Raw genomic sequence first — 56657 nt, 5'->3', positions numbered from 1 at the left:
AGCCGTGTCCGCGCATGCCCGCCGAGAACCTGTCCCATTCGGCGTCCAGGACCTCCTTCTTCTTCTTGCCCATGGCTCGGCGCAGCATGTCCGCGGCGCCGAGGGAGTATCCGGCGAGCTGCTGGGCGATGGCCATCACCTGCTCCTGGAAGACCACCAGATGGAAGGTGTCGCCCAGGATGGGCTCCAGAGCCTGCTCCAGCTCGGGGTGGATCGGCTCGACCGGCTGCCTGCCGGTCTTGCGCAGCGCGTAGTTGGTGTGGGCGTTCATCTCCATCGGGCCTGGCCGGTACAGCGCGTTCACCGCGGCGATGTCGGTGAACGTGGTGGGCTGCATGAGTCTCAGCAGGACCCGCATGCCGGCGCTGTCCAGTTGGAAGACCCCGAGCGTGTCACCGCGCGCCAGCAGTTCGTACGTTGTCGCGTCGTCGAGCGGGGTCTCCAGGATGTCGAGGTCGACGCCCTTGTTGGCGCGGACGTTCGCGATCGCGTCACCGATGACGGTGAGGTTGCGCAGGCCGAGGAAGTCCATCTTCAGCAGGCCCATGTCCTCGGCCTGCGTGAACGGGAAGCCGGTGATGACCGGTCCGTCGGCCTTGGGCTTGACCAGCGGGACCACGTCGACCAGAGGCTCGCTGGACAGGATCACGCCCGCGGCGTGGATGCCGGTACCCCGGGTGAGGCCCTCGAGGCCGGCCGCGGTATCGATCACCCGCTTGACGTCGGCATCCTGCTGGTAGAGCTGGCGCAGTTCGGCCGCCTCGCCGTGGCGGGCGTGGCGGGAGTCGTGGATCGCGGCCAGCGGGATCTCCTTTCCGCCGTCCGCCGCGGGGAAGCTCTTGGTGATGCGGTCGCCCAGGGCGTACGGCAGGCCCAGCACCCGGCAGGAGTCCTTGATGGCGGCCTTGGCCTTGATGGTGCCGAAGGTGACGATCTGGCAGACATGGTCCTCGCCGTACTTGCGGGTGACGTAGTCGATCACCTCGTCGCGCCGCCGGTCGTCGAAGTCGAGATCGACGTCCGGCATGGAGATGCGTTCGGGGTTGAGGAACCGCTCGAAGATCAGCTTGTGCTCGATCGGGTCGAGCTGGGTGATGCCCGTGCAGTACGCGACGATCGAGCCGGTGGCGGATCCCCGGCCGGGACCCAGGCCGATGCCGTTGTCGCGGGCGTAGCGGCAGATGTCGGCGACCACCAGGAAGTAGCCGGGAAAGCCCATGGCGTCGATGACCGACAGCTCGTAGTCGATGCGGTCGAGCACCTCCTGCTGCGGGTCGCCGCCGTAGCGGCGGCCTGCCCCCTCCAGGGTCTCCTTGCGCAGCCAGCTCGACTCGCTCTCGCCCTCGGGCACGGGGAAGCGCGGCGTCAGGTCCCGATGGGCGAACACCTCGCCGTAGTCGCCGACCCGCTCGGCGATCAGAAGCGTGTTGTCGCACGCGCCTGGCACCTCGCCGTCCCACAGGGCGCGCATCTCCTCGGCCGGTTTGATGAAGTAGCCGGTACCGCTGAAGCGGAAGCGGTCTTCGTCGGCGAGCCGCTTGCCGGTGCCGACGCACAGCAGCGCGTCATGCGCCCCGGCCTGGCTCTCGGTGACGTAGTGGGAGTCGTTGGTGGCCAGGGGCGGCAGGCCGAGCTCCCCGCCCAGCTTGAGCAGTTGCTCGCGGACCCGGCGCTCGATCGCGAGGCCGTGGTCCATCAGCTCCAGGAAGTAGTTGTCCTTGCCGAAGATGTCGCGATAGCGCGCGGCGGCCTCGACGGCCTGGGCGTACTGGCCGAGCCGCAGCCTGGTCTGCACCTCCCCGGACGGGCAGCCGGTCGTGGCGATGATCCCGTCGCCGTGTTCGGCGAGCAGCTCATCATCCATGCGCGGATATTTCTGGACGTGCCCTTCGAGCCAGGCCCTGGACTGCAGGCGGAAGAGGTTGCGCAGGCCCTGGGCGTTCGCCGCCCACATCGTCATGTGCGTGTACAGGCCGCGGCCGGAGACGTCCCCGCCCTCGCCGGTGTCGTCGTCGGACCGGCGCAACGAGAGGTTGTCGCTGTAGAACACCGGCTTGCGATGGTGCCGCGAGGCGGGAGCGACGTAGCTCTCGATGCCGATGATCGGCTTGATGCCCGTCTTGCGCGCCGTCTGGTAGAACTCGTACGCCCCATGCACGTTGCCGTGGTCGCTCATCGCCACGGCCGGCATGCCCAGCCGTGCCACCTCGTCCATCAGCAGGCCGACCTTGGCCGCCCCGTCGAGCATGCTGTACTCGGTGTGCACGTGGAGATGCACGAAGGATCCCACCGGAACCACGCCCCTCGGTTGTAGGCTCAGCCGCGAACCCGAGCATTCGACCCGAGAGCAGGCGCGGTTGTCCAACAATCGACACGCCGACGACCCACAACCAACGGTGGTTCACACGGCCGACCTGGATCTCGCTACGGTCCGCGCCTTCGTCGCCGTCACCGAGGACCGCTACTTCAGCGAGGCCGCCGCCACGCTGGGCATCACGCAGCAGGCCGTCTCCAAGCGGATAGCGAAGCTGGAGTCCGACCTCGGCGTGCGGTTGTTCTCCCGTACGCGCACAGGGGCCGAGCTCACGAAGGACGGCGGGGCGTTCCTCCACCACGCGCGCGCCCTTGTCGGCATCGCCGACCAGGCGCTCGAGATGTTGCAGGCCCGACGCCGGTCACTGCGCGTCGACGTACTGGACACCCGGCTGGCGTCCCTCGACGTGATCCGGGCATTCCACCAGACCGCCGAGGATGTGGAGATCGACATCGTCACCTCCAACGGGCTCAGATCCGCCCGCGGCGCGCTCGCCCACGGATCCATCGACGCCGCCTTCGCCCGGGTCAGCGGGACACTGGAGGACGATCTGGTGTCCATGCCGGCCTACCTGGAGCAGGCGCACCTGCTGGTGGGGCGCGACCACCCCCTGGCGGGCCTGCCACAGGTGAAGACGGCACAGCTGTCCGGGATGACCGTGTGGATGCCCGGCAACGCCGCCGGCAGCGAGTGGGCCGAGTTCTGGGACCTCTTCGGCGCCGCCTTCGACATCCGGATCGACACCTCCGGCCCCGACTTCGGCTGGGAGTACTTCGTGGAGGAGGTCGGCGCAGGCGAACGCATCGGCCTCGCGGGCGAGTGGTGCCGCCTGCCCAGCCATCCGCGTACTGTTCAGATCCCGGTCATCGACCCCGCGCCCATGTACCCGTGTTCGCTGCTTTGGCACCGGCAGAACCATCACCCGGTGCTGGCCCCGCTCACCCGCTTCATCGAGAGTCGCTTCCGGCCTTACGACCCGCGACACCAATGGCTGCCGGCCCCCGACCGCGCCACCTTCACCATGGACCTGGACGGGGGTTTCTCGCCTCCTACCTGATGGACGTGCAGTTGACTCGGGAGGGCCGCACCGTATGCCGTGCGGGCGGCCTGGACACCGCGCGGCTATTCGCGGGGCAGCGTGCGGGCGAAGTGGGCCGCTGCGGCGTCCGCCGCCGTCGTGACCTGCGGTTCCTGGTCATAGAAGGCGAACTGGTCGCCCTCGGTCCAGACGAACTCCTTGGGACCGGCCAGCGCCGCGTGGAAGCGCCGCGCCCCGTCCGGGATGGCGGCGTTCTCGCTGTGGACGAGCAGGACGGGCTGGGTGAGGCGGGAGGCAAGGGAGATCGAGTCGTAGCCGAGCCAGCCCGGCCATGCCATCACCGCGAAGCGGTTGGGCCACTGCGGGAGCCCGCCGCGGTCGGGGTTGAGGTAGAAGTCGATGTCGAACGGCATGGCGGCGCGAGGGTCGGAGCCGCTGACGACAGGCACGTACTCGACCTCGCCCGTCGCCTCGTACTTCGCGCGTGCCCGTGCGGCATCGGCGAGCTTGCCCGCGACGCCCTCCTCCCCGCCGTACACCTCCCGGCAGATCTCGGGGTCGTGCAGCCAGGGCGCGACGAGCGCCAGCGACCGGACGCGGGGGTCGTCGACGGCGTTCCCGCTCATGTACATCGCGGCCGCGCAGACGCCGAGGGCGCCGAGACGGCCGGCGTCCACTGCAGGATGTTCGGCGAGGAAGGTAACCGCGTGGTTGATGTCGCGGACCTTCCGTTCCGGCACCTCGTAGTCGCGAGGCTCGCCCTCGGACTCGCCGTAGCCGGTGAAGTCGAAGGACAGGGCGGCGAACCCGCGGTCGGCGAGCCGTTCGGCGTACCGGTCGGCCATCAGTTCCTTGACGCTCGTCCAGGTGCCCGCCACCACGATGCCCGGCACCGGGCCGGCGCCGCTGGGCAGAAACAGGTTCCCGGTCAGCGCCACGTCGCCGGCGGAGAACTTCACCTTCTGCACGGTGGTCATGAACGTTCGCTCCTTCGATCAGTTCGCATAGGTCAGTTCGGCTTTGGTGATGGACGAGCCGTCGACGGTGAAGGCGTAGTAGGCATCGAAGCCTCCCTGGCCGCCGGGGGCGAAGCGCACCAGGAGGCGCTGGTGACCGGGCCGGTTCTCGGCGACCCTGATGACGGTCAGGCTTCCGCCGATGACCTCGGCCCGGGCCCAGTCGCGGATCGCGGCGCGGCCCTTGAAACGCCGCCCGACGTCAATGAGCTCCGCGTCGGCGGCGAACGCTCCAGCCAGCGCGTCGAGGTTGCGGCCGTTGACCGCGCTGACGTAGGTGTTCACCGGCGCGAGCAGCCCGCCCGTCCCTTCCTGCGGGGTGTCCGCGCAGGCGGCAGGCGTCTTCGCGGGGTCCTCGGCGGACAGCTCCCGCGCGACGGCCTTGATGTTCTCCTGCACGATGGTCGGAAGGTCCGCGACCGGCGGATAGCCGGGGTAGGCGCGGTCCAGCTCGGCGATGATCGACTTCTGCTCGCCGGGGCCGACCGTCCTGCCCTCGGGCGAGTCCGGGGCGACGGTCGGCCGGACCAGACCGCGGAACACCTGGAGATACCGGCGCTGCTCGTCGATCAAGGCGCGGGCCGGGCCTGCGGTACCGTGTCCCGGGTACATCGTCCCGGCCCCGGGGAAGCGCCTGCCGAGCTGATCGAGGATCTGGAGCCAGCCGCAGCTGGTCCCCTCGATCAGCGCGGGCGTGACCTTACCGGTCGCCAGGTCACCGGAGAAGAGATCGCCGGTGTCGGGACGGTAGTAGACGTCCGCGGTGTCGGACTCGCCGTGGGCGAACGTGGCGGTCTCGAAGCGGAGGCCGCCGGCCTGCAACGGTGCGCCGTCCTCGAAGGTCCGGTCGGCGTAGGTGAGCTTGGCGGGGAAGTCCGCGTTCGCCGAACGGGCCAGCGGGTAGAAGCCCCGATCGTCCTCCCGCATCGTCTTGTCGGTCGCCTTGGACGCGTAGATGGGGGCCTGGGGGAACGCTTCGTGGAAGGCGGCCGCCCCGCCCACATGGTCGGGATGGGAGTGGGTGAGCAGGATGGCGGCGACCGGCTCGCCGGTCTTCTTGATCTCCGCCACCGCTCTCCTGGCATCGGTCGGCGTGCGCAGGGTGTCGATGAGGACCAGGCCCTCCGGTGCCTGGATCCAGTAGGTGTTGACCGAACCCGGGTTGGACGAGGCGAAGCGTCCCGGCTCCGCCTCCCGCGCGGGCGGCGCCGCGGGCCTGTCGTCGTTCGAACAGCCCGCCACCGACGCGATCGCGCATGCGGCGGCGGAGCTTGCGGCGAGAAGGCGCCGCAATCTCTGGTTCATCTGGAGCCTTCGTGAAGTCGGGATGCGAGGGGGTTCAGCGGAAGTCGTCCGCGTGGGCCTGTGCCCACTGCTCGAAGGTGCGGGGCTCGCGGCCGGTGACCTCGCGGACGGTCGGGCGGACGATCGACTCGTCGAGCGAGCCGTTCACGTAGAAGTCGAAGAACGCGTCCACGTACTCGACGGGCATGGTGGCGAGCAGGTCGGTGCGCGCCTCCTCGTTCGTCAGGCCCACGAACTCCAGATCGCGGCCGAGGACCTTGGCCAGCACGGCGACCTGGTCGACAGGCGGCATCGCGACCGGACCGGTCGGCCGGAGGATCTCGCCCCGGTACTCGTCCGACAGCAGCGCGCGGGCGGCGACGGCCCCGATGTCGTACGGGTCGACGCTCGCCGTGCGGACGTCCGGGAACGGGACCCGCACCCGATCGCCGGACCGGAGCTGCGGCAGCCAGCGCAGGGCATTGGACGTGAACGCGCTCGGCCGCAGGAACGTCCACGGCAGCCCGGACTCCCGCACGGCGGACTCGGACGCGGCCATGAAACGGGTCACCGCGTTGGTCATGTCGCCGCTCCCGGCCGAGCCGCCGGACAGCAGCACGACCTGTTCCACTCCCGCACGCCGGGCCTCGGCCACCAGGCCCGGCATGTCCTCGTACCCGGGGAGCAGGAACACCGCGCGGGCCCCGCCCAGCGCTCCGGTCATGCTCTCCGGCCGGTTGAGGTCGCCTGTCACCGCCTCGACGCCGTCCGGCAGCGGTACGGTGCCCGGCTTCCGCACCAGCGCCCGGACGGGTTCACCGGCCGCGGCCAGGGCCCGGACCACTTCGGAGCCGACGTTGCCCGTCGCACCCGTAACCAAGATCATTTCATTGTCCTTCACAGGGCGTGTACTAGGGGAGGGGCCTTCACAGGGCGTTCACCAGGGGAGGGGACGGCCGTCGCGGAAGAACCCGCCGGTCGGGCCGTCGTCGGGCAGCGTGGCCGCCCAGACGACACCGTCCGCGCCCTCGGAGACGGGACGGCCGCCCGGGCCTCCCATGTCCGTCGCGACCCAGCCCGGGCAGATCGCGTTCACGAGGACGCCGTCACCGCGAAGCTCCGCCGCCAGCATGCGGGTCAGGGCGTTGAGGGCCACCTTGGTGGTGCCGTACGCCGGGGTGCCGCCGCCCATGTTGGTCAGCGAGGCCGCCTCGCTGGACACGTTGACGATCCGGGGGTGTGCGCTCTCGCGCAGGAGCGGCAGCAGCACCTGGATCAGCCGCCAGGGACCGTACAGGTTCGTCTCGGCGGCCTCGCGGACGACGTTCAGGTCGGCGGACGCGCCGCCCTGCCAGGTGTCGTAGGTGATGGCGGCATTGTTGACCAGAACGTCCAGCCGCCCGTACCGCTCGGCGACGGCGGCCGCCGCCCCCGCGATGTCCTCCTCGGAGGTGACGTCGAGCCGTAGCGGGACGACGTCACCTCCGAGTTCCTTGGCCGCGGTCTCGGCCGCCTCCGGCGATCGGGCGGTGAGGAGGACGGTGTGGCCGAGTGTCGCCAGCTCGTGGCAGACCTCCCGGCCGATCCCCCGGTTGCCGCCGGTCACGAGGGCGATCATCCGTTGCCCGCCGCCAGGGACATCAGGTTCCGGTTGCCGTCGGCCCAGGTGGTGGTCATCACCACAGCGCTGATCTTCCACGCGCCGTCCGACCGGGCCAGGTCGAAGCGGTAGGTGCCGCCCAGCGTCCACAGCGGTGAGCCGAACGGATTGGCGAGGCGGTGCGTGGCCTGGAACGACGCCGTGCAGAGCGCGGTGGCGCCGTCGACGGTCACCAGGTGGTTCGTGATCAGGTGCTGCGTGGCGTCGAACGCGCCGAGCAGGCCCGACCATGCCTCGACGATCTGCGCCGGCGTCAGCACGGCGGGCTCGCCGCCGTTCAGGCTGGTGTAGTCCAGGGTCACCGAGTCCGCGAACACCTCACCCAGGCGGTCCCATTCGCGCTGGTCGGCGTGCCATGCCATGCGGGTGCAGGTCTCGATGATCGCCAGGCGATCCTCCGTGGTGCTCATGCCGCAATCGTGGCGTCGACCTTTCCCGCACGTCCAATATCTGCTGTAATAGCCGACGGTTATGGATGCTCATCTGCGTGACATGAGGTATTTCGTGGCCGTGGCGGAGGAGCTCAGCTTCACCCGCGCGGCCGAGCGCCTGTTCATCTCACAGCCGGCGCTCAGCAAGCAGATACGCCAGCTCGAAGAGCTGATGCGGGTGAGGCTGTTCGACCGCGACCGGCGCACGGTGCGGCTCACCGCGCCGGGCGAGGCGCTGCTGCCGGCCGCCCGCGAACTGCTCCAGCGGTGGGACGAGGCCCAGCGGGCCGTCGGCGACGCCGCCGCCGCCGAAGCCTCACGGCTGACCGTGGGCATGTCGACCAGTGTCGGACGCGGCCTCTTGGGAACGCTGCGGGAACGGTTCACCGAACGCCGTCCGGGCTGCGACCTGCGGCTGCGCCAGGTCAACTGGACCGACCCCACGGCGGGCCTGGCCGAGGGCGAGGTCGACGTGGCGTTCGTCTGGCTGCCGTTCCCCGGTCAGGACGATCTCAACGTCCGGGTCGTGGCCCGAGAGCCGCGCTGGGTTGCGTTCCGGCACGACCACTGGCTGGCCGAACGGGACGAGGTCGACTTCGCCGAGCTCCTGGACGAGAATTTCCTGGCGCTCCCCGAAAGCGCCGGTCCGCTGCGCGACCACTGGCTCGCGACGGACGAGCGGGGCGGGCGGCCGCCGGTGGTCTGCACGACCGTGACGAACGCCGAGGAGACCTTCGCGGCGCTTGAGAGCGGCGACACCATCGTCCTGCTCGCCGCCGGCAACGCCGAGATCTACCGGCGGCCGGGGATCATGACCATCCCGGTCACGGGTCTGTCCCCGAGCGTGCTCGCCCTCGCGTGGCGTCCCGGCGATCATCGCAGCGTCATCCGCGACCTGGTCGAGGCCCTGTCGCCCGAGCCGCAGCGCCCCCGGACGTGATCCCCCGTACGCTCGCCGCCGATCACTCACGCCGGCCTCGCTCGGCGCCGACGATGAGCAGGGCACCCTTCCCCGCATCGTGGCCTCCGGGATGGGCTTCCGCGTGTAACCGTCAGGGCCGCTCACGTGGTGCCTTGTCATTGGGGGAGGATCGAGAGGCCGGACTGGGAGACGATGGCCTGGAGCGCGGCCACATGGTTCCGGTAGGCCTCGCGGCCCTCGTGCGTCAGGCTGAACCACGTTCTCGGGCGCTTGCCCACATGCCCCTTGCGGATCTTCACATACCCGGCCGCCTCCAGCGCGCCGGCGTGCTTGGACAGCACGGAGTCGCTGATGTCCAGGGTGTCGCGGACGAAGGCGAACTCGGCCTCGTTCGCGGCGGCGAGCAGCGAGACGATCTGCAGTCTGGTCGGAGCGTGGATGACCGGATCGAGCTGCCGGGTCATCGGTCGCTCGTCTCCGCCCGGCGAGCGGTCCTCTCGGACATCCACCGGGTCAGGACAGGTGCGGTGAGCGCCACGATCGCGACCATGATGACGCCCATGAACGTTCGGGGGTAGGCGAAGCCCAGGGCGCCGAGGCCGAGTGTCATCGCGACGCTCACGAGGGCGGTGGCGACGATCCAGCCGGCGAGACCTGCCCATGCCCATGGATCCACCACGGAGGGGTGGGGGCGCAGGGATTGGTCCCGCAGATCGGTGACGAACCTGAAGATGGCGACCACGAGACCGATCGAGAGCACTGGTACGCCGATCCACAGCGCCCACGGCGGTGTGACCTCGGTGAAGAGCTGCAGGCCCGCGACGAAGACCCAGACCGCCACCAGATACCACGACGGGAACATCGGCGGCGCGGATCGCAGCGCTCTGCGCTGCGTCTGCTGAATCTGGGCCAGCGACTGCGCGGCGTCTTCGGGGGTGATGTGCATGGCGGCCTCCATTTGCTTTCCAGTTCGGAAACTACTTTCTACTTTCCAAACCGTCAAGTACTTTCCCTGATGTGCCACCACGGCGCGGGGATCGCGGCATGCCGTCCCTTGTGCACGGCCGCTGGGCGGCCGGTGGTCATTCATCGGGTTCAGCCAGGACGCCGGGGAAGCCGGCCATGAGTCGATCTTGAGTGCGTTTTCGCAGGTGGAGCCCGCTGTCAGTGGTCGATCGTGATCGGAGGGCAGACTGTCGCGGCGGGTGGTTTCCAGGCGGGCGTGGCCGCGGATCTCGGCGTCACTTCCGAGTCCCCCGGGTCGAGCGTGGACTGACGATCAGTGCGTCGCGTTGTGCGGAGCTCAGGCGGTCCGGCCTCGGGGTGATGGCGTACTCGCCGCTCCCGAGCCGCTCCACGGCGAGCGGGTCGGCGAGGATCGGACGGCGGCTGATCGCGTCCAGGGCGTCGACCGCCCGCTGGACGGGCCAGTCCAGTGCCGTAGCGAGGTCGTCCACGGTGAGTGGCCGAGCGGCGTACACCAGCGCGGCCAGCACCGTCAGCGCGTCGCGCACGACGGCGTCGGTGAGACCGCTGTCGTTCATCTGCTCGCTGATCCAGGAGAAGAACTGGGCCATCTGGCCCAGCCGGGTGCCGGCGGGCGTGCCGGCGCCGAAGATCTCGATCCCATGCCGCGCGGCCGCCGCGACCTCGGCGTGTGCCCCGGTGTCGGCTTGGAACGCCCGGAGCCAGACGTCGTCGTCGATGACGTACCGCTCGCGGCGGCCGGAATCCTGTGTGCGCCTGACCAGCTCGATCTCCTCGAGGTAGCCGATGGCCTTGGACACCGACGCCGGGCTGACCCGTAGCCGGCGTACGAGCTCGGCGGACGTCAGGCTCCCGGAGTCGGAGGTGAGCAGGCAGACGAACACGCGAGCGGGCATCCGGGGAAGGCCGGTCCCGACCAGCAGCGTCGCGAACTGCTCCACGAAACCGCGCACGAACTCGGCGGGCCGCCCGTCGGCGGGCGGCTCGGCGGCCTGAACCGGTCTGCGGCGGCGGGCGCGCTGCCCGGCGGCCTGCTGGGCGCGGTCGGCGAGGTAGCCGCCTGGCGCGCTGTTGCGTGCCACTTCGCGGCTGATCGTGGACGTGGGCCTGCCCAGCCGCCTGGCGATCTCGGCGTATCCCAGCCCTTCGACCATCCAGATCGCGATCTGCCGGCGGTCGTCGTGGGTCAGCCTGCCTCCGGGCATCTGCTCGCCCTCCTGTCGGTTCGGTCCACGGGTGCGTTCACCAACAGTACATTGCAACGGGCTGTCGATATGGATTGCATTTATCAACAATGCTGTTGCAACGATTGGCATGAAAGCCCAGCATTTCAAGCGCATCCTTGAGGCTTTTCGTTGACGACACTTGAAATGCAACGTAGCCTTTTCTCGCTTGGAAAGAATCGTGGCGAGACGAGGAACCCCTTATGGCAAGAGCGTTGGATGTGACCCGGATACGAGCTCGCGTCGCCGAGCTGCTCGCGGAGTACGGGATCCCGAGCGCCGCGATCGGCGTCCTGCGCGACGGAGAGATCACCGACTTCGCCGTCGGCGTCAAGAGCATCTCCACGCGGGAAGCCGCGACGACTGGCACCGTCTACCAGTGCGGCTCCGTATCCAAGACATGGACCGCCCTCGCCTTCATGCAGCTCGTCAACGAGGGGAAAGTCGCCCTGGACGAGCCGGTGCGGACCTACCTCCCTGATTTCCGGGTCGCCGACCCTGACGTCAGCGCCAAGGTCACGCCCCGCCATCTCCTCAACCACACCAACGGCATCGAGGAGAGCTACGGCGATCCGGGCGAGGACGACGACGTCTACGAGCGCATGGTCGAGAACATCGCCGGCGCACGTCAGGTTCACCCCTTGGGCCACACTCACGGTTACAGCGCGGCCCTGGGCTACGCGATCCTCGCCCGCATCATGGAGGTGATCGACGGCAAGCGGTGGGACGACATCATGAAGGATCGTCTGTTCGACCCCTTGGGACTGACCTCGACGAGCAGCCGGCGTGAGCACGTGGACCAGGATCGGGCCGCGACCGGATACCTGATCCGATCCCTCGAAGAGGGCCCCATCCCATCACCGCTGGGCCACCTGCCGCGTTCCTTCGGCCCCGGAGGCAACGTCAACACGACAGCCCGGGAATTGCTCACGATGGCGTACGTCTTCCTCAACGAAGGAATGGCGCCGAACGGGACCAGAATCGTCTCACCCGGCATCATCCGCGAGATGACGGAGTCGCGGGTCCCCATTCCTGACCCGTACATGTTCGGGCCGGAATGGGCACTCGGCCTCATCGTGTGCGACTGGCACGGCCAGACCGTCTACGCCCACGACGGCAGCGCGGTCAGCCAGAGCGCCCGCCTGCGGATCCTGCCGGAATCGAACATCGCCGTCTCGATGCTGGCGAACGCCGGGCCGCGCGACAGCTTCTACCGGAAGGTGTTCAACGAAATCCTGGCCGACCTCGGCGCGGTCACGATCCCCGACCTGCCGGAGCCCGACCCGGCCCTGGCCCTCGATCTGTCCAGGTACGAAGGCTCCTACGAGCGTCCCGGCACCCGCTACGAAGTGGCTGCCGAGCGCGGGAGGCTCCACCTCACATTCACCCTGAACCCCATGGAGGCGCAACTCCTCAACAAACCAGAGCAGCTCGACTACGAACTGCTCCCGATCAGCGAGACCCACTTCTTGATGCCTTCGGACGATCCGCTCGAAGACCCTCAGACCGTCGCGATCTACGACTTCAAGAATGGTGTCGCACAGTATCTCCACATCAATTGCCGAGTAAATCCAAGAGTCAATGAGGAGGATGCCACGATGCACGTCATGGCGGTTTCCACGATTTCCGACAACGACGGTTTCTGGGATTCCCTGAAGAACGCATACGGCCGGCTTCCCAGGGGGGCCAGATGGACGCTGGCGGTGGCGAGCACCGACGGGACCAAGGCGGTGAACGTCATCATTCATGACTCGATCGACGGCGTCAGGAGCTTCTTCGAGGATCAGGCCGGCGCCTACGCCACGACGGAATACTTCGAGGCCGACGCGGCCAACGCGGTCGGCCTGCCCACGAAGTAGCGCCGTCCGCCCAAGCCGCGCCGGCGGCGACCTCGCCACGGTGCTCCAGCCACGACAGGTCAACGACGGTCCGACGCGCAGCTTCAAGATGGACCCATGGCCGGTTTTCCCCGTGTCTCGGCTGGACCCGATCCATCTGTCGGCGCGGAGAGGGTGAGCGCCGTCTGAAGGGCGGCGGAGATGACCAGGTGGGACTGGTTCCCGGCGCGGATCGCGACCTCGATCGTGCGGCCCTTGCCGGGCAGCGGGATCAGCGCGACGCCGGGGCGCGGCGCCCCCTGCTCGATACGCACCACGTCCGGCGGGCTGTGGCTCGAACGCGGGCCGGGCTTGGGACCGCTGGCCTCCTGGGTCCCATGACCGGCTATGGCTTCTCGATCCGTCCGCCGGCCCGCCAGCGGCTGTAGGTGGTGGTGAACTCGGACTTGTAGATGCCGCTGTTCCCGGTGGGGACGCACCAGGCAAGCAGGAACCGCCTCGGCCGGCCGTCGGAGTCGATGGAGAGGCTGTAGGTCAGGTACGAACGCGGGCTCGTCTCCGTGACGTCTCCGCCCATCCAGGAGTTGAGGAGGTCCCGGAGGAGCCCGCTCGTCTTGTCGATGGCCAGGGTTCCCGCGTAGGTGTGTCCCCGCCGTTTCAACCGCGTGGAGTTGGCCACGACCTCGCGGATGATCGACGGTCCGGCGGTGCCCGCGATCATCAGCGCGGTCCACTCGGGGTCGGCCGGTCGCAGGTTCGACAGCTGCTCGCCGCCCGGGTAGAGGCTGGCGCCGGATAGGACGACGTAGCGGGCCCTCGACTCCTCGCCGGCCACCACGCGCATGTCGAGGTCGTCCACGTGGGCGTTGTTCACCGTACGGCCGGTCGCCCTCGCGGCGGCATTGCTCTGGGTGAAGCCGCCCTCGTACGAGAAGTTCGCCGCCGGGGTGGCATCCAGCGCGAGGTCGAGGGCGGCGGCGAGCTCGGCGGTCGTCCGCGGCGGCTCAGGTCGCGCCGGAGCGGACGGCGACGACGATGAGGTGGAGGCGGATGACGATGCACGGGCGGGCGACGGGGTGGCGGGCGACGGGGTGAAGGATTGGCCCGGAGACCTCGGCGGGCTGGACGACGGGCCGGAGGACATCGCGGTGGCGCCGGAGGCGGAGCGCGCGGATGGCTCGGCCCCCTCCGGCAGGAACCGGAGGGCGGCGGCGGCCCCCACACCCAGGACGACCACGGCCGCGACGTACGCCATCGCGGTGCGGCGACCGCGGCCGCGGCTCGGCCAGGGGGCCTCCTCCACGGGAAGCACCCACGTGCGGTCCAGGCGGGCCGTCAGCTCGTCGACCCCGCCGATCCGCCACGCCTGCGACACGGCTGCGAGGACCTCCTGCGTGGAGGGCCGGGATAACGGATCCTTGGCCAGCGCCCTGTCGACCAGATCACGCAGAGGTTCCGGAACCGCCGAGGTGTCCACCGGGTCGTTGAGGACCCTGAGTGCCAGGACCTCGGGGCGGCCCGTGCCGTAGGGAGGCCGGCCCGTCGCCGCGTACGCGGCGAGCATCCCCCAGCCGTAGACGTCGGCGGGCAGCCCGGCCGGCGTGCTGCGATATTCCTCCGGGCTCACCCACCCGGGGGTCCCGATCAGGGTCCCCGACCGGGTCACCGACGTCCCGTCGAGCGCTCGGGCGATCCCGAAGTCCACGAGTTTGGGGCCGCTCCGCGAAAGGATCACGTTGGAGGGCTTGATGTCGCGGTGGACGACGCCCACGGCGTGAACGGAGACCAGCGCCTCCGCCAGTCCCGCCACCAGGCCGAACCACTGGTCCGCCACGAGGGCGCCGTTCGCCTGGACGTGGTCCTCGAGCGTCGGCCCTGGCACGTATTCGGCGGCCAGCCACGGGCGCGCCGCGTTCGCGTCGGACCCGAGGATCCGCGCGGTGCACACGCCCCGCACCCGCCCGAGAACGGAGATCTCACGCGCGAACCTCGCCCGGAACTCCGGATCCCCTGCCAGGGCGGCGTGGACCAGCTTGAGGGCGACCTGAACGCCATCGGGGCCGAGCCCGGCGTACACCACCCCCATGCCGCCCGCTCCCAGCCGGCCCACGATGCGGTACGGACCGATCTGCCGGGGATCATCGTTATCGATCGGGATCACTCGGAAGTTTTTATCCCATACTCGCGGCCGGTGCGAACAGGTGGCCGGCGACGACAACCGGACGAATGATCGGCTGACGGGCACGTCTGGTCGTAACCCGGCTGCCCCGACCGGTGCGATCTTGCGAGTCGCGGCACAGCCCCGAATGATGGTCCCCAACACATCGGACAAAGGCGGCATGGTGGACTTCACGCTCAGCTATCAACCCACTCCCGACGAGGTGTCGCGAGCTCTCTACCAAGGCGTGAGACGCCAGCTCAAGCGCGTGTATCTGGCGCTGCCTGCGGTCCTGGCGGCGTCGGGTCTGGTCTGCATCGTGGTCGGCGGGGTCAGCATCGGGATCGGGATGCTGGCAGGAGCCGTCGTCTTCCCCTTCGTCCTCAGCCTGTCGATCCGCCGGATCGCGAAACGACAGCTCACCTATCTCTGCGTGCCGACGACGCTGCAGGTGACCGACGACGGCTACGAGACTCGAACCGACCAGTCCACGGTCACGGCGCGGTGGTCCCTGTTCGGACGGATCGAGTCCACTCCCGAGTTCTGGCTGCTCTTCGTGAACAACCAGTGCACGGGCTTCCTCCCCAGACGCGCCTTCACCGGCGAGCAACAGGCCGAACTCGACGATCTCTTCGCGAAGAGGACGAGAATCGGTTCGTGACGGCACGCGGGCGCGCGGACCTTGTCGGTGGTCCGCGCGCCGTAACAGCGGTTGAGGGGCCGTCCCGGCGGGGCCGAGGACCTTCCTGATCGGTGACGGCCCGCGGCCCCTGGTTCACGGCGCGCGAACGGCCGCCGGCCGGACGTGACCGCGCCACCGGCCTGTCGGGACGGCAGGTCTAGTTCAGCCGGGTGATACGGCCCAGTGCCGGTGGCTGCAGGGGGCTGCCGGCACGGATGTGGGACTCGAAGGCCTCGATGTCGCGGACCTTCTCCACCCGCTCCGTGCCCTCGGTCAGCACGCTGAAGCCGTCTCCGCCGGTCGCGATGAAGGAGTTGGCCGTCAGGCGGTACTTGCCGGCCGGATCGATGACGGTGCCGTTGAGCTTGATGCTCCCCGGGTCGACCTTGTCGCACGCGGGCCTGGCGTTGTCGTAGGTGTAGGTGAACCCCGTGGAGATGCCGAGGACCCGGGCGGTGCCCTGGCCGCACCACTGCTGCTCCAGCAGCCGCTCCACCTGGGCTCCGGTCAGGGTCATGGTGACCAGCATGTTGCCGAACGGCTGCACGCGCAGCGCCTGGCCGTGTGTGACCAGGTTGGGCATGTTGTTGCCGATCGGGGATACCCACATGTCGCCCGCGATGCCGCCGCCGTACGGGGGCTGGATCGCGATCTGGGCGCCGCCGGTCTCCGGCGAGGAGGTGGCGGCCAGGCGGCCGTCGGCCAGGGCGTGGCCCATCGTGGACTCGCCGGCGGCGTTCCTGACGGTGGTGAGATCGCGGTGGAGCAGGCCGACGGGCCGGTCCAGCAGGCGCTGGGCGTGCTCATCGGACTTGCGGCGCAGCGCGGCGATCTGCCCGTCCGGCTTGACGTCGTGCGTGACGGCGATGTTCTCGGCTTTCGCCGCGACCGGGTTGCCCGTGGAACGGTCGACGGTGAGGTTGATCCTGGTGAGCTCGCGCGTGTGTCCGGAGGTCTGGGTGACGGGGATGCCGTTGATCACGCAGTTGTAGGGGTTGTGGGTGTGCCCGGAGATCACCGCGTCGACCTCGGGGTCGAACCTCTGCACGATGTCCTTGATCGGCCCTGCGAGGTTGTTGCACTGGTTGGGCAGACCGCCACCTGTCTGCCCGCCGCCCTGGTGGATCAGGACGACGATGGTGCGCACGCCCTTGGCCTTGAGTTCGGTCGTGTAGGCGTTGACCGCCTCCGCCTCGTCACGGGCCTCCAACGGCACGGTGGGTCCAGGGGCCTCCTTCAGCGTGTTCTTGTAGGAAACCCCGATGATTCCGACCTTGACACCCTTCAGCTCCTTGACGAGGTAGGGAGCGAAAGCGGGCTTGCCAGTCGTGGTGTCGACGATGTTGGCGCCCAGGTAGGGGAAGGCCGCCCCCTTGAAGCCGGGGACGCCGCAGCCGTCGATGGGGTGGCAGCCGCCGTTCTCGATTCTGCGCAGCTCGGTCAGGCCCTCGTCGAACTCGTGGTTGCCGACGCTGGAGGCGTCGAGGCGCATCATGTTCAGCGCCTGGATGCCGGGTTCGTCGTGTAACGCGGTGGCGTTCAGCGTGGTGGAGGAGATGTTGTCGCCCGCGGCGAGCCGCAGGGTGCCGTCGGGGTTGTCCCGCTGGAGCCGGTCGAAGTGGGCGGCGAGGTACTCGGCGCCGCCGGCCGCGACGGGACCGTCCGGTGTCATGGCGAAGCTCGAGGGCAGCGCGGAGTGGAAGTCGTTGATGCCGAGCAGCTGGATGTCGACCGTGTCGGCGTGGGCGGGCAGCAGGGCCGTACCGCCCAGCACCAGCGCGGCGAGCAGGTTGCGCATGTGCGTCCCTTCGGGGGGTTTCGTCGGGGGTGAGCGTAGGCAGGAGGTCCTCGAAAAGTAAAGACTCCCGATTGAATGAAAGATCGAGGTGAATTATTCACATCTCGTCGCGGCGAGCCCCAGACCGAGAGGTGAACTCTTGACATGGCTGAGGTGAATAGGGGAAATTTCCTCACATGGTCGAGTCCGCAGAGAATAATTCACCCACTGCCACGGGCATCCTGGCCCGGATCCGCGGGCTCGAGCCCACGCTGACCGCCGCGCACCGGCGCATCGCCGAGACGATCCTCGCCGAGCCCGCCGCCGTCGCCGCCTCCACCATCACCGAGTTGGCTGAACGCTGCGCCACCTCGCTGACCACGATCACCCGCTTCTGCCGCGAGCTGGGCCTGACCGGCTATCCCGAGCTCAGGCTGGCGCTCGCGACCGAGCTCGGCCGTACCAACGCCAGCACGCGTGACACCGCGCTCATCGCCTTCTCACCCGATGACCCCATGAGCACGGTGCTGCGCAGCCTGCTGGCCAGCGACATACGCGCCATGGAGGAGACCGCGGCGCAGCTCGACGCGGCGGCCGTGGACCGGGCGGTCTCAGCCCTGGTGCGGGCCAGGTTCATCGACTTCTTCGCCGTCTCCGGCAGCGCCGGCGTCGCCATGGACCTGCACCTCAGGCTGCACGCCATCGGCAGACCGTGCGTCCTGTGGGCCGACGTCCACAGCGCGGTCTGCAGCGCCAGCGCGCGCGACCACCGTGACGTGGCGATCGGCATCTCCCACTCGGGCACCACCTCCGAGGTCGTCGAGCCGCTGGCCATCGCCAGAAAGCGCGGCGCCACCACCATCGCGGTGACGAACTTTCCGCGTAGCCCGCTCGCCGAGGCCGCCGACATCGTGCTGACCACCGCCGCGCAGGACACCCCCTTCCGCGCCGGCGGATTGGCCGCTCGCCACACCCAGATGCTCGTCCTGGACTGCCTCTACATCGGCGTCGTCCAGCGCACTCATGAGACCAGCAACCAGCTGCTGACCGCCGCCACGGAGGCGGTCGCCAAGCACCGCCTGCCCCAACGCTGACCAGGGAGTCCCCCCATGCGTCTGGCCCCCCTCGCGGCCGCCGTCCTCCTGTCCGTCGCCGCCTGCGCTCCCAGCTCGCCCTCGACCACATCCCCTGCTCAGGCCAAGGTCACCCTGTCTGTCTGGGGATGGGGGCCCGAGGAGAACTACGACAAGATGTTCGCCGAGTACGAGAAGCTCAACCCTGGCGTCGACGTCGATGCCCGCTCCTTCACCACTGCCACCGAATACGACACCATCCTCGCCACAGGACTGGCCGGCGACAGCGGCCCCGACCTGGCCTGGCTGCGCGCCGGGGCCAAGCTGCAACCGCTCGTCGAGGCGGGCAGGCTGCTGCCGCTCGAGACGGCCGACGTCCCTGGCCTCAAGGACTACGACGACGGCGTGCTGCGCGCCGCCAAGGGCGACAAGGACGGCAAGGTCTACGGCGTCCCGTTCGCCGTACAGACCCTCCAAGTGATCTACAACAAGAAACTCTTCGCGGACAACGGCATCACCCCGCCCCAGACCTGGGCCGACATGATCGCGGCCGCCGAGAAGCTGAAGGCCGCGAACATCGTCCCGTTCGCCTTCGGGGGTAAGGACGACTGGATGCTGCCCGTCGTGGCCAGCATCTTCGGCACCGCCCACTGGGGCGGCGACGCCTTCCTCGACGCCGTCAAGGCCAAGAAGAAGAAGTTCACCGACCCGGCGTTCGTCGAGGGCATCGACCAGCTCAACAAGCTCAAGCCGTACTTCCCCGACGACGTGGCAGGAGTCTCCTACACCGACGCTCAGATCTTGTTCTCCTCGGGCAGGGCGGCCATGTTCCCCGGCGGCCTGTGGGAGCTGAACTTCTTCGGCGAGAACGCCAAAGACATCGAGCTCGGCGTCTTCACCCCACCCGCGCCGAAGGGTCAGGGCCTCATGCCGGGATTCACCGACGGTTCGTACGGCATCAGCGCCAAGACCAAGCACAAGGCCGAGGCACTGAAGTTCGCCGCATGGCTCGCCTCCAAGGACTACGGCAGGCTCTACACCGAGACCCTGCGCACCTTCTCCGCCGTCCCAGGCGTCAAGCCGACGGACGCCCTGCTCAACGAGGTCGCCACCACCTTCGACCAGCACGGCGCCACGTACTTCATGAACGAGTTCTCCTACGGCAACCCCTCCTCGCAGACCGTCTTCTCCAAGTCACTGCAGGAGATGCTGCTCGACCGCATCACGGCCCAGGAGGCGGCCGCGCAGCTCGACAAGAGCGTGTCCACATGGCTCTAGGTCAGCGGCGGGGATCGTGGTACCTGTTCCTGATCCCCGCGTTCCTGCTCTACTCCGTCTTCGTCATCTACCCGCTGTTCACCGGACTGACCTACAGCGTGTTCTCCTGGAAGGGCACGCTGCGCGACACCTTCGTCGGCATGGCCAACTACGCGGGGCTGCTCACAGAGTCCTTCCGCGATCAGCTCCTGCCCGCGCTCGGCCACAACTTCCTGTTGTTCGCCGGGACCATGCTCGTGCAGAACACGCTGGGCTTGGCCTTCGCGCTGGCCCTGTCCCGGGTACGGCGGGGCAAGCGCGCGCTGCAGACCATGTTCGCCCTGCCGTACCTGGTCAACCCGCTCGTGATCGGCTACCTCTGGACGCTGCTGCTGAGCCCGACCTTCGGGCCCGTCAACGAGCTGCTGCGCCCGGCAGGCCTGGCCATGCCGTGGCTCGGCGACCCGGCCACGGCGCTGCCGACCGTCATCCTGATCACCACCTGGCAATGGGTCGGCTTCCCGATGCTGCTGTTCAGCGCCGCGCTCGGCGGCATCCCCCAGGAGTACGGCGAGGCGGCCAGGACCGACGGGGCGACCTCGTGGCAGGTGTTCCGGCGCATCACGTTGCCGCTGCTGCGCCCGGCGATGGCCACCATCACGATTCTGAGCTTCATCGGCAGCATGAACACCTTCGCCCTGATCTACGCCCTCGGCGGCTCCAACGGTGCTCCCGCCGGCGCGACCGACGTGCTGGGCCTGCTGTTCTACCGCGCGGCGTTCGCCTCGGGCGACGTCAACGCCCTGGGCACCTCCTCGGCGCTGGCGGTCTTCATGTTCGCATTCGTCTTCGGTTCGACCCTCCTGCTCGAACGCGTCCTGAGGAGGAAAGCATGAGCAGGGCCCACGCGTTGTGGATCAGGCTCCTGCTGTGGGGCTACGCCGTCTTCTCCATGGCGCCCCTGGTCGTGATGGTGCTGAGCTCCTTCCGCCCTACCAGCGAGATCTTCGACGACCCGCTCGGCCTGCCCGGCGCGCCGGGTTTCGGCAACTACGTCAAAGCGTGGACCGAGGCCTCCTTCTCCACCTACGTCGTCAACTCGGTGGTCGTCGTGGTCTGCGCGGTGCTGCTCGGCGCCGTGGTGTCGCTGCTGGCGGCCTACCCGCTCGGGCGCGGGCGCTTCGGCGGACGCGGCTTCTTCACCGCGTACTTCATCTCCGGCATGACCCTGCCCGCGCACCTCGGGGTGCTGCCGCTGTTCTATTTGATGGAGAGCCTGGGACTGGTCGACTCGCTGCTGGGTCTGATCCTCGTCTACGCGGCCGGTTCGATCCCGTTCAACGTGTTCGTGCTCACCGCGTTCTTCCGGCAGCTGCCGCACGAGCTCGACGAGGCCGCCTCACTGGACGGCGCAGGGCCGCTGGCCACGTTCTGGCACGTGATGCTGCCCCTGGTACGGCCGGCTGTCGCGACCGTGGTCGTCTTCCAGTTCGTGCCGTTATGGAATGACTTCTTCTACCCGCTGGTCCTGATGCGCGACGAGAGCAAGCTGACCCTGCCCGTCGGGCTCACCCACTTCTTCGGCGAGTTCCAGAACGACTGGGGGACGCTCTTCGCCGGGCTGGTGATGACGACGCTCCCCCTGGTCGTGCTGTTCGTCCTCGCCACGCGCCAGATCGTCGCCGGCCTCACCGCCGGCATGAACCGTTGAGGAGCACCCTATGGATCTTGTGACAGCCTTCGCCGGTGAGGCACGCAGACGCTCGGACGAGCTGGTGGCGACCCAGCTGCCAGCCATCAGGCAGGCGGGAGCGCTGATCGCCGAGGCGGTGCGGGCCGGAGGGGTGATCCACGCCTACGGCACCGGCCATTCCGAGGCGGCGGCGCTGGAGGTGGCGGGCCGGGCCGGTGGGCTCATCCCGACCAACCGGCTGGCCTTGCGCGACCCGGTCGTGCTGGGCGGGGCCGCTCCCGGTGATTTCGACCCCTTGGCCGAGCGGGACCCGAGCACCGCGCACGCGGTGCTCGCCCTCCACGCGATCGAGCCCGCCGACGTCTTCGTGATCGCCTCCAACTCCGGCGGCAACGGCTCGACCGTGGAGATGGCCAGGCTGGTCAAGCAGCGCTCGCTGCCGCTCATCGCGATAACGTCCATGGCGCACACCAGCGACATCATCTCGCGCCATCCGTCGGGCGAACGGCTGTTCGAACTGGCCGACGTCGTGATCGACAACCTCGCGCCGTACGGCGACGCCGTGCTGGACACCGAGCACGGCCCGGTGTGCGGCATCTCCTCGATCACCTCCGCGCTGGCCGTCCAGCTGATGGTGGCCGAGGCGATCGGCCTGCTCATCGCGGCCGGAACGATCCCGCCCACCTACCTGTCCGCCAACATCCCGGGTGGCGACGCTCGCAACAACGCGCTCCAGGAGCGGTACGCCGGCCGGATCAGGACCGGTGCGCTGTGACCCTGACGATCGCGGCCTTCTGGCCGCCGCCTCCGCACGAGACCACCGTGGCGCGCTACCGCGAGATCGCCGACGCGGGCATCGACCTGGTCATCACCGGCAACTACCTCAACGACGCGGCCATCCTCCGGCACGCGCTGGCCTGCGCCGACGAGACCGGCGTCGGGATGCTCGTCGCCTCCGACCCGCGCGTCGAGGTGCTCATGCGGGACCTGGACGTGGGTGAGGAGCAGACCCGGGCGCTGATCGGCAAGGTGATCGACGACTATCAGGGGTATCGCTCGTTCCGTGGCGTCAGTCTCATGGACGAGCCGTCGCCCGACCGCTTCCCGCACCTCGCCGTGGGCGTCTCCGCCGTACGATCGCTCGGCCACCTGGCCTACGTCAACCTCTTCCCCAGCCATGTCACCGGGTCCTACGACTCCTACGTGGGCGACTTCGTCTCGGCCGTCCGACCGTCCCTGCTCTCCTTCGACCGCTACCCCTTCCTGTCCTCCGGCGAGGACGAAGGCTACTTCGCCGACCTGGCGGTGATCCGAGACCATGCCGCCCGCGCGGGCCTGCCCGCGTGGATGTACGTCCAGACGCTCGCCTACGACGGGCACCGCACGCCCACCGCCGCCGAGATCGCCTGGCAGGTCAACACGGCGCTGGCCTACGGCTACACCGGCATCCAGTACTTCACCTATTGGACGCCGGATCCGGCGCGAGGCGAGGGTTTCCAGCCCGCCCTGATCGACGGCGGGCTGCCCACCGAGCGCTACGACATCGTGCGTGACCTCAACGTTCGCTGGCTGCGCCCGGTGGGGGACGAACTGGCCCGGCTGGAGTGGATCTCGGCCGGCCACAGCGGACCGCCGCCCGCGGGCGCGCGCCCGCTGGAGGACGGGGTGGTCGTGTCGGGTCAGGTCGTCGTGGGCAGGTACGGCGAGAAGCATCTCCTCGTATGCAACGCCGGCTACGACGCGGCCACCGACGTGATCCTCGCCGGCCCGGTCACCGCCTTCGATCCCGCCACCGGCTCGTACCGGTCCAGCGCCGCCACATTCACGCTCGCCCCCGGCGCCGCGCGCCTGCTGCGCATGGCCTCCTGATGCTCTTCGCCGGTGTCGACGCGGGCGGCACCGCCACCCGCATCGCCGTGCACACCGCCTCCGGCACCAGGATCGGATACGGCACCGCCGGCGGTGGCAACCCCACCGCCCACGGGAGCGCCGCGGCGGCCGCGGCCGTCACGGCGGCCCTGCGGCAGGCGATCCACGGCCTCGACCCCGCCTCGGTGACCGCGTCCGTGGCCGGCGTGGCGGGCGCGGACGACGGATTCGACGCGGCGCTCGATCGGATCTGGGCCGAGCACGGCCTGCTCCACCGTCCCCAGCTGGTCAGCGACGTGGAGGTCGCCTACGCCGCGGGCACGGATGCGCCGACGGGCACGCTGCTGCTGGCAGGGACCGGAGCCGCTGCGGCCCGGTTCACCGGTCGCGAACTCGACGCCGTCGCCGACGGGCTCGGGTGGCTGCTGGGCGACGAAGGAGGCGGCTTCTGGATCGGACGGGCCGGGGTGATGGCCGCCGTGCGCGCCCTCGACGCGGGCGAGCGGCTCGGACCGCTCGCGGATCTCGTCGCGCGGCACTTCGGTGCGGACGGCACGCCGAGGCGGCGGGCCGAGCGCATCGTCAGGCTCGCCCAGGCCACAAGGATGACGCTGGCCGCCGCCGCCCCGCTGGTGGGCGAGGCGGCCACGCTGGGCGATCCGCTCGCCTCGCGGATCGTCCACGAGGCCGCGGAGCGCCTGGTGGCCTCGGTTGCCCGAGTACACCGCACCGGGCCGATCGTTCTGGCGGGCAGCGTTCTGACCAGCGATGGCCCGGTCCGCGAGGCCGTACTGGCCCAGCTGGCCGCCGAGGGACCGGCCCAGGTGGATGGCCTCGTCACCGCACGGGACGGGGCCGGAGCGGCGAGCTGGCTGGCCGCGCTCGGCCGGCTGGGGGAGGGCGGGGCGGCGAGCGTACACCCACGGTTCACCGGACGGTGATGCCTGACCCTCCGGGATGCGGGCGCTACACGCCCTTGCCGAACTCCGCCTTGACGGCCTCGAACATGATGTCCCAGGTCTTCCACTCGGTGTTGGTGTGGAGGGCCATGGTGTGCTCCCCGTCGGGGGTGCCCACCACGCAGAGGTAGGACCCCCACAGGCTGCCGCCCACGCCGCGCAGCGTGGTGCCGCCGGTCACCTGCCTGTCCAACTCGAAGACGCCAAGGCCGTAGCGCGTGTGGGGCATCCAGTGACCACCCTCGGTGGAGATCGTCGTCCACATCTCGCGGTGCTGTTCCGGCGGCAGCAGGCTGCCGCCGGCCATCGCGCCGACGAAACGGATCATGTCGCCGGTGGTGGAGACGACGTCGCCGGCCGACCAGCCGCCCGAGGTGTTGAACACGGTGACGTCCATGGGGTCCAGGCCCGGGTCCTCCATCATCGACTGCCAGTTCTCCGGGGTGACCTTCGCCGGGTCCGCGCCGTCCTTGAGGAACAACACCGAGTAGAACCTCGGGTGCGGGTCGGGGTAGTCCGTCTCGTCCGGGCGGCGCACGTGGGTGCCGGTCAGGCCGAGCGGCTTGATGACCGTACGGTCGACCTCGTCGGCGTAGCTGTTGCCGGTGACCTCCTCGATGATCGCACCGGCGACGTGGAAGCCGCCGTTGGAGTAGGCGAAGGCGGCGCCCGGCTCGGAGACCGGCGGCTGGGACACCGCGATGTTCAGCAGGTCGTCCTTCGTCCACACGTCGAGGCGATGCCGGGCGAACCCGGCACGGGTGGCGTAGCGGTACGAGACCTCCGGGGCCAGGCCGGTCACGAACAGGCCGCTGCTGTTGCTGAGCAGGTGCCTGATGGTGATCTTGCTACCGTCGTAGCCGTTGACGTTCAGCACGCCGGGCAGCCACGTGTCCACCGTGTCGTCGATGCTCAGCCTGCCCTCGGCCTCCAGCTGCAGCATCGCGGCGGCGGTGAAGGCCTTGCCGGAGCTTCCGGTGTGCACGTGCTCGCCGGGCCTGCGCTTGCCGCCGGTCGTGATGTCGGCCACGCCGGCCGTACCGAACCAGGTCTTATCCGCATGCCGGATCTCGGCGACGATGCCCGGCACGCCGTGCTCGTCCACCGCTCGGTCGAGCACCTGCTGAATCTCGGTGTACGTCATATCGGTCGTCCTTGCCTCGAGAACATTTGCGACATGGCAAAAATTACGTTGCATACACGGATTCGTCAATCAAGTTTGCGTGAAGCAACAAGTATTATCCCAGGTCAGATGGTATGTTTCGTTGCATGAGCGCTGTCCGCTAATGCAATAGCCATGTTGCATTAAGCTGTTCTCCACCCCGACAGATCGAGCGAGGACGCCGATGCCTGGAGAAAGGCTCACCCAGCAGGACCGCCGGCAGATCGCCGCGGGGCTGCGCGACGGGCTGACCTACGCCGCGATAGCCCGCGGCCTCGGGCGGCCGACCTCGACCGTCACCCGCGAGGTCATGCGCAACGGCGGGCCAGGTGGCTATCACGCCGATCAGGCCCACAGGGCCGGCACCCGGCACGCACGCCGGCGCGACACCGCTCCGCCGACTCCGGCGCCTGCGGGTGCCGGCCTCGGCGGGCGCGATCCGCGCATCGTCGAGGAGGTGGCCGCGCACCTCACGGAACTGCTCATGCAGACAGGCGTGCCACAGATGATGGCCAAGGTGCTCGCCACGCTGTTCACCACCGACAGCGGCAGCCTCACCTCCGCGGAACTCGTGCAACGCCTGCACGTCAGCCCCGCCTCCATCTCCAAGGCCGTCGGCTACCTGGAGGACATCAAGATCATCAAACGCGAACGCGACCCCCGCCGCCGCGCTGAGCGCTACGTCATCGATGACGACCTATGGGTCCAGGCCTTGCTGGCCAGCGCGCGCACCAACACCAGGATCGCCGACGCCTCCGCGCGCGGCGCCCAAGCCCTCGGCGCCACCACGCCCGCCGGCGCCCGGCTGGAGAACATGAGCCGGTTCCTCTCCCGCGTCAGCGACGACCTGGTCCGCTCGGCCGAGCACTGGCGCCAGGTCTACTCCACCCGCCCGGCGACGGAGACCGGCGTCGACCCCACGGCCACCTGAGGGATCGCGTGCCACCCAGCCGTGCCCGGACCTTCCGCAGGCAGTGTGAGGACGCAGGTCGCAGGCGGTGCTTTCGCACAGTCGTGAAACAGCCCCGCGCTATCATTTCCGGATGACACGTGATGACCGTGGTGTGACCCCTCAGGGAGAGGACTTCTCGGCCTGGTACAACGAGCTCGTCACCAAGGCGCAGCTCGTGGACCGTGGCCCAGCGAAGGGCACCATGGTCATCCGACCGTACGGCTACCGCCTGTGGGAGCTGCTCCAGAGCGAGCTCGACCGTCGCATCAAGGACACCGGCCACGACAACGCCTACTTCCCGCTGCTGATCCCCGAGAGCTACCTGAGCCGCGAGGCGGAGCACGTCGAAGGTTTCTCGCCCGAACTCGCCGTCGTCACGCACGCCGGCGGCAAGGAACTGGAGGAGCCGCTGATCGTCCGCCCCACCTCCGAGACGGTGGTCGGCGAGATGATGGCGAAGTGGATCTCCTCGCACCGCGACCTGCCGCTTCTGCTCAACCAGTGGGCGAACGTGGTGCGCTGGGAGCTGCGCCCCCGCATGTTCCTGCGGACAACGGAGTTCCTGTGGCAGGAAGGCCACACGGCGCACGCCGATGAGGCCGATGCGATGCGCGAGACCATGCTGGCCCTCGACATGTACACCGAGGTCGCCCGCGACATCGCGGCCATCCCTGTCGTGCCCGGTGAGAAGACGCCGGGCGAGCGGTTCGCGGGCGCGAAGGGGACCTTCACCATCGAAGGCATGATGCGCGACGGCAAGGCGCTGCAGGCCGGCACGTCCCACTACATGGGCACGAACTTCGCCAAGGCCTTCGACATCCGCTACACCTCCGCGGCCGGCCGCCTGGAGCTGTGCCACACCACGTCGTGGGGGATGTCGACCCGCATGATCGGCGGGGTCATCATGACCCACGGCGACGACAAGGGGCTGGTACTGCCGCCGAGGCTCGCCCCGTACCAGGTGGTCATCGTGCCGATCGGGCGCGGAGAGCAGGGCGCACGCACGTCGGAGGCCGCGCGCGAACTGGCCGGGCGTCTGCGGTCCGCGGGCGTGCGCGCCCACGTCGACGATCGGGACCAGCTCTCGCCGGGCTTCCGCTTCAACGACTGGGAGCTGCGCGGGGTCCCCATCAGGCTCGAACTCGGCCCCCGCGAGCTCGAGACGGGCAGCGCGCTCATGGCGAGGCGGCTCGGCGAGGAAGGCAAGCAGGCGATCACGCTCGCTGACGCGCCGCGACTGCTGCCGGGCATCCTGGACGACTTCCAGGATTTCCTCCTGCGGCGCGCCACGGAGTTCCGCGACGCGCACACGACGGTGACCGACTCGTGGGACGCTTTCGCGACCGCGGTGGCCTCGGGTTGGGCGCTCGCCTCGCATTGCGGTGATCCGGCCTGCGAGGCCGACATCAAGGCCAAGACCGCGGCGACGCCGCGCTGCGTGCCGCTCGACGGCCCTCCCGCGACCAGCACGTGCGTGCACTGTGATGGCGGCGCCGCCTACGGCAAGCGCGTCATCTTCGGCCGTGCCTACTGAAGTGCCCGCCGGCCGCTGAAGGGGGTCGCGGACGTACATGGCCGCCGGCCCCCTCGCGGTTCGCTGATCACCCCGGCCAGGCCGCCGTGCGGCCTGTGGCTGAACGCGCAGGTCAAGCCCGGCTCCTGGCGGCACGCAGCACCATGACGGCGGGGACCCAGAGGAGGATGAACCCCGACGGTTCGAAAGCGAGGGCGCCGACGGTGCACCAGCCGCCGAGCAGCCATGCCACGAACGCCGGAGGGATCACGGCACGGCGGCCGAGCCAGGCGATCAGGAGGCCCAGCACGAGCAGCGGCAGGAAGAAGGACCCGATCGTCAGCCAGAAGGCGCCGAGGGACGGCATCGGGTCGGCCAGGCCCTCGGCGGGGAACCACAGCCCGCCCGAGAACCAGGCGGGGAGGTGCCGGACGTTGAAGGCCATGGTCACGACGAGGTGCAGCATGCTGAGGAGGACGGTGATCCGGCCCGCGAGGATGACCGTGCGGTGCTGGGAGGTGACGGCGCCATCCATGTGTACTCCTTGGGGAAAGTGTTTCGGAACAGGTGCGGACGGCATCCGCCGCACGATGACCGGCAGCTCGCTCGCGACCGCCCCGCCCGGTCGCTGAAGCCCGCCGTCACTCAGGAGATCCGGCAGCCGACCTGCCGGAGAATCGCCAGGAAGTAGCCCCTGACAGAGTCCGCGCCCTCGGTGTCGGCATAGGCGCCGAGATGGTGGAGGACCGCACCGCTGAGCATCTCCTGCACGACGTTCAGATCCCTGTCGCGCGGGAGTCGCCCGTGCTCGCGAGATCGTCTCAAGGTGGCGTGCTCGGCGACCGCGCGCCGCCCTCCGTGGGAGTCCCGGTACGCTCGCAGCAACTCCGGATAGTCGTCCACCGCCCCGTACAGGCGGCGAAGCATGCGGCGGTTGCGGGGGTCGCTCAGGTAGGTCGCCCAGTGGTCGAGCATGTGGTCGAGGTCGGGCCATTCCAGAGCGTCCGGAGCGTGGTCTTGGTGCACCGACTCGATCGCCTGGATCAGCAGGGCGGTCTTGTCGGGGAACCTGCGGTAGACGGTGGCCCGTGTCACGCCGGCACGCTGGGCGACCTGCTCGATGCTGGTCTCGCTGGCGCCGCGCTCGATCAGGAGGTCGAGCGCGGCGCCGAGGATCGCCACGTCGACCTCCTGGCTGCGCGGCCGCCCGGGCAGTCGCGGGGGGTGCGCGGTGCCGGTCACGTTCCGACACTCGCCGTGCCTGAGCGGAGGGCATCCATCACCTGCCGACGGGCCGCCATGACCGCGCGTGGATGATTCCAGCCGATCGCGGCGACGGGAGTGCCGTCGAGCTCGGCGACGGCGGCGAATCGCATGGCGCCCGGCCGCCCCTCGATCGGGCGAATACGCGACCCCGGCGCGATGGTGCCGTGGATCTGGATCTTCACGTCGTACTGGTCGCTCCAGAAATAGGGGAGCGGCGTGTACGGCGAGCCCGTCCCCGTGATGTCGGCCGCGACGGCGATCGCCTGCTGGGTGGCATTGGTGCGGCTTTCCAGGCGGATGCTCCTTCCGAGGGCCTGGTGATGCCAGCGGGCCACGTCCCCCACGGCGTAGATCCCGGGCGCCGCTCGGCAACGCGAGTCGCACTCGACACCGTCCGACAGGGACAGGCCGCTGCCGTCCAGCCACCCGGTGGCGGGGGTGGATCCGATCGCCAAGACGACCAGGTCGGCGGGAACGCGCTCGCCGTCCGCTCGCTCGACGGCGCTGACGCGGCCGGCCGTACCGATCAAGGAGGCGACTCCGACGCCGGTCCGCACGCGGACCCCGCGCCTGCGGTGGAGTGCGGCCACGCGGGCGCCGAGCTCGTCGCCGAGCCGGCCGGCCATGACCACTGGCGCGGGATCGATGAGGGTGACCGGCAATCCCATGCCACGTGCTGTGGCGGCGATCTCGCACCCGAGCACGCCCGCCCCGATGACGGCGACGCGTCGTGCCGACCGCAGGCCCCGCCGCAGGTCACCGGCCTCGTCCAGGGTGCGCAGGGTGTGCACGCCTGCCATGTCACGCTGGAAGGAGAGCCGGCGCGGGGTCAGCCCGGTGGCCACGACGAGGACGTCGTAGGAGAGGGTGCGCCCGTCGTCGAGGTCGACGGTGCGGGCCTCGGCGTCGAGCCGTTCCGCGCGGCGCCCGAGGACGAACTGCACGTCGGTGGGCGTCCTCACCTCTGCCCACTGACATGGATGACCCCGGCAGGGCAGAGCATGGCGGCCTCGTGGACCACCTCGTGCCCACCGACTCGCCTGCCTTGATGAGCCGCCCGCCCACCTCCACGTCCGCCAGGGCACTGCGCACCGTGAAGGGGAGGCCCGGCGCCCAGCAGCATGAAGCCGATGTTGGTCAGCTCCTCCTGCGTGAGATCGCCGCCGGTGAGCCCGCTGAGCAGATCGTCGCCGGGCTTGGCGCGCTTGGCCGCCACCAGCGCCTGTACCAGGTCCACGGGCGGCCCCTCCCGTTCCATGACGTCCAGGGACGTGCTGGTGATCTCGTTGATCCGCGGGCTGAGCGCGCGCATGCGGCGGACCGTGAACCGGCCGGTGAGGAGGTGCCGGTAGCGCGTGTGTTCAGGCGGATCCGTCGAGACGAAGAACCCCGGCGGGGCCGGTCGTGGCTCCTCCGTGACGCTGGGGCGAGGGATCGGGGTATGTGTCAGCTCCGCCCGGGAGCTGAAGCGCGGATCGGACAGGACGGCCCGGACCAGCTCATGGCCGGTCACCAGCCATCCGACGTGCCCGTCCGGGTACGCCAGTCGGCTGACACCCCCTTCCACCCGGTGGCGAGCCAGCTCGGCGGGCGGGTCGAAGGGAGTGGGGCGGGACAGAGGGAACGACGCGGCTTCGGTCGGGGAATCCGTCATGGGGCTCCTCAGCTGGATGGCGCCGGCTCCGGGCTGGAGTGCCGCAGGGTGGGCGGGCTTCGGCGCAGCGTTCGCGGCGCCGGTCCATGGGGTAGGCCGGTCGGGGCGTGCGAGAGATAAGATACAGCACTGATCTGTATTTGAACTACCGTCGGAGGACTATTTAAATGCAGAGCAGATCTGTATTGTAATTGTGCCAACGGCGGCCCTGCCACCGACGATCTCCGCGCTTGATGAGGCCGCCACTGCCGGGATCAGGCAGGTCAGTCCACACATGAGAGACGGGAAGCGACCATGGGTGCCTACGTACTCGGGTTCCACGACATCGACAAGACGCAGCTCGGCCTGGTCGGCGGGAAGGGCGCCAACCTCGGCGAGCTGTCCGCGATCCACGGAGTCCGCGTGCCCTACGGATTCTGCGTCACCACCGACGCCTACCGGGATGTCGTCGAGCATGATGCGGCTGTCAGCGCGCTCATCGACGAGTTGTCCGGGCTGCGGGCCGATGACCGGGCGCGGATCGCCACCGCCGGCGCACGCCTGCGCACCGCCATCGAAGGCCTGACCGTGCCTGAGGAGATCCGGCGCGACATCGTCCGGCACCTCCACGAGGCAGGCGGTGATCACGTGCCGTGCGCGGTGCGCTCCAGCGCCACCGCCGAGGACCTGCCGTCCAGTTCCTTCGCCGGACAGCAGGACACCTACCTCAACATCCAAGGCGCGACGGCGGTCATCGACAGCGTACGGCGATGCTGGGCATCGCTGTTCACCGACCGCGCGGTGGCCTATCGCATCCAGAACGGCTTCGACCACCGTGCGGTCCGCCTGTCGGTGGTCGTCCAGCAGATGGTCTTCCCGGACGCGGCGGGCATCATGTTCACCGCCGACCCGGTCTCCTCCAACCGGACGGTGATCTCCATCGACGCGGGATTCGGCCTGGGAGAGGCCTTCGTCTCCGGACTGGTCAACGCCGACAACTACCGGGTCAGGGCGGGGCGGATCATCGACAAGAAGATCGCCACGCAGACCAAGGAACTTCGCGCCTCGCCGTCCGGCGGCACCCATGAGCTGCCGATCGAGCCCGCACGGCAGCACGCCCAGAAACTCGGCGACGAGCAGATCCTCCAGCTCGAAGAGCTGGGGCGGCGGATCGAGACGCATTTCGGCAAGCCGCAGGACATCGAGTGGGCGCTGTACGACGGCATGTTCCACGTGCTGCAGAGCCGCCCCATCACCACGCTCTACCCCGTGCCACCCGCGCACGACGGCAAGAACCACGTGTACATCTCCTACGGACACCGGCAGATGATGACCGACGCCTTCGCGCCTCTGGGGCTGTCGTTCTTCACCCTGCTCCACGACAAGCTCGGCCGTACGGCGGGCGTCGTGGCCGGCGACCGCTTCTACAAGGACGTCTCGGCCGAGCTCACCTCGTCCTGGGCCAGGCCCGCCACCCTCAAGAGCCTCGACCAGGTCGACGTCCTGATGGCCAACGCCCTGCGCACCGTCCTGAAGCGGAAGGACTTCGTCGCCTCGCTGGCCCACGGCAGGACCTCGATGCTGGACTTCGGCGAGGGCGGCCCCCTGCCGATCGCCCGCCAGTACCTCAAGCTCTCCCGCGCGGACGACCCACATGTGGTGCCCGACCTCATCGAGCACACCGAGGCGACGGTCGACCTGCTCAGGCGCGACATCGCAGGGAAGACAGGCGACGAGCTGTTCGCGCGCATCATCGACGACCACGCCGTGCTGGCCGAACTCACCTTCGACCCGCGCAGCGTGGCAGCGGCCTTCCTCGGCATCCAGTCGGTGAACTGGGTCAACAAGCACATGGAGGCCTGGCTGGGAGAGAAGAACGCCGCCGACGCCATCGCCCAGTCCGCCGACCACAACGTCGTGGCCGCCATGGGGCTCGACCTGCTGGACGTCGCCGACGTGGTCCGCCGGCACCCTGACGTCATGCGCTATCTGGAGACGGCCGACCGCGCCACCTTCTTCGCCGGCCTCGCGGAACTCGAGGGAGGCGATGCCGTACGGGACGCCATCCAGGGCTACCTGCGCACCTACGGCATGCACTGCGCCGGCGACATCGACATCACCAGGACGCGCTGGAGCGAGGACCCGACGCTGCTCGTCCCTCTTCTCCTCAGCAACATCAAGAACTTCCCGCCGGGGGAGCGCCGCCGGAAGGCGGAGCAGGGACGCGCCGAGGCCGAACGCACCATGAACGACCTCCTCGAGCGTCTCAGGAAACTGCCCGGCGGCGCGGGCAAGGCCAAGAAGGCGGCCAGGAAGATGAGCCTGATCCGCCACTTCATCGGCTACCGCGAATACTCCAAGCACTCCCTCCTCCTGCGGTACGAGATCTACAAGCGGGCGCTCATGGAGGAGGCCGCCAAGCTGGTGGAGCGGGGGGTCATCAAGAAGCCCGAGGACGTGTACTTCCTGTCCATCGACGAGTTCAGGGCGGTGGTCAACACCGGCGAGCTGGATGAGGCGCTCATCGCCCAGCGCAGGGAGGCGCACGAGACGTACCAGAAGCTCACGCCGCCACGCGTGATCACCTCCGAGGGCGAGGTCGTCTCCGGCGCATACGACGCGGGCAGCCTGCCGCGCGGGGCGCTGGCGGGGATCGCCGTCTCGTCCGGCGTCGTGGAGGGCAGGGCGCGGGTCATCCGCAGCATGGCCGAGGCGGACGTGGAGGAGGGCGACATCCTCGTCACCGTCTTCACCGACCCGAGCTGGTCTCCGCTGTTCGTGTCGGTCAAGGGCGTCGTCATGGAGGTCGGAGGGGTGATGACGCACGGCGCCGTCGTGGCCCGCGAGTACGGTCTTCCCGCCGTCGTCGGAGTGGAGGCGGCCACCAGGCTCATCAAGGATGGGCAGCTCATCCGGGTCAACGGCACCGACGGATACGTCGAGCCGCTGCCGAATCCCTGACCGCTCCACGACCGCCCCTGGGAGGTGGGCCGCAGGTTCAGCGTGGAGCCCAGGAGGCGGGCTGTCCGTGACCAGGGGCAAGAGTGGCAATCGGGACGTCAGGGGCCTCTGTGGGGAGTATCTTGCGACCGAGAGGAGTATCACTATCGGCGATTGGCAAGATTCATGCCGTTACGCCCTCGGCTGTTGTCACGTCTCAACGGCGGTCGCCCGCCGCCCGGAGTCCGGACAGGCGGCGACGCCCCGGCATGAGGACCGGTAGGAGTGGTGTCGTGGACGACCCTGCGCAGGATGGGCACGCGGGCCCGGTGCCGAACCGTCCACCCCACAGGACGCCGCCTCATGGCGTGGATCCCCGGGTGGCGGCCCTGATTCGTGGCGTGGTGGTGTGCTGCGGGCTGGGAGCCGTGCTGGCCGCGCTGTTGACGCCGATCGGCCGGCTGGTGGGTGTCCCGGCGCTGCGGAGCCTGGCCACAGGGCAGGCCGCGATGAAGGCGAACACCGTCGTGTCGCTGCTGGCGCTCGGTGCGGCGCTGCTCCTCCTGGCCGCGCCTGGCGACGGGCGCCGAGGCGGCCGGCACTGGCGCCGCTGGGGCGCGTGGGCGGGGGCGGGCCTGGCCGCCCTGCTCGGCGCGTTCACGCTGGTCGAATACATGGCGGGCATCGACCTCGGCATCGACAGGATGGTGGCGGTCGGCCCGCCCGGCACGGCGGCCGATCCCGCGGCGCCACTCGGGGTGCCGGTCTGGCGGATGGCCCCCAGCACCGCCCTGGCGCTCCTTCTGGCCGGTGCGGCCCAACTCCTGCTGGCCGGGCGGCGGCTCGTCGCGGCCGGCCAGGCGATCGCGCTCGTGATCGTCGTGATCGGGATGCTGGGACTGTGCGGGCAGGTGTATCAGGTGCCGGCGTTGGTGCGCTTCGCCGGCTACACCGGGATGGCGGCGCACACGGCGCTGGCGTTGATACTGCTCGGACTTGGAACGTTCCTGCAGCGCAACGATGCCGGGATGGCCGCGCTGGTGTGCGGCGGCGGCAGCGCCGCCCTGCTGGGCCGCTGGCTGCTCGGCGCCACGCTGGTCGTGCCGCCGACGCTGGGCTGGATGCAGCTGCTGGGTCAGCGCGCCGGCTATTACGACAGCCGACTGGGTACCGCACTGCTGGTCATGGCCAACGTCAGCGCGTTCCTCGTGATCGGGCTGGCCGTACTGGCGGTGGCAGCCCGCATCGAACGCGAGCGCACCCATGCCCAACTCTCGGTGCGTGAGCTCAGATGGTGGCGCGTCCTGATGGACCACACACCGGCCGCCATCTACCTCAAGGACTTGAGCGGCCGCTATCTGGCGGTGAACGCCACCTTCGCGCGCATCTTCGGCCTGCGCCCTGAACAGGTGCGCGGCCTGACCGCTCACGATCTGCTCCCAGGACCTACCGCCGACCAGCTGCGCGCCAACGACCGGCGCGCCCAGGACGCGGGACACGCCATCCAGGTCGACGCTCAGGTCACCCTGCCCGGCGGCGTTCGCGACCATCTGAGTGTGCTGGTGCCGCTGCTCGACCATGCCGGCCGCGTGGAAGGCGTGTGCGGGATCGCCACCGACGTCACCGACCGAGCCCATGCCCAGCGTGAACACGACCGGCTCCAGCAGCGCTTCGCCGACCTGCTCGAGTCCGCCCCCGACGCCATGGTGATCGTCGACGGTCGCGGCGTCATCCAGCTGGTCAACGCTCAGACCGAGGCCCTCTTCGAGTACGGCAGGACCGAGCTGATCGGCGCGGCCGTGGAGATGCTCATACCCGAGGAGTCACGCCAGGCTCATCGCGCGCACCGCGCCGCCTACACCGCCGACCCCAAGGTGCGGCCCATGGGAGCCGGCCGCCGCCTGGTCGGCCGGCGTCAGGACGCCAGCACCTTCCCCGTGGAGATCAGCCTGGCACCCCTGCACATCGAGGACGGCATGCTGATCTGCGCGGTGATCCGTGACGTCAGCCAGCGCGATCGCCAGGAGCGGCAACGCGCCGAGCTGGCAGCCATCGTGCAGACCAGCCAGGACGCCGTCCTGGCCCTGACCCCCGCCGGTGTCATCACCTTCGCCAACCCCGCCGGCGCCCGCCTGTACCGGTACCCGCTGCCGGACCTGCTCGGCTGGCACCTGACCCGGCTGATCCCACCCGGTCACGCGGAAGACGTGCACACCGCCCTGGCTCGCCTACGCCAGGGACATCCGGCCAGCGTGGAGACACTCGCCGCGTGCCGTGACGGAGAATGCGTGGACATCGAGCTGACCCTGTGGCCCGTCCACGACGCCGGCGGGCACCTGGTCAGCATCACCGCCGCGGCCCGCGACATCACCGCCCGCAAGCTCGCCGACCTGGAACTGCGCCGCCTGTACGAGCAGCACCGTCATGTAGCCTCCACCCTGCGCCGCAGCCTCATGACCCTGCCGCCCGACCTGCCCGACCTCCCGTGTGCCCGCCGGTACCTGCCTGCCATCGAGGGCGCAGGCATCGGCGGCGACTGGTTCGACCTCATCGCCCTGGCAGACGGCCGGATCGGCGTTCTCATCGCCGATGTCATGGGCCGCGGGGTCGAGGCCGCCGCGGTCATGGGACACCTGCGCCCGGCCGCACACGCCCTCGCCAAGACCGGGATGCCTCCTGGCGACCTCCTGCACGCGCTCGACGACCTCGTCTGCGACCTGCCCGACCAGCTCGTCACCTGCTGCTACCTCATCCTCGACCCCGCCGCTCACGAGATGTGCGTCGGTCTGGCCGGACACCTGCCTCCCCTTCTGGCGCGGCCTGACGCCCCGGTGAGCACGCTGCCCCTGGTCGTCGGCCTTCCCCTCGGCGTCGGCGACTCCGAGCCCTACACCCACACCCGCCTGTACCTGCCCCACGACGCCACCCTCGCCCTGTACACCGACGGGCTCATCGAGACCCCCGGCACCGACCTCGACGCCCGCCTGACGCTGCTGCGGACCGAACTGCGGGCCGCCCTCGCCACGACCGGGAGCCTCGAAGCGGCCGCTGACCACGTCCTGGCCCGCCTCCTGCCCGACCCGGCCAATCCCGCTGACGACGTCACCCTTCTACTCGTGCAACCACCCGCCCCGCCGCGCACCCTCGGCGCCGCCCGCTGAGGGGGAGGTCGTGCCGTAGCGGGGGACGGCGCCGCAGATGCTCACCGGGTGCTCGGCTCCGGCGCTGACCGACGAGGCAGAAACGCTGCCCGCCCTTGAGCTCGCCGCCCTCGGAGACCCGCCACCAGAAGCCAATCGGACGTTTGAAACGTCTGTTTGCGGCGCTGGTAAGATCGCCTACGTGGGAGTCCCTGAGGATTTGCTGGCCGCCGCCAAGCAGTGCCTGTCCGAGCGCGGGTACGCACGCACAACGGTCCGAGACATCGTCGCCGTCTCCGGCAGCAACCTCGCCGCGATCAACTACCACTTCCGCTCCAAAGACGCCCTGCTCGCCCAAGCGATGATCGAGACGACCGGGGTTGCGGTAGCAGAGGTCCTCAAGGCGTTCCCAGACGACTCCCAGGAGTGGTTCGAGACGTTCTGGGCGCAACTGATCGAGTCCTTCCGAGCCAACCCGATGGTGTGGCGAGCCAACGTCGAGACCCTGGCGCAGGCGCCCCATCTCCCCGACATACGAGCCCGCCTGGCTGAGGGGCAGGCGCTTGCCCAGCGCGAGTTGGGCAGGCGCCTGCCGCATCAGGACGAGGCGGGTGCGCAGGTGTTGCTGACGCTGCTCATCGGTCTGCTGGTCCGATGGCAGATCGATCCGGACAACGCCCCGACGGCCCACGACCTGGCAGCCGGTATCCGGTCGGTGGCTGACGCGGCCGCCGGCTAACGCATGACGTGCCGTCCGGAGCGGTCCGGGCGAGGTTGTGGCCGGCCCGCGCGCCGTACCGAACGCAACATGACCGGCGCGAGGAGCGCCATCAGGGACAGGCCCACAGCGGCGGCGATCATGGCGTAGTGCTGGCCATGGGTGAAGGCCCCGCGGGCCGCGGCGGCCAGGGTGATCCCAGCCGGTTCGGGCAGGTGCCGCGCCGCCTCAAGGGCGCCGCCGAGGGTGTCCAGCGCCGATTCGGGAGCGCCGGCGTCGGCGAGGTGTCCCCGGTAGACGGCGGTGCCGATACTGCCGAGCAGGGAGATGCCGAGCGCGCCGCCGAACTCGGTGGCCACCTGCGACAGCCCTGCCACCGAGCCCGCCCGCTCCGGCGGGGCGGTGGCGATGATCAGGTCGGAGGAGACGGTCAGCACGAGGGTGACGCCGCCGGCCATCAGCATGATTCCGGCGATCAGCAGGCCCGTCTGGCCGGTCACGTCCAGCTGGGACAGCAACGCGAACCCACCGGCGCCGACGAGGAGCCCGGCGCAGACCACCAGCCCGGGACGGACCCTCCGCACCAGGACGGGAGCCAGGCCCGCGGCGAGCATCGCCATGCCGGCCGAGGGCAGCGCGTACAGGCCGGCGATGAGCGGCCGGGCGCCCATGACCATCTGCAGGTACTGGGTGGTAAAGAGGCTGGAGCCGACCATGGCGAAGACGCCGAGGGTGTTGGTGCTGATGGCGGCGGTGAACGCGCGGCTGCTGAACAGGCGCACGTCCAGCATCGGTTCGGCCGTCGAGCGCTGGCGGCGCACGAAGACGACACCCAGCGCCAGGCCGGTCGCGATGGCCAGCACCGGCAGCCATCCGATGCCGTCCTGGGCGATGTGCTGGACGCCGTAGATCGTAGGCAGGATCGCCGCCAGCGACAGGCCCGCGCTGAGCAGGTCGAACCGGCTCGGGTGCGGGTCACGCGACTCGGGCAGCAGCAGCGGCGCCAGGATCAGCAGCAGCGCCATCACCGGCAGGTTGACCAGGAACACCGAGCCCCACCAGAAGTGCTCCAGCAGCGCGCCGCCCATCAGCGGCCCCAGCATGGCGCCGCCGGCGAACGCGCCGGTCCAGATGGAGATGGCGATCCGGCGCTGGCCGTCGTCGTGGAACATGTTGCGGATCAGTGACAGTGTCGAGGGCATCAGCGTGGCTCCACCCACCCCGAGCAGTGCTCGGGTGACGATGAGCAGGTCTGCGCTGGGCGAGAAGGCGGCGACTGCGGAGGCGGCGCCGAATGCCGCAGCCCCGGCCATCAGCAGCCGTCGTCGTCCGACCCGGTCGCCCAGCGTGCCCATCGGCAGCAGCAGCCCGGCGAGCATGAACGGGTAGATGTCGATGATCCACAGCAGCTGGGAGCCGCTCGGCGCCAGGCTGGCGCTGATGAACGGCAGCGCGTAGGACAGCACGTGCAGGTCGACGGAGATCAGGAGCACGGGCAGGACCAGGACGGCCAGCCCGATCCACTGCTTGCGTCCGGCTTTCATGAGCGGCCTTTCTCACGGAGGGGAGCACCGGCGTGGTGCAGGTGGTGGAGCGCCTCGCCGTGCGAGGCCGCGAAACCGACCTCGTGGTACGGCAGGCCGAGCCGGCGGCAGTAGGCCCGCACGATGGGTTGCGCCAGGCGCAGGTTGGGGGTGGGCATGCTGGGAAACAGGTGGTGTTCGATCTGGTAGTTGAGCCCGCCCATGGCGATGTCGATGAACCGGCCGCCGCGCACGTTTCGGGTGGTGAGCACCTGCTTGCGCAGGAAGTCCACGGAGGCCTGCCCGGTCAGCGTCGGCATGCCCTTGTGGCCGGGGGCGAAGACGCAGCCCATGTAGACCCCGAACAGCCCCTGGTGCACGGCGAAGAAGACCAGCGCCTTGCCCGGTGACAGCACCCAGGCCAGCGCGCCCAGGTAGAGGGCGATATGGGCGAGCAGCAGCGAACCTTCCGGTGCGCGGTGCTTCATCCAGGGTTGCCGCAGCGCGCGCAGACCGCCCAGGTGCAGGTTGAGCCCCTCCAGCAGGAGCAGCGGATAGAACAGGAACGCCTGCCGGCCGCCGATGAGCCGGGCCAGGCCGCGGCTGTCGCGTGCCTGCTCCTGTGACCACACCAGGACGTCGGGCACGACGTCCGGATCGAGGTCCTCGTGGTTGGGGTTGGCGTGGTGGCGGGTGTGCTTGTTCATCCACCAGCCGTAGCCGAGGCCGATCCCGAGGTTGCCGCCGAGGCGCCCGAGGATCTCGCTCGGCGTTCGGCTGGTGAAGATCTGCCGGTGCGCCAGATCGTGCAGCACGAGGGCGACCTGGGCGAAGACGATCGCGAAGAAGGCGGCCAGCGGCACCTGAAGCCAGGAGTCGCCGAGCCGGAAGAACGCCGCCATACCCGCCAGGTAAAGACCTGCCACTGCACTGAGCCGTACCAGGTAGTGGAGGGGGCGGCGGTCGAGGAGGCCGGCCTGCCTGATGCGTCTGGATAGGTGGCTGAAGTCGCTCGCGGCCGTGGCCGTTGCGGTTGCGTGTGCCATGCCGCCGACCATACACACGTTTGGGACAGTCGTCCAAAACATATGTTTGTGACAAATGTTTGGATAGGGTGGCGGCATGAAAGAACGAGACAAGCTGATCGAGGGCGCCAAACGCTGCCTGCAGGAACGCGGCTACGCGCACACCACGGCGCGCGACATCGCCCAGACCTCCGGCGCCAACCTGGCCTCCATCGGCTACCACTTCGGATCGAAGGACGCGCTGCTGGTCGAGGCCATGCTCGAGGCGACCGCCGACTGGGCCGACAAACTTCGCCAAGCTCTGGCCGACGACGCGCCACGCGAGGGGCAGGAGACCCTGTGGCGGCGGGCGATCGAACTGCTCGACCTGCACCGCCCCGTTTTCGTGGCCAACATCGAGGCCTTCGCCCAGGCCGAGCGCCGGCCACGGCTGCGACAAGCGCTGGCCGACGCCCAGGAGACCGCCCGGCTGGAACTGGCCCACTGGCTCGCCGAGGCGACATTGCCTCCCACGAAGCAGCGGGCAGTCGGTGCCTTCTATCTGACCCTGCTGACGGGGTTGATCCTGCAGCACCTCATCGATCCGGAACGGGCTCCCACCGCTGAAATGCTGACCGAGGCGCTGCCTGCCGTCCGGGTGCGTGGCGCCGGGTGACGGCGATGCCTCCGCTCACTCTGCGTCAGGCCCTGCTGATCGTGGATGCCGTGAACGGGCTGTACGTCACCGACCGGCTGGCCAAGACGCAACAGCTGGCGCAGGAAGTGGCGGCCGTGATCGCGTTGGGCACGCCAGAGATATGGGCGGCTGACGGGCGGGCCCTGCTGTGCATGATCGACGCGTGGACGACGTGTCAACGTCTGGCCGTCATCGATGCCGCCGAGCGATTCTGGTCATGTTCCGAGGGCGGCTATGAGGAGGGCCTGCGGGCGGCAGGGCTGTTGCCCGAGCCATGAGTTCGATGGCAATCGCGCGCACCGGCCTCGCGGATGTGCGCGCGCACGGCGGTGCCCTCGATATGGACGTGATCGGCGGCGTCACCAACGCCGAACCACGCGAGGACCAGATGCCGATCGTTCGACGTGGACTGAGCCCAGGTCCGACCTCAAGAAAGCGTATGGATCGGCACCTTGCCCGTCAGAGTCGCGTTGAGTTCGTCGAATTCGCCCACGGTGTCGGCCGATAGTGGGGATGCCGTCTACAGGAGGAATCGTGGCAGCGCGTACTCAGCAGCGCAGTATCCCGCCCGACAAGCATCATCTCGGGCGGGGTATGGAGCAGTTCCACCACCCGCGCCCGGTGTACGTCGGGGGCAGGCCGACGCCACAGAGGGAGCGGTTGCTCGGCGGGTTGACCGGCCGGGTGTTGGAGATCGGCGCGGGTGACGGCGTGAAGCTCACTTGCTATCCGACGGCCGTGCAGGAGATCGTCCTGGTCGAGGGCGACCCTTTTCTCCGGGCGGCCGCTCAACTGACCGCCGGTGAGGTGGAAATCCCTGTGCGGGTCATCGATGGCGGGCTCACCAGGCTGCCGGTCCCCGACTCTTCCTGCCACGCCGTCGTGACGTCCCTGGTCCTCTGCTGCTCCCCGTCGGCGACGGAGACCTTGCACGAGGTGCGCCGCGTCCTGCGGCCGGGCGGTGAGCTGCGTTTCTACGAGCACCAGCGATCCGGCAACCACATGATCGCGATGTGCGAGAGCCTGGTCTCCCCGCTGTGGTCACGCGCGCTCGGCGGTTGCCATCCCGCCCGCGACACGCTGGCGGCGCTCCAGCACGCGGGCTTCACCGTCGACGGTGTGGAGCGGTTCGCGTTCCATCACATGCGTCACGTCCTGGGTACGGCCCGGCCGCGCTGACGCGAGTGCCGAGCCAGGACCGTCCTGGCCCTCACCCACCCGAGCCCGCGCGACCCGTGGAGACGGCCGCCTGGCCGTTTTGACGTTTTCCCTACGCGTTCCCTACGCGTGAGGCGGTGGGCCGAGACCTAGCCTTGATCTCGGAAGGGACACCGCCATGGACACCACCATCCTGTTAGGCGTCGTCGCGTTCGTCGTCGTCGTGCTCATGCTCACCGGCTTCAGAGTCGTCAACCAGGTGGAGCGTGGCATCGTCTTCCGGCTCGGCCGGGCGCAGCGGCGAATCAGGCAGCCGGGGTTGCGGCTGCTCGTCCCGTTCATCGACCAGATGAAGAAGGTCAACGTCCAGATCGTCACCATGCCCATCCCCACCCAGGAGGGCATCACCCGCGACAACGTCTCCGTTCGGGTGGACGCGGTCGTGTACTTCAGGGTGCAGGACCCGATGCGGGCGGCGATCGAGGTGCAGGACTACGTGTTCGCCATCGAGCAGGTCGCGCAGACCTCGCTGCGGTCGATCATCGGCAAGAGCGAGCTGGACGACCTGCTCACCAATCGCGAGGAGCTGCACAAGGGCCTCGCCCTGATGATCGACAGCCCGGCGCTCGGCTGGGGCATCCACATCGACCGGGTGGAGATCAAGGACGTGCAGCTGCCCGAGACGATGAAGCGGTCGATCGCCCGCCAGGCGGAGGCCGAGCGAGAGCGCCGCGCCCGCGTCATCGTGGCCGACGGCGAGCTGCTGGCCGCCCAGAAGCTCGCCGACGCCTCCGGCATCATGGCCGAGGCACCTGCCGCGATGCAGCTGCGGCTGCTTCAGACCGTGGTGGAGGTCGCCGCGGAGAAGAACTCCACGCTCATCATGCCGCTGCCGGTGGAGTTGCTGCGCTTCTTCGACCGCGCCACGCAGGCCGCCACGAACCCCGAGCCCGTGCAAGCCGCGCCGGCCGTGCAAGCCGCGCCGGCCGTGCAAGCCGCGCCGGCCGTGCAAGCCGCGCCGGCCGTGCAAGCCGCGCCGCCCGTGCAAGCCGCGCCCCCCGTGCAAGCCGCGCCGCCCGAGCGCCAGGCCGAACTCGGCGAGGGCAAGCTCGCCGAACTGTCGCCGACGAGCCCGGACGAGGAGCCCACCAGGGCGCTGCGCCCGCCGGCGGCAGCGGCACCAACGACCGACTGACGAGCAGCGTCGACACCGCGGCCACCAGCGCGCCGCCCGAGCAGGCCGGCACGGAGAGGCCGGGAGTGCGTTCACTCCTGGCGGACGTCGGCCTGCGGTGGTTCCACGGCAGGGAACAGGATCGCGCTCATCAGGTGAGGGGCGCGACCTGATGCGGGCTTGTTGCCCCACCTGGCCGCGAGGACTGCGCGCATTTCCTCGATCATGTCCTCGAGTTCGTCGCGGCTGAGCCAGAGCACCATCTGCCGATAGCCGACCAGGTCGGCGGTCGGGTCGGCTCCGTCCTGGTCGAGGTAGGCGTTGAACTCGGCATGCAACGCGGCCATGGCCGCGGTGAACCCTCGGCGGTGCTCTTCCAGGGACATCGACGCGGCCGCGTCGGCGTCGATCATCGTCCGGTCCCGGCGCAACCGGTAGTGGCGCTCGACGGCGCCGTGCACGCGCTCCTCCCCGGCCACCTCCAGAACCCCCGCCTCAGCCAGCAGGCCGACGTGCCGGTACACGGTGGTCTTCGGAACGTCGGGCAGGTGAGCGCACAGGTCGGAGGTGGTGCGGGTGGGCTCGCCGGACATGGCGTGCACGATGCGCAGCCGTACCGGGTGGAGGAGTAGTTCAAGGGTGTCCACTCCCAAACGTTCCCACATCTGATACCGTTCCCAAAATTGGGAAAGGGGCATTGGAATGACCATGAACACTACGGCGGCTCGGCTTACCGACGAGGCGATCGTTCCGCTGCGCACGCTCGATCCGACCGGGCCACTGGACGACCTCGCGTGGCTGGACGAGGCGATCGGCGATGCGCGGGTCGTGGCGATCGGTGAGAGCGCGCACTACAACCGCGAGTTCTATGAGCTGCGGCACCGCCTGCTGCGCTACCTGGTCGAACGGCACGGATTCAGTGCGTACGCGATGGAGACCGGTTTCGTCGAAGGGCGGCAGGCCGACGCCTGGATCCGAGGCGGCGAGGGCCGGCTCGACCAGGTCATGGCGAACGGCCTGACGTCACTGATGGGGGTGTGGACGCAGATGGGCGCACACCTGCAGTGGATGCGCGACCACAACGGCACCACCGGGCGCCCCGTCGGCTTCTACGGCATCGACCTGCCAGGCTCGATGGTCTCGATGGAGCCCGGATTGGACGCCGTGCTCTCCTACCTCGAGCAGGCCGATCCGGAGTTCCGGCTCGACCCGCAGGCCCGGGAGACGGCCTGCGGGCTCGCGGCGCCCTCCGCGTTCTCCGCGCCCGCGGCCCTCGCCGCGTACGGGGCTCTCGCGGTCGAGACCAGGGACGCGCTCACGGCGGCACTCGCCGACCTCGCCGCACGCATGAAGGGCCGGCGGCTGGACTACGTACGGCGGACCACCGTCGACGCCTACGAACGCGCACTCCGCTCGCTACGCGTCACGCTCACCCTCGACACCGTCGTTCGCGCGCTGGCCCGCGGCGACCAGCAGGCGGCGATGTGCGACCGTGACGCCGCGATCGCGGACACGGTCGAGTGGATCCTGCGCAGGGAGGACCGGATCATCCTCGCCGCCCACAACGGGCACGTCCAACGCCGCCCGCTCACCCTGCCGGGGATGCCGCCGATGACCCCGATGGGCATGCGACTCGCCGAACGGCTGGGAACCGGCTATCTCGCCATCGGCGCGACCTCGGGGACCGGCCAGACCCTCAACACCGGCGCCGACTTCTACACCGGCACTCTCTTCACGGATCTGGAGGCCCCCGAACCCGGCAGCCTCGACGCGCTCATGGCCGCGAGCCACGACGGGCCCTTCGCGACCGACCTGCGACGGCTGTCACCGGCCGACACCGACGCCGTCCGGGCCGCCACCCGGCAGCGTGCCGTCGGCGCCTTCTACGCCGACCAGAGCCCGCTGGACGCCTTCGACCTCGTCGTCCACCTCCCATACGTCACGGCCGCCGAACCCGACCAGGCCGCGCTCGCCCAGGCTCCCTCCGATGTCCAGCAGGCATTCTCCCGATGGAAGCCGGCATGACACCGAGATGAGTCTCATGACACGCGGAAGCGCATGCGGCACACCACGGCCTCCGTACGGCGGCGCAGCGCCCTGGCCAGCACCGCGCCGCGCTGGTTCTGCAGCATGCGCTGCCAGGCGTGCTCCGGCTCGACCTCCGCGATGAGCACGAAAACGTGCGCCTCCGGCACCCGCCCCAGGTAGCCGACCAGCGGTTCGTCCAGCCGCCGGTGGGCATCGAAGAGCTGCACGAGCTCCACCCCGGGATTCCACCGTTCCCAGTCGTTCACGAACAGGCGGGCCTGGGCCTCGTCCTCGGGGTGGGTGATGTTGACAGCCACCACCCGGTCGCCCAGCGACAGGGCCGCCGCGAGCGCATCACGCGTGAGCCGGGTGACCGCGTGCACAGGCACGACCACGAGGGAACGCCGAGGGCGGGGCGGCGCAGGGACGGCGCCGAGCTCGAGCCGGGTGCCGATGCGCGCGTAGCTGCGGTTCACCCATTCCATGCCCGCCACCATGAGCGGCAGGGCGATCACGACCAGCCAGCCGCCCTCGGTGAACTTCGAGACCGACACCACGACCGCGGCCACACCGGTCAGCAGCGCGCCGAAGCCGTTCAGCAGGGCCCGCCACCGCCAGCCCGTGGGCCGCTCCATCATCCAGTGCCTGACCATGCCGGCCTGCGACAGCGTGAACCCGACGAACACCCCGACGGCGAACAGCGGCACCAGCATGTTCATGTCGCCGGCCGCGACGACGATCAGTGCGCCGCTGGTGACGGCCAGGAAGGCGATGCCGTACCGGTGGACCTGCCGGTCGGCGCGCAGCGCGAAGAAGTGCGGCAGGTTGTTGTCCGAGGCGAGCAGCTGGGCCAGCACGGGCAGCCCGCCGAAGGAGGTGTTGGCGGCCAGCGCCAGCAGGACCACGGTGGAGAACTGCACCAGGTAGAACAACCACCCGTCACCCAGCGACGCCTGCGTCACCTGGGCCAGCACGGTCACACCGTCGGCCGGGACGATGGCGAACTTCTCGATGAGCGCGGCGATGCCGATCAGCATGACCGCCAGCAGTCCGCCCAGCGCCACTTCGGCGTGCTGGGCCCGCCGTACCCGCGGCTGTTTGAAGGAGGGCACCGCGTTGGCGATGGCCTCGACACCGGTCAACGACGCGCACCCGTTGGCGAACGCCTTGAGCAGCAGCAGAACGCCGACCGTCTCCAGGCTCTGCGCCTGGTGGTGCACGTCGATCGCGGGCTCGCTCCTGATCAGGCCGGCGATGACGACCAGTATGATCGCGGCCACGTAGATCGCGGTGGGCGCGATGAACGCGTGGGCGCTGTGCGCGATGCCCTTCAGGTTGATCGCGGTCACCAGCGCCAGCACGCCCAGGCAGATCCACACCGTGTGGGGCAGCAGCCCGGGGAAGGCCGAGGTGAGCGCGGCGGTGCCGGCGGCGACGGAGACGGCGACGTTGAGCACGTAGTCGATGGTCAGCGAGGCGCCTGCGATCAGGCCGGCCCGGCGGCCGAGGTAGGTCTTGGCCACACCGTACGCCCCGCCGCCCTCGGGGAAGGCGGCGATGACCTGCCGGTAGGAGAACGTCAGCACGGCCAGCAGCGCCGCGATGGTGAGCGTGACCGGGATGGTGAACCCGAGCCCTGCCCCGCCCGCCAGCGCCAGGACCAGCACGATGGCCTCCGGCCCGTAGGCCACGGAGGCCATCGCGTCCAGCGAGAGCGCGGCCAGGCCACCGGCGACTGACAGCCGGTGTTTGTCGCCGCTATCGACAGGCTCCTTGGGCTTGGCCTGAACAGCAGTCATGAGGAACTCCTGAATGAGGGATGTCGCCACTCATCGTGCTCCTGCAAAAAACGACATATCTCCATCAATACGGACCATTGACGCTCGACTGGGGGATAACCACGCGCTCCATACGGTGGCGTCACTGTCTTCAGAGGATGCGCGTCACACCGTCACCGCTCCCGAGGAGATGGGCATGGTCAGGATCATGGTGAGACCTCCTCCTGGCGTCTCATCGGGTGCGAGGGTGCCGCCCATCGCCTCCACGAGCCCTCTGGACAGCGCGAGGCCGAGGCCGACACCCGCGTGGCTGTCTCTGTCGCCCAGCCGCTGGAACGGCATGAACACCCGCTCGTGCGCCTCGGGTGGGATGCCCGGCCCGCGGTCGATCACCCGGATCTCCACGTGCTCCCGGTGCCGGCTGGCGGTGATCAGCACGCGTTCACCCGGCGGGCTGTAGCGCACAGCGTTGGCCATCAGGTTGGCAAGCACCCGCTCGAGCAGGGCGGGATCGGCCACGATCTCGGGCAGCTCGATGGAGATGTCGCCGTCCACCCGCTCTCGCAACGGTCCGAGATCGTCGATCGCGCGCGGCACCACCTCCTCCAGCGCCACAGGTTGCAGCGCCACACCGAGCACCCCGGCCTGCAGACGGCTCATGTCCAGCAGGTTCGCCACCAGCCGGTCCAGCCGGCCCAGCGACTCGTCGGCGGTGGCCAGCAGTTCCTCGCGGTCCTCCGGCGACCAGTCGATCTCCGTGCTGCGCAGCGAGTCCACCGCCGCCTTCGCCGACGCGAGCGGCGTGCGCAGGTCGTGGCTGACCGCGGCGAGCAGCGCGGTGCGCATCCTGTCGGCCTCGGCCAGCGGCCTGGCCTGCTCTGCCTCCTCTTGCAGGCGTTTCTGACGAAGCGCGACCGCAATCTCGGCGGCGAACGCCTCCAGCACCCGCCGGTCGGCCGCGGCCAGCAGCCGGCCGCGGGCGGCCAGCACCAGGTTCTCGTCGATCATCACGTCGGTGTCGGCGGCCGACGGGGACGTGCAGGGCGTGCCGCCGGTGGTGGCGATGATCCGCCAGGCGTCCGGGTCCGTCTGGTCGTCCGGCATGCTGCCGGTGCCGGGCCGCCGCTCCAGCAGCGTGACCGAGGCCAGCCCGAACGTCTCACGCATCCGGCCCAGCAACGACGGGAGTGCGGCATCGCCGCGCAGCATGTGCCCGGCCAGCGTGGCGAGCACCTCGGCGTCCGCACTGGCGTGCGCGGCCTCCCTGGTACGGCGGGCGGCCAGGTCGACGATCCAGCTCACCGCGACGGCGACCAGCACGAAGACGACGAGCGCGAACAGGTTCTGCGGATCGGAGATGGTGAATTCCCCGATCGGCGGCGTGAAGTACCAGTTGAGCAGCAGCGATCCGCCGACCGCCGCGGTGATCGCCGGCCCCGTGCCGCCGATGAGCGCCACCCCGATGACCAGGCACAGGAAGAACAGGATCTCGCTGGGCAGCGAAATGACGTCACGGAACGGAGACAGCGCGGCGGTCAGCGATGGCATGCCGAGCACCGCGACGGCCCAGCCGATCAGTCGGCGCTTCCTGGTGAGCGCGGCCCGCGAGCGCTGGGACCGCGTGCGGCCCTTCTTGGCCTCCTCGTGTGTGATCATGTGCACGTCGATGCTGCCGGAGTGCGCGGTGGTCTCCACGCCGACGCCGCGGGAGAAGATCTGCGCGAACCTGCCCCGCCTGGACGCGCCGAGCACGAGCTGGGTGGCGTTGACCCCGCGGGCGAAGTCGAGCAACGCGCGCGGGATGTCGTCGCCGATCACCTGGTGGTAGGTGCCGCCCATGCTCTCCACCAGCGTGCGCTGGCGGGCCAGGTTGGCCGGGTCGCCGCCGGTCAGGCCGTCGCTGTTGGTCACGTGGACGGCCAGCAGGTCGGCGCCCGTGGTGCGGGCGGCGATGCGGGCGGCGCGCCGTACCAGGGTGTCGCCCTCGGGGCCGCCGGTGAGGGCGACCACGACGCGCTCGCGCGCCTCCCAGGTGCCTTCGATGCCGTGGTCGGCGCGGTAGCGGTCGAGCTGCTCGTCGACCTTGCCGGCTGCCCACAGCAGGGCCAGCTCGCGCAGCGCGGTCAGGTTGCCGACCCTGAAGTAGTTCGACAGCGCGGCGTCCACCTTCTCCGGCGCGTAGACGTTGCCGTGCGCCATCCGGCGGCGCAGCGCCTCCGGCGACATGTCGACCAGCTCGATCTGGTCGGCGCGGCGCACCACCTCATCCGGTACGGTCTCCCGCTGCGGGATGCCGGTGATCTGCTGCACCACGTCGTTGAGCGACTCCAAATGCTGGATGTTGACCGTGGAGATGACGTCGATGCCCGCGTCGAGGATCTCCTCGATGTCCTCCCACCGCTTGACGTTGCGCGAGCCCGGCACATTGGTGTGGGCCAGCTCGTCGATCAGCGCGATCTTCGGCCTGCGCGCGATGACCGCGTCCACGTCGAGCTCGGTGAAGGTGGCCCCCCGGTAGACCAGCGTCCGCCGGGGGACGATCTCCATGCCCTCGAGCAGGGTGGCGGTGCGGGCGCGTCCGTGGGTCTCGACGAAACCCACGACAACGTCCCTGCCACGCTCCTGGCCCCGGCGGCCCTCGCAGAGCATCGCGTAGGTCTTGCCGACCCCGGGCGCGGCGCCCAGGTAGATCCTCAGCCGGCCGCGTGGCATCGTGCTACCCCTTGTCGAGCGCCAGGCTGCGTTCCCGCGGACAGGCACGGTACGGCCGGCCGCGTGGTCCTCTGGTTCCGGATGCTTGCTACAGGCCAAGCAAAACCCGAATGTGTCCGTTTTCGTTGATCTTGACGGATTGCCTACGCCGATGGCGCGAGATTTGACGCCGTCACTACACCCCGCCACGTGGCGGGACCCTGTGCGCGGCCGCCCGTCCCCAGCGAGTCGGCCGACGTGCTGGTCGGCTCGCTCACGCTGTGGCCCGCCTGGAGGTCGCGCTCGCGGAGATCATGCGGCGAATGATCACATGCGTCCGAACCTGTTCAGGTCGTCGGCGTGCCCGGCGAGTGAGCCGGCGAAGGCGTCCCTGGCCGCGTCCAGTCGGTCGCGGAAGGCGTCCAGGTCGAAGGGGGCGGGGGTGGCGTCGCCGAGCAGCGAGGTCAGCAGCTCCTGGCAGCGACGGGCGGCGTCGTCCTGCGCTGCCTGTACGGCACGCGTGATCGACTCCGCGAGCGTCCCGCTGTCCTGACGCATCGCGCGCGGATCCATGGCGAGGTCGAGGAGGCGTCCAGCGTGGGTGACAGTGGCCCTGACGAGTCCGTCGGGAGTCTGTCCCGAGCCGGTGATCGATGGTAGTTCGGTGGTGGCCTCGCCCAGCCGCCGCAGGGCCTGCTCGCTCTCGCCGACCATCCGGTCGAGGTGGTCGGGATCGAATGCCGTCATGGAGGCAGATCTAGCAGCCGGCACGTGAGGTGATCGGCCCATTGACGCCCTGGATACGAAATTTCGCCCCGCCCTGATGGGGAACATACGCATCTTCGGCGGAACGGCGTCTGCGCCCTGCAGCAGGATGGAGTTGTCGATCACCATCAAGGAGAGGCCCATGGCGTACGGCGATATCCATATCAGCTCCACCGCGATCGGGAAGACCGCGGCCGCGGTCGACCTCTACCTGACCACCCCTTTCAGGGCCTATCACGCCAACGGCAGGCCGCAGACCGACCTGCCGCCCGACACGTTCGGCATGGTCGGCGATCTCATCCTGGGCCGGGTCTACCAGGACATCCAGGACACTGTGGAGAAGCTGATCGGGGACGCCATCGAGGTCACCGCGGAGTGGGAGCGCGACCTGGAGTACGCGCGCAAGAACTGGCGGACGGCCGAGGACCTGAACACCGCGGATGCCCTCGCCATCGGGACGGCCTGGTGACTCCCGGCTTCGGCCCGCCCGTGCCGCCTGGCCATCCCCTGTCTCCCTTCCCGCAGCCGCCCGGCGGTTTCGGCCCGCCCGTTCCTCCCGGGCGTCCGCTGTCTCCGTTCCCGCCGCAGATCCGTCCGCCCATGGGGCGGTTCGGGCCGCCGCCGTCGTCGGTACCCAAGGCACCGTCGGCGGCCGTGCGGACCTGGCGGATCGCATCCGGCATGAGCCTCTTGGCCGTGGCCACCTATCTCCTGGTGGAGGGGGCGCAGGGCAACGAGGAGGCGATCCGGCAGGCGAAGACCAGCTGGATCAACGCCCTCGGCGGCACGCTCGGTGTGGAGGGGCAGATGATGCCCGGCGTGGAGACCGTGCGCAGGGCGATGACCGGCTGGGACGCCGGCGACCAGGACGCCTTCGAGGCCGCGCTCAACGCCTTCAACAGCCAGGTGGGGTCGCTCAAGACCGCGATGGAGTACATGGGGGAGAACCTCGGACACCTCGCCGGCGCCTACGCCGACTTCGACATGGCGTTGCGGCTGACAGGCGTCTCGCTCATCACCGCGCTCACCGGACTGTTGACCGCACGGATGTTCCCCGCCACCGCGGCGGCGGCCGCTTTCAGCGAGGCCATGGCCGTCAGGACCGCGAACATCACCGTGATCGCACTGCTCGGCCAGCTCGGCGCCTTCGTCGCCAACGCCGCGACCAACCTGGCTCAGCTGCGCAGCGCCCTGCTGAACATCAAGACCGTTCTCCCCGGCGGGCCGGGAACGATCAACTTCGACTCCGCGAAGATCAACAAAGCGGGTCTGCCGCCCTTCCAACCGCCACCGGAACGCCAACCCGGCATACCCCAACGACTTCCGCCCGGTAGCGGGGACTTCGACTGGAATCTTCGCTAGCCGACATGGACGTGAGGGCGCCGTTCGATGTCCGGCTCGGCCTTGCGCAGCACCTCGCGAGTCAGCGGAGGCACGTCCCCGCCGCCGAAGACCAGGTAGCGCAGCATGGCCACGACCGGGTTGCCCTCGGCCCAGTGGAAGTAGATGTGCGGCACACCGCCGGTACGATCACGCAGGTACAGCAGCAGCGCGGCCAGCGTGTTGGGCACGGCCGAGCTCTCGATGCGCAGGATCTGGTGGCCGTGGCGTTCCTCGCCCTTGACGTGCAGTTCGGTCTCGAACTCCGAGGCGTCGGGCACCGTGACCTCGACGAACAGGACCGGCTCCGAACTGCGCAGCCGGTGGTTCAGCCAGGTCTCGCGCAGCTTGTCGTTGTACTCTCTCTGGTCGCGTTCGTGGGGTTCGTTGGCGATCACATGGATGTCGCCGCAGGTCTCGTTGATGAACTGCTCGGCCAGCGGATCCAGGTGTACATCGGTGACGCGCAGCTCGGTGGAGCGGGTCGCTCGGGAGATCAGCGAGGTGATGATGATCGCGGCGATGAAGAACGAGGCGATCTTGACGCCGTCGGGCCGCTCGATCACGTTGTCGACCAGCGTGTAGGCGAGCACGGCGGTGATCAGCCCGAAACCGCCGCGGGCCAACCGCTGGCCCAGCTTGTGCGCCGACAGCGTCACCGCCACCGCGGCCGACAGCATGAGCACCAGCACGCCGGTGGCGTACGCGCCGCCCTGGGCTTCCACATCGGCGTCGAAGATGATCGTGATGACGAACGCGATCGCGGAGAAGATGAGGACGAGAGGGCGTACCGCACCGGTCCACTCCGGCGCCATGCCGTACCGGGGAAGATAGCGCGGCACCAGGTTGATCAGCCCGGCCATCGCCGAGGCGCCGGCGAACCACAGGATGGCGATGGTGCTGACGTCGTAGGCGGTGCCGAACCAGTCGCCGAGGAAACCGTGGGCGAGGTAGGCGAGCGCGCGTCCGTTGGCCTCACCGCCCGGCTCGAACTCCTCGGCGGGGATCAGCACGGTGGTGACGAAGCTGCTCAGGATGAGGAAGACGCTCATGATCAACGCGGCCGTGGTGAGCAACCGTTTGGTGCCCTTGATCCGCTGCTGGATGTCGCCCTTGACCACGGGCATCACCGCGACGCCGGTTTCGAAGCCGGACATGCCCAGCGCGAGCTTCGGCATCACCAGCAGCGACAGGCCGATCATGGCCAGGGGGCTGCTGTAGTTGGCGTTCAGCAGGTTCTGCCAGCTCACCACGACATCCGGGTTGTCCAGCACATGCAGGATCGCCACGGTCACGACGACCGCGTTGAGCCCTAGATAGACGAAGACCAGCAGGACGGCGATGCCGATCGCCTCGGTGAAGCCCATGAGGAACACCCCGCCGAGCAGGGCCAGGAGGAAAAGCGTGACCGGCACGCGCTGCCCCTCAAGCCAGTGCGGGGCGAACGGGTTCTCCAGGATGTGCGCGGTCGCGTCGGCGGCTGACAGCGTCATCGTGATGACGAAGTCGGTGGCCGCGAAGCCGAGCAGGGCGAGGACGAACAGCTTGCCCCACCACTGGGGGGCGAGCTTTTCCAGCATCGCGATCGAGCCCTGCCCGTAGGGGCTCTCCTCGGCCACCCGCCGGTAGACCGGCAGCGCCCCCAGCAGAGTCAGGCCGACCAGGAACAGCGTGGCCAGCGGCGACAGCAGGCCGGCCGCGAGCGCGGCGATGCCGGGCTGGTAGCCCAGAGTGGAGAAGTAGTCCACGCCGGTCAGGCACATCACCCGCCACCAGGGATGCTTGGCGTGCGGGCCGTGCTCGATCTGCTTGCGATCGGTCTGCAGCCCCTCGAGCAGCCAGGTCCGTAGCGGCGTTCCCGGCGTGGAGGCGGGTTGCCTCATCCTGACCATTTTCGGGCACCCCAGACATCGCGCTCTCAGCTGACGAACGCACACTACTTGCCGTTTCGTGCCTGATTGTCATGCCGAGGTGTCAAGAACGCGTCAATGACCGAAGTCGTCCCATGACGGAGAGTGAGCGCTGTCTCCAGGAGGCAGCGGTATTGCCGGGAAACGGAAACGAAGGGGTCGCGAGCCTGCCGGAGTTCTCACATGACGCCGGGCGCCGCACACGGGACCATTCGCGTCATGACTGCAGTGGTGGAGGCCGAGGGGCTGACCAAGTACTACGGCGACCGCCGCGGGCTCGAGGACCTGACGCTCGACATCCGGCCCGGCGAGGTCTTCGGCTACCTGGGGCCCAACGGCGCAGGCAAGACCACGACGATCAGGCTGCTGCTCGACGTGATCAGGCCGACCAGAGGGTCGGTGCGGGTCCTGGGCGCGAACTCCCGCGAGCACGGGATCCGGAGCCGGATCGGCTACCTGCCCGGCGAACTGGTGCTGGAAGGTCGTGAGAAGGCTCGCGACTACCTGCGCTTCCTGGGCCGAATCCGGGGCGGCGTGCCCAGCGGGCGCATCGCGGAACTGGCCGAGCGGCTGGACGCCGACCTGTCGGTGCAGATGCGCAAGCTCTCCAAGGGCAACAAGCAGAAGGTCGGGCTGATCCAGGCGTTCATGCACGAACCGGAGTTCCTCATCCTGGACGAGCCGACCAGCGGGCTGGACCCGTTGCTGCAGCGGGAGTTCCTGGCCATGGTGCGCGAGGTGCGCATGTCCGGCCGGACCGTGCTGATGTCCTCCCACATGCTGGCCGAGGTCGAGCAGGTCTCCGACCGGGTCGGCATCGTGCGCGAGGGCCGCCTGGTGGCCGTGGAGGACGTGGCCGCGCTACGGGAGAAGGCGGTGCGGCGCGTGGAGTTCCACTTCGACGCGCCGGTGCCGCCCGAGGCGTTCGCCGACCTGCCGGGCGTGCGCGACCTGAAGGTCGAGGGCGCGGCGCTGTCGTGCACGATCGACGGTCGTCCCGACGCGCTGATCAAGGCGGTCGCCCGGTTCACCGTGGTGCACATGGTCAGCGCGGAGCCGGACCTCGAAGAGATCTTCCTGACGTACTACAGCGAGGTGCCATGATCACCAAGACGCTCGGCGAGTACCGCCGGGCACTGATCGGCTGGACCGTCGGCATCAGCCTGTTCCTGACGATGTACGTCAGCATCTACGCCAGCATGCGTGAGGATCCCGAGACCCTCAGCAAACAGGCGCTGGCCAAGGCCCCCGGAGCGCTCAGGGACATCCTGGGCGGAATGGAGGACATCGCCACCGCGACCGGCTACCTGCAGACGGTCGTCTACCAGCTCCTCGTCCCGCTCATGTTCATCGTCTGCGCGATGATCCTGGGCAACCGGGCGATCGCGCAGCCGGAGGAGTCCGGCACGCTGGAGCTGACCGTCACGCTGCCCATCGACCGCAAGCGGCTGGTGCTCGACCGCTTCGCCGGGCTGCTGATCGCCTTGCTCACGCTCGCCGCGATCACCTTCCTGGTCGTCGTCGGCGTCGCCCAGTCCATCGACCTCGGTGTCGGGGTCGACCGGATCCTCGCCGCGCACACCGGCGTCTTCCTCCTCGCCCTGTTCTTCGGCACGCTCACGCTGGCCGTGGGCGCGATGACCGGACGCAAGGCGCTGGCCATGACGGTGGTCGGCGTGTGGGGAATCGCCGGCTACATGGTCATCACCGTCGGCAGGAACGTCGACGCCATCTCCTGGCTCAAGTGGGTCTCGCCGTTCCACTACTACGCCGAGGGCAGGCCGCTCTACCAGGGTTTCCCGCTGGGTGATTATCTTGTGCTGGCGGGAGCGGCGCTCGTCCTGGCGCTCACCGCGATCCTCGCCTTCGACAGGCGTGACGTAGGAGTCTGATGGAGGACCCGCTCCCGCGGCTGCTCGCCGAGCACGCCGCGACGGGACGGCTGCCCGGCCGCGCGACGCTCGAGGAGTGTCGCGCTGCCGGCGAGCGCGCCGCCGAGCAGGGCGTCCCGCTCCGGGCGTTGATCGACGAGGCGTTGCGTGCGCTCGACGGCACGGCCGCGCTGCGCAGGGCGGTCGCGGCCCTCATGGAGGGGTACGAGGGCGCGCAGCAGGCCGCCTGGCGTGGCGAGGAGCTGGCCCGGCGGGAGTTCGTCGACGACCTGCTCCAGGGCAGGGCGGAACGGCTGGCCGAGCGGGCGGAGCGCTTCGGGCTCCGGCTGGCCGAGGCGTACATGGTGGCGGTCGCCCGCGGCATGTCGGACGGCGACCCGGATCGTATCGAGCGCGACCTGATCGCCAGGTTCGGTTCGCACAACGTGCTGGTGGCCGTGCGTGACGGGCTGCTGGTGTGCGTGGTCCCCGCGACGCTTCCCGCGGCGGTGGGGGAGTTCACCCACCACGTGCGGGCGCGGTTCGCCGACGGCTGGCGGCTCGGGGTGGGCCGTCCGCAGCGTGGCCCCGGCGGGGTGGTCTCGTCCTTTCGCGAGGCGGCGGGAGCACTGGAACTGGCCGACAAGCTGGGCATCCGGGCGCAGGTGGTCAGGGCCGCCGACCTGCTGGTCTTCCCCGTGCTGCTCCGCGACCGGGCGGCGATCGAGGACCTGGTGACCAGCGTGCTCAGCCCCCTGCTGCGGGCGCGCGGAGGCCACGAGCCGCTCCTGGAGACGCTGGAGGCGATCTTCGCCGCGCACGGCAACCAGGCGGCGGCCGCGCGCCGGCTGGGCATCAGCACCAGGACCGTCACCTACCGGCTGGAACGAATCCGCCGCCTGACCGGCTTCTCGCCTGACGAGCCCACCCAGCGCTTCACCCTGGAAACCGCCGTACTCGGCGCCCGCCTCCTGGAATGGCCCTCGGGATGCGGTTAGGTCCGGCTCCGGCGGCGCAGGTGACTCTCTAGCGGTTTCCCGCAGTGTCGAGCGCTGCACCGACCTGGTCGGCGAGGATGACCGCGACAAGGCGTGCCTGCAGGGATGGGATGTTGCCGGGCGTGGGATCAAGCATGAACCGGCCGTAGAAGTGGCCGTTCCCGATGGTGCGCA

The 56657-nt window shown here is 69.5% G+C and carries 51 protein-coding genes (1 of these 51 running past the window's edge); 27 read left to right on the top strand and 24 right to left on the bottom strand.

Features of this window, described 5'->3' with window-relative positions:
* A protein-coding gene (dnaE, locus tag ACFSKW_RS00375; RefSeq protein WP_379567850.1) for a DNA polymerase III subunit alpha crosses the window boundary here: on the bottom strand, positions 1–2278 show its 5' portion. It extends 1253 nt beyond the left edge of the window; the window shows 2278 of its 3531 coding nt (coding positions 1–2278); it begins with the start codon at positions 2276–2278; the stop codon falls past the left edge of the window.
* A 79-nt stretch (positions 2279–2357) separates the two neighbouring features.
* On the opposite strand from dnaE, the gene ACFSKW_RS00370 reads away from it, so the two are divergent.
* The gene (locus ACFSKW_RS00370; RefSeq protein WP_379567848.1) at positions 2358–3371 is read left to right on the top strand and encodes a LysR family transcriptional regulator; all 1014 of its coding nucleotides are present in this window, start codon (positions 2358–2360) and stop codon (positions 3369–3371) included.
* A 65-nt stretch (positions 3372–3436) separates the two neighbouring features.
* On the opposite strand, the gene ACFSKW_RS00365 is transcribed toward ACFSKW_RS00370, so the two are convergent.
* Genes ACFSKW_RS00365 through ACFSKW_RS00345 form a run of 5 tightly spaced genes read right to left on the bottom strand, consistent with a single transcriptional unit; the run spans position 3437 to position 7723 of the window.
* Entirely contained in the window at positions 3437–4330 is an 894-nt protein-coding gene (locus tag ACFSKW_RS00365; RefSeq protein WP_379567846.1) for an alpha/beta hydrolase, read from the bottom strand.
* A gap of 18 nt (positions 4331–4348) precedes the next feature.
* Positions 4349–5674, bottom strand: a complete 1326-nt coding sequence (locus ACFSKW_RS00360; protein ID WP_379567844.1) for an MBL fold metallo-hydrolase — start codon at positions 5672–5674, stop codon at positions 4349–4351.
* A gap of 34 nt (positions 5675–5708) precedes the next feature.
* The gene (locus tag ACFSKW_RS00355; RefSeq protein WP_379567842.1) at positions 5709–6539 is read right to left on the bottom strand and encodes an NAD(P)H-binding protein; all 831 of its coding nucleotides are present in this window, start codon (positions 6537–6539) and stop codon (positions 5709–5711) included.
* 51 nt (positions 6540–6590) lie between these two features.
* Positions 6591–7259 carry an SDR family oxidoreductase gene (locus tag ACFSKW_RS00350; protein ID WP_379567840.1) on the bottom strand — a complete coding sequence of 223 codons (669 nt, stop codon included), beginning with the start codon at positions 7257–7259 and terminating at the stop codon, positions 6591–6593.
* Positions 7260–7267: 8 nt separating this feature from the next.
* Positions 7268–7723 carry a nuclear transport factor 2 family protein gene (locus ACFSKW_RS00345; RefSeq protein WP_379567838.1) on the bottom strand — a complete coding sequence of 152 codons (456 nt, stop codon included), beginning with the start codon at positions 7721–7723 and terminating at the stop codon, positions 7268–7270.
* A gap of 82 nt (positions 7724–7805) precedes the next feature.
* Here ACFSKW_RS00345 and ACFSKW_RS00340 point away from each other — a divergent pair, with 82 nt between their 5' ends.
* Positions 7806–8684, top strand: a complete 879-nt coding sequence (locus ACFSKW_RS00340) for a LysR family transcriptional regulator (protein WP_379567836.1) — start codon at positions 7806–7808, stop codon at positions 8682–8684.
* A gap of 137 nt (positions 8685–8821) precedes the next feature.
* Here the strand turns inward: ACFSKW_RS00340 and ACFSKW_RS00335 are convergent, their stop codons facing one another.
* The 3 genes from ACFSKW_RS00335 to ACFSKW_RS00325 all read right to left on the bottom strand — a co-directional run bounded on the left by ACFSKW_RS00335 (position 8822) and on the right by ACFSKW_RS00325 (position 10858).
* The gene (locus tag ACFSKW_RS00335; RefSeq protein WP_379567834.1) at positions 8822–9130 is read right to left on the bottom strand and encodes a winged helix-turn-helix domain-containing protein; all 309 of its coding nucleotides are present in this window, start codon (positions 9128–9130) and stop codon (positions 8822–8824) included.
* Positions 9127–9612 (bottom strand): hypothetical protein, encoded by a 486-nt coding sequence (locus tag ACFSKW_RS00330; RefSeq protein ID WP_379567832.1) that lies wholly within the window; start codon positions 9610–9612, stop codon positions 9127–9129. The genes ACFSKW_RS00335 and ACFSKW_RS00330 overlap by 4 nt, the downstream gene beginning before the upstream one ends.
* 295 nt (positions 9613–9907) lie before the next feature.
* Entirely contained in the window at positions 9908–10858 is a 951-nt protein-coding gene (locus ACFSKW_RS00325) for a GbsR/MarR family transcriptional regulator (protein ID WP_379567830.1), read from the bottom strand.
* A 221-nt stretch (positions 10859–11079) separates the two neighbouring features.
* Between ACFSKW_RS00325 and ACFSKW_RS00320 the strand changes: the two genes are divergently transcribed.
* Complete coding sequence (locus ACFSKW_RS00320; RefSeq protein ID WP_379567828.1) at positions 11080–12735, top strand: serine hydrolase; 1656 nt, start codon at positions 11080–11082, stop codon at positions 12733–12735.
* An 83-nt stretch (positions 12736–12818) separates the two neighbouring features.
* Here the strand turns inward: ACFSKW_RS00320 and ACFSKW_RS00315 are convergent, their stop codons facing one another.
* Together ACFSKW_RS00315 and ACFSKW_RS00310 are read right to left on the bottom strand one after the other, a co-directional pair.
* Positions 12819–13031 (bottom strand): hypothetical protein, encoded by a 213-nt coding sequence (locus ACFSKW_RS00315; RefSeq protein ID WP_379567826.1) that lies wholly within the window; start codon positions 13029–13031, stop codon positions 12819–12821.
* Between the two features lie 68 nt (positions 13032–13099).
* Positions 13100–14875: a serine/threonine protein kinase gene (locus ACFSKW_RS00310; RefSeq protein WP_379567824.1), complete on the bottom strand. Its 1776-nt coding sequence runs from the start codon at positions 14873–14875 to the stop codon at positions 13100–13102.
* Positions 14876–14915: 40 nt separating this feature from the next.
* On the opposite strand from ACFSKW_RS00310, the gene ACFSKW_RS00305 reads away from it, so the two are divergent.
* Positions 14916–15533, top strand: coding sequence for a YcxB family protein (locus tag ACFSKW_RS00305; protein ID WP_379567822.1), 618 nt, complete (start codon positions 14916–14918; stop codon positions 15531–15533).
* Positions 15534–15711: 178 nt separating this feature from the next.
* Here ACFSKW_RS00305 and ACFSKW_RS00300 read toward each other — a convergent pair whose 3' ends face one another.
* On the bottom strand, positions 15712–17352 hold the full coding sequence (locus tag ACFSKW_RS00300; RefSeq protein ID WP_379567820.1) for a bifunctional metallophosphatase/5'-nucleotidase: 1641 nt from the start codon (positions 17350–17352) through the stop codon (positions 15712–15714).
* 176 nt (positions 17353–17528) lie between these two features.
* On the opposite strand from ACFSKW_RS00300, the gene ACFSKW_RS00295 reads away from it, so the two are divergent.
* The 7 genes from ACFSKW_RS00295 to ACFSKW_RS00265 are packed head-to-tail and all read left to right on the top strand — an operon-like array spanning position 17529 to position 24164.
* The gene (locus ACFSKW_RS00295) at positions 17529–18425 is read left to right on the top strand and encodes a MurR/RpiR family transcriptional regulator (protein ID WP_379567818.1); all 897 of its coding nucleotides are present in this window, start codon (positions 17529–17531) and stop codon (positions 18423–18425) included.
* A gap of 15 nt (positions 18426–18440) precedes the next feature.
* Positions 18441–19682, top strand: a complete 1242-nt coding sequence (locus ACFSKW_RS00290; protein WP_379567816.1) for an ABC transporter substrate-binding protein — start codon at positions 18441–18443, stop codon at positions 19680–19682.
* Positions 19673–20557, top strand: a complete 885-nt coding sequence (locus ACFSKW_RS00285; RefSeq protein WP_379567814.1) for a carbohydrate ABC transporter permease — start codon at positions 19673–19675, stop codon at positions 20555–20557. Before ACFSKW_RS00290 ends, ACFSKW_RS00285 begins: the two co-directional genes overlap by 10 nt.
* Positions 20554–21372 (top strand): carbohydrate ABC transporter permease, encoded by an 819-nt coding sequence (locus tag ACFSKW_RS00280; protein ID WP_379567812.1) that lies wholly within the window; start codon positions 20554–20556, stop codon positions 21370–21372. The genes ACFSKW_RS00285 and ACFSKW_RS00280 overlap by 4 nt, the downstream gene beginning before the upstream one ends.
* A gap of 10 nt (positions 21373–21382) precedes the next feature.
* Positions 21383–22129 (top strand): sugar isomerase domain-containing protein, encoded by a 747-nt coding sequence (locus ACFSKW_RS00275; protein ID WP_379567810.1) that lies wholly within the window; start codon positions 21383–21385, stop codon positions 22127–22129.
* Positions 22126–23223, top strand: coding sequence for a hypothetical protein (locus ACFSKW_RS00270; protein ID WP_379567808.1), 1098 nt, complete (start codon positions 22126–22128; stop codon positions 23221–23223). Before ACFSKW_RS00275 ends, ACFSKW_RS00270 begins: the two co-directional genes overlap by 4 nt.
* On the top strand, positions 23223–24164 hold the full coding sequence (locus tag ACFSKW_RS00265) for an N-acetylglucosamine kinase (protein ID WP_379567806.1): 942 nt from the start codon (positions 23223–23225) through the stop codon (positions 24162–24164). Before ACFSKW_RS00270 ends, ACFSKW_RS00265 begins: the two co-directional genes overlap by 1 nt.
* A 25-nt stretch (positions 24165–24189) precedes the next feature.
* Here the strand turns inward: ACFSKW_RS00265 and ACFSKW_RS00260 are convergent, their stop codons facing one another.
* Positions 24190–25326: a serine hydrolase domain-containing protein gene (locus ACFSKW_RS00260; protein ID WP_379567805.1), complete on the bottom strand. Its 1137-nt coding sequence runs from the start codon at positions 25324–25326 to the stop codon at positions 24190–24192.
* Between the two features lie 202 nt (positions 25327–25528).
* Between ACFSKW_RS00260 and ACFSKW_RS00255 the strand changes: the two genes are divergently transcribed.
* Complete coding sequence (locus ACFSKW_RS00255) at positions 25529–26275, top strand: GbsR/MarR family transcriptional regulator (protein WP_379567803.1); 747 nt, start codon at positions 25529–25531, stop codon at positions 26273–26275.
* 112 nt (positions 26276–26387) lie between these two features.
* On the top strand, positions 26388–27830 hold the full coding sequence (gene proS, locus ACFSKW_RS00250; protein ID WP_379567801.1) for a proline--tRNA ligase: 1443 nt from the start codon (positions 26388–26390) through the stop codon (positions 27828–27830).
* A gap of 112 nt (positions 27831–27942) precedes the next feature.
* Here the strand turns inward: proS and ACFSKW_RS00245 are convergent, their stop codons facing one another.
* The 4 genes from ACFSKW_RS00245 to ACFSKW_RS00230 form a co-directional block, all read right to left on the bottom strand.
* Positions 27943–28344, bottom strand: a complete 402-nt coding sequence (locus tag ACFSKW_RS00245; protein WP_379567799.1) for a DUF6463 family protein — start codon at positions 28342–28344, stop codon at positions 27943–27945.
* Between the two features lie 110 nt (positions 28345–28454).
* Positions 28455–29051, bottom strand: a complete 597-nt coding sequence (locus ACFSKW_RS00240) for a TetR/AcrR family transcriptional regulator (RefSeq protein ID WP_379567797.1) — start codon at positions 29049–29051, stop codon at positions 28455–28457.
* Positions 29048–30037: an NAD(P)/FAD-dependent oxidoreductase gene (locus tag ACFSKW_RS00235; protein WP_379567795.1), complete on the bottom strand. Its 990-nt coding sequence runs from the start codon at positions 30035–30037 to the stop codon at positions 29048–29050. Before ACFSKW_RS00235 ends, ACFSKW_RS00240 begins: the two co-directional genes overlap by 4 nt.
* Positions 30034–30729, bottom strand: coding sequence for a cytochrome P450 family protein (locus ACFSKW_RS00230; RefSeq protein WP_379567793.1), 696 nt, complete (start codon positions 30727–30729; stop codon positions 30034–30036). The genes ACFSKW_RS00235 and ACFSKW_RS00230 overlap by 4 nt, the downstream gene beginning before the upstream one ends.
* A 294-nt stretch (positions 30730–31023) precedes the next feature.
* Here ACFSKW_RS00230 and rph point away from each other — a divergent pair, with 294 nt between their 5' ends.
* The 3 genes from rph to ACFSKW_RS00215 all read left to right on the top strand — a co-directional run bounded on the left by rph (position 31024) and on the right by ACFSKW_RS00215 (position 37527).
* Positions 31024–33669 (top strand): rifamycin-inactivating phosphotransferase, encoded by a 2646-nt coding sequence (rph, locus tag ACFSKW_RS00225; protein ID WP_379567791.1) that lies wholly within the window; start codon positions 31024–31026, stop codon positions 33667–33669.
* A 359-nt stretch (positions 33670–34028) separates the two neighbouring features.
* The gene (locus tag ACFSKW_RS00220) at positions 34029–36809 is read left to right on the top strand and encodes a SpoIIE family protein phosphatase (RefSeq protein WP_379567789.1); all 2781 of its coding nucleotides are present in this window, start codon (positions 34029–34031) and stop codon (positions 36807–36809) included.
* Positions 36810–36846: 37 nt separating this feature from the next.
* On the top strand, positions 36847–37527 hold the full coding sequence (locus tag ACFSKW_RS00215; RefSeq protein WP_379567787.1) for a TetR/AcrR family transcriptional regulator: 681 nt from the start codon (positions 36847–36849) through the stop codon (positions 37525–37527).
* On the opposite strand, the gene ACFSKW_RS00210 is transcribed toward ACFSKW_RS00215, so the two are convergent.
* Both ACFSKW_RS00210 and ACFSKW_RS00205 read right to left on the bottom strand, forming a co-directional pair.
* Complete coding sequence (locus tag ACFSKW_RS00210; protein ID WP_379567785.1) at positions 37524–39050, bottom strand: MFS transporter; 1527 nt, start codon at positions 39048–39050, stop codon at positions 37524–37526. The two genes, ACFSKW_RS00215 and ACFSKW_RS00210, sit on opposite strands and share 4 nt — an antisense overlap.
* Complete coding sequence (locus tag ACFSKW_RS00205) at positions 39047–40075, bottom strand: fatty acid desaturase family protein (protein ID WP_379567783.1); 1029 nt, start codon at positions 40073–40075, stop codon at positions 39047–39049. The genes ACFSKW_RS00210 and ACFSKW_RS00205 overlap by 4 nt, the downstream gene beginning before the upstream one ends.
* 76 nt (positions 40076–40151) lie before the next feature.
* Here ACFSKW_RS00205 and ACFSKW_RS00200 point away from each other — a divergent pair, with 76 nt between their 5' ends.
* From ACFSKW_RS00200 to ACFSKW_RS00180, 5 genes are all read left to right on the top strand, one after another.
* Positions 40152–40709, top strand: a complete 558-nt coding sequence (locus ACFSKW_RS00200) for a TetR/AcrR family transcriptional regulator (RefSeq protein WP_379567781.1) — start codon at positions 40152–40154, stop codon at positions 40707–40709.
* Between the two features lie 50 nt (positions 40710–40759).
* Positions 40760–41008, top strand: coding sequence for a hypothetical protein (locus ACFSKW_RS00195; RefSeq protein WP_379567779.1), 249 nt, complete (start codon positions 40760–40762; stop codon positions 41006–41008).
* Positions 41009–41013: 5 nt separating this feature from the next.
* The gene (locus ACFSKW_RS00190; RefSeq protein ID WP_379567777.1) at positions 41014–41238 is read left to right on the top strand and encodes a hypothetical protein; all 225 of its coding nucleotides are present in this window, start codon (positions 41014–41016) and stop codon (positions 41236–41238) included.
* Positions 41239–41264: 26 nt separating this feature from the next.
* Complete coding sequence (locus ACFSKW_RS00185; RefSeq protein WP_379567775.1) at positions 41265–41909, top strand: class I SAM-dependent methyltransferase; 645 nt, start codon at positions 41265–41267, stop codon at positions 41907–41909.
* Between the two features lie 157 nt (positions 41910–42066).
* Positions 42067–43083, top strand: coding sequence for an SPFH domain-containing protein (locus tag ACFSKW_RS00180; protein WP_379567773.1), 1017 nt, complete (start codon positions 42067–42069; stop codon positions 43081–43083).
* Positions 43084–43154: 71 nt separating this feature from the next.
* On the opposite strand, the gene ACFSKW_RS00175 is transcribed toward ACFSKW_RS00180, so the two are convergent.
* The gene (locus tag ACFSKW_RS00175) at positions 43155–43709 is read right to left on the bottom strand and encodes a helix-turn-helix domain-containing protein (RefSeq protein WP_379567771.1); all 555 of its coding nucleotides are present in this window, start codon (positions 43707–43709) and stop codon (positions 43155–43157) included.
* 55 nt (positions 43710–43764) lie between these two features.
* On the opposite strand from ACFSKW_RS00175, the gene ACFSKW_RS00170 reads away from it, so the two are divergent.
* Entirely contained in the window at positions 43765–45087 is a 1323-nt protein-coding gene (locus ACFSKW_RS00170; protein WP_379567769.1) for an erythromycin esterase family protein, read from the top strand.
* Positions 45088–45101: 14 nt separating this feature from the next.
* Here ACFSKW_RS00170 and ACFSKW_RS00165 read toward each other — a convergent pair whose 3' ends face one another.
* From ACFSKW_RS00165 to ACFSKW_RS00155, 3 genes are all read right to left on the bottom strand, one after another.
* Positions 45102–46889, bottom strand: coding sequence for an APC family permease (locus ACFSKW_RS00165; RefSeq protein ID WP_379567767.1), 1788 nt, complete (start codon positions 46887–46889; stop codon positions 45102–45104).
* A gap of 144 nt (positions 46890–47033) precedes the next feature.
* Positions 47034–49580 (bottom strand): DUF4118 domain-containing protein, encoded by a 2547-nt coding sequence (locus ACFSKW_RS00160; protein ID WP_379567765.1) that lies wholly within the window; start codon positions 49578–49580, stop codon positions 47034–47036.
* A gap of 306 nt (positions 49581–49886) precedes the next feature.
* Complete coding sequence (locus ACFSKW_RS00155; protein ID WP_379567763.1) at positions 49887–50306, bottom strand: YbaB/EbfC family nucleoid-associated protein; 420 nt, start codon at positions 50304–50306, stop codon at positions 49887–49889.
* A gap of 160 nt (positions 50307–50466) precedes the next feature.
* Between ACFSKW_RS00155 and ACFSKW_RS00150 the strand changes: the two genes are divergently transcribed.
* Positions 50467–50793 (top strand): hypothetical protein, encoded by a 327-nt coding sequence (locus ACFSKW_RS00150; RefSeq protein ID WP_379567761.1) that lies wholly within the window; start codon positions 50467–50469, stop codon positions 50791–50793.
* Positions 50794–51005: 212 nt separating this feature from the next.
* Positions 51006–51686: a hypothetical protein gene (locus tag ACFSKW_RS00145; protein ID WP_379567759.1), complete on the top strand. Its 681-nt coding sequence runs from the start codon at positions 51006–51008 to the stop codon at positions 51684–51686.
* Here the strand turns inward: ACFSKW_RS00145 and ACFSKW_RS00140 are convergent.
* Positions 51683–53587 (bottom strand): APC family permease, encoded by a 1905-nt coding sequence (locus tag ACFSKW_RS00140; protein ID WP_379567757.1) that lies wholly within the window; start codon positions 53585–53587, stop codon positions 51683–51685. The genes ACFSKW_RS00145 and ACFSKW_RS00140 overlap by 4 nt on opposite strands.
* A gap of 246 nt (positions 53588–53833) precedes the next feature.
* Between ACFSKW_RS00140 and ACFSKW_RS00135 the strand changes: the two genes are divergently transcribed.
* Genes ACFSKW_RS00135 through ACFSKW_RS00125 form a run of 3 tightly spaced genes read left to right on the top strand, consistent with a single transcriptional unit; the run spans position 53834 to position 56483 of the window.
* The gene (locus ACFSKW_RS00135; protein ID WP_379567755.1) at positions 53834–54718 is read left to right on the top strand and encodes an ABC transporter ATP-binding protein; all 885 of its coding nucleotides are present in this window, start codon (positions 53834–53836) and stop codon (positions 54716–54718) included.
* Positions 54715–55506 (top strand): ABC transporter permease, encoded by a 792-nt coding sequence (locus ACFSKW_RS00130; RefSeq protein ID WP_379567753.1) that lies wholly within the window; start codon positions 54715–54717, stop codon positions 55504–55506. The genes ACFSKW_RS00135 and ACFSKW_RS00130 overlap by 4 nt, the downstream gene beginning before the upstream one ends.
* Entirely contained in the window at positions 55506–56483 is a 978-nt protein-coding gene (locus tag ACFSKW_RS00125) for a PucR family transcriptional regulator (protein ID WP_379567751.1), read from the top strand. Before ACFSKW_RS00130 ends, ACFSKW_RS00125 begins: the two co-directional genes overlap by 1 nt.
* The last annotated feature ends 174 nt before the right edge of the window (positions 56484–56657 follow it).

This window comes from Nonomuraea mangrovi (assembly GCF_042681425.1).
Taxonomy (GTDB): domain Bacteria; phylum Actinomycetota; class Actinomycetes; order Streptosporangiales; family Streptosporangiaceae; genus Nonomuraea; species Nonomuraea mangrovi.
The sequence above is the reverse complement of the archived record's forward strand: the minus strand, read 5'-3'. Positions and strand labels throughout refer to the sequence as shown.

What these genes read in the sequence shown, in the direction of transcription:
- ACFSKW_RS00245 (WP_379567799.1), bottom strand. Translation starts at nt 28,344, where the DNA reads ATGGATGGCGCCGTCACCTCCCAGCACCGCACGGTCATCCTCGCGGGC.
- proS (WP_379567801.1), top strand. Translation starts at nt 26,388, where the DNA reads ATGACACGTGATGACCGTGGTGTGACCCCTCAGGGAGAGGACTTCTCG.
- ACFSKW_RS00365 (WP_379567846.1), bottom strand. Translation starts at nt 4,330, where the DNA reads ATGACCACCGTGCAGAAGGTGAAGTTCTCCGCCGGCGACGTGGCGCTG.
- ACFSKW_RS00165 (WP_379567767.1), bottom strand. Translation starts at nt 46,889, where the DNA reads ATGACTGCTGTTCAGGCCAAGCCCAAGGAGCCTGTCGATAGCGGCGAC.
- ACFSKW_RS00335 (WP_379567834.1), bottom strand. Translation starts at nt 9,130, where the DNA reads ATGACCCGGCAGCTCGATCCGGTCATCCACGCTCCGACCAGACTGCAG.
- ACFSKW_RS00200 (WP_379567781.1), top strand. Translation starts at nt 40,152, where the DNA reads ATGAAAGAACGAGACAAGCTGATCGAGGGCGCCAAACGCTGCCTGCAG.
- ACFSKW_RS00255 (WP_379567803.1), top strand. Translation starts at nt 25,529, where the DNA reads ATGCCTGGAGAAAGGCTCACCCAGCAGGACCGCCGGCAGATCGCCGCG.
- ACFSKW_RS00190 (WP_379567777.1), top strand. Translation starts at nt 41,014, where the DNA reads ATGGCAATCGCGCGCACCGGCCTCGCGGATGTGCGCGCGCACGGCGGT.
- ACFSKW_RS00355 (WP_379567842.1), bottom strand. Translation starts at nt 6,539, where the DNA reads ATGATCTTGGTTACGGGTGCGACGGGCAACGTCGGCTCCGAAGTGGTC.
- ACFSKW_RS00340 (WP_379567836.1), top strand. Translation starts at nt 7,806, where the DNA reads ATGAGGTATTTCGTGGCCGTGGCGGAGGAGCTCAGCTTCACCCGCGCG.
- ACFSKW_RS00295 (WP_379567818.1), top strand. Translation starts at nt 17,529, where the DNA reads ATGGTCGAGTCCGCAGAGAATAATTCACCCACTGCCACGGGCATCCTG.
- ACFSKW_RS00265 (WP_379567806.1), top strand. Translation starts at nt 23,223, where the DNA reads ATGCTCTTCGCCGGTGTCGACGCGGGCGGCACCGCCACCCGCATCGCC.
- ACFSKW_RS00285 (WP_379567814.1), top strand. Translation starts at nt 19,673, where the DNA reads ATGGCTCTAGGTCAGCGGCGGGGATCGTGGTACCTGTTCCTGATCCCC.
- ACFSKW_RS00155 (WP_379567763.1), bottom strand. Translation starts at nt 50,306, where the DNA reads ATGACGGCATTCGATCCCGACCACCTCGACCGGATGGTCGGCGAGAGC.
- ACFSKW_RS00280 (WP_379567812.1), top strand. Translation starts at nt 20,554, where the DNA reads ATGAGCAGGGCCCACGCGTTGTGGATCAGGCTCCTGCTGTGGGGCTAC.
- ACFSKW_RS00325 (WP_379567830.1), bottom strand. Translation starts at nt 10,858, where the DNA reads ATGCCCGGAGGCAGGCTGACCCACGACGACCGCCGGCAGATCGCGATC.
- ACFSKW_RS00360 (WP_379567844.1), bottom strand. Translation starts at nt 5,674, where the DNA reads ATGAACCAGAGATTGCGGCGCCTTCTCGCCGCAAGCTCCGCCGCCGCA.
- ACFSKW_RS00210 (WP_379567785.1), bottom strand. Translation starts at nt 39,050, where the DNA reads ATGAAAGCCGGACGCAAGCAGTGGATCGGGCTGGCCGTCCTGGTCCTG.
- ACFSKW_RS00130 (WP_379567753.1), top strand. Translation starts at nt 54,715, where the DNA reads ATGATCACCAAGACGCTCGGCGAGTACCGCCGGGCACTGATCGGCTGG.
- ACFSKW_RS00300 (WP_379567820.1), bottom strand. Translation starts at nt 17,352, where the DNA reads ATGCGCAACCTGCTCGCCGCGCTGGTGCTGGGCGGTACGGCCCTGCTG.
- ACFSKW_RS00140 (WP_379567757.1), bottom strand. Translation starts at nt 53,587, where the DNA reads ATGAGGCAACCCGCCTCCACGCCGGGAACGCCGCTACGGACCTGGCTG.
- rph (WP_379567791.1), top strand. Translation starts at nt 31,024, where the DNA reads ATGGGTGCCTACGTACTCGGGTTCCACGACATCGACAAGACGCAGCTC.
- ACFSKW_RS00125 (WP_379567751.1), top strand. Translation starts at nt 55,506, where the DNA reads ATGGAGGACCCGCTCCCGCGGCTGCTCGCCGAGCACGCCGCGACGGGA.
- ACFSKW_RS00150 (WP_379567761.1), top strand. Translation starts at nt 50,467, where the DNA reads ATGGCGTACGGCGATATCCATATCAGCTCCACCGCGATCGGGAAGACC.
- ACFSKW_RS00345 (WP_379567838.1), bottom strand. Translation starts at nt 7,723, where the DNA reads ATGAGCACCACGGAGGATCGCCTGGCGATCATCGAGACCTGCACCCGC.
- ACFSKW_RS00260 (WP_379567805.1), bottom strand. Translation starts at nt 25,326, where the DNA reads ATGACGTACACCGAGATTCAGCAGGTGCTCGACCGAGCGGTGGACGAG.
- ACFSKW_RS00330 (WP_379567832.1), bottom strand. Translation starts at nt 9,612, where the DNA reads ATGCACATCACCCCCGAAGACGCCGCGCAGTCGCTGGCCCAGATTCAG.
- ACFSKW_RS00135 (WP_379567755.1), top strand. Translation starts at nt 53,834, where the DNA reads ATGACTGCAGTGGTGGAGGCCGAGGGGCTGACCAAGTACTACGGCGAC.
- ACFSKW_RS00160 (WP_379567765.1), bottom strand. Translation starts at nt 49,580, where the DNA reads ATGCCACGCGGCCGGCTGAGGATCTACCTGGGCGCCGCGCCCGGGGTC.
- ACFSKW_RS00180 (WP_379567773.1), top strand. Translation starts at nt 42,067, where the DNA reads ATGGACACCACCATCCTGTTAGGCGTCGTCGCGTTCGTCGTCGTCGTG.
- ACFSKW_RS00275 (WP_379567810.1), top strand. Translation starts at nt 21,383, where the DNA reads ATGGATCTTGTGACAGCCTTCGCCGGTGAGGCACGCAGACGCTCGGAC.
- ACFSKW_RS00205 (WP_379567783.1), bottom strand. Translation starts at nt 40,075, where the DNA reads ATGGCACACGCAACCGCAACGGCCACGGCCGCGAGCGACTTCAGCCAC.
- ACFSKW_RS00215 (WP_379567787.1), top strand. Translation starts at nt 36,847, where the DNA reads ATGCTCACCGGGTGCTCGGCTCCGGCGCTGACCGACGAGGCAGAAACG.
- ACFSKW_RS00170 (WP_379567769.1), top strand. Translation starts at nt 43,765, where the DNA reads ATGACCATGAACACTACGGCGGCTCGGCTTACCGACGAGGCGATCGTT.
- ACFSKW_RS00290 (WP_379567816.1), top strand. Translation starts at nt 18,441, where the DNA reads ATGCGTCTGGCCCCCCTCGCGGCCGCCGTCCTCCTGTCCGTCGCCGCC.
- ACFSKW_RS00320 (WP_379567828.1), top strand. Translation starts at nt 11,080, where the DNA reads ATGGCAAGAGCGTTGGATGTGACCCGGATACGAGCTCGCGTCGCCGAG.
- ACFSKW_RS00230 (WP_379567793.1), bottom strand. Translation starts at nt 30,729, where the DNA reads ATGACGGATTCCCCGACCGAAGCCGCGTCGTTCCCTCTGTCCCGCCCC.
- ACFSKW_RS00145 (WP_379567759.1), top strand. Translation starts at nt 51,006, where the DNA reads ATGAGCCTCTTGGCCGTGGCCACCTATCTCCTGGTGGAGGGGGCGCAG.